This is a genomic window from Thalassovita aquimarina, from assembly GCF_018219815.1.
GTDB lineage: Bacteria > Pseudomonadota > Alphaproteobacteria > Rhodobacterales > Rhodobacteraceae > Thalassobius > Thalassobius aquimarinus.
Genome location: NZ_JADMKU010000005.1, coordinates 110325 through 164830, shown reverse-complemented (window position 1 = coordinate 164830; position 54506 = coordinate 110325). Strand labels below are relative to the sequence as shown.

The following is a 54506-nucleotide window of genomic DNA, read 5'->3' as shown; positions in this document are numbered from 1 at the left end:
TGTCGGCGATTTCGTCGTTGGGTTCGTACTGGGCGCGTTCCTGGACATAGACCATGTGTTTGAAATCGACCATTTCGATGCCGATTTCATCCTGGTGTTCGCGGAAAAGGTCCTGCGCGTCGTAGGGGCCGTAGAAATCTTCGCCGGCGCTGTTCTTGCCCGGGCCGGCATGGTCGCGGCCAACGATGAAATGGGTGCAGCCGTGGTTGGCGCGGATCAGCCCGTGCCAGACCGCTTCGCGCGGGCCGGCCATGCGCATGGCCAGGTTCAGAAGGCTCATCGCGGTGGTGGCGGCGGGGTATTTATCCAGCACCGCCTCGTAGCAGCGCACCCGGGTGAAGTGATCGACATCGCCCGGTTTCGTCATGCCGACGACCGGATGGATCAGCAGGTTGGCCTGTGCTTCGCGGGCGGCGCGGAAGGTCAGTTCCTGGTGTGCCCGGTGCAGCGGGTTGCGGGTCTGGAACGCGACGATCTTGCGCCAGCCCATTTTGCGGAAATAGGCGCGCAGTTCGTTCGGCGTGTCGCGGCGGGCCTTGAAATCGTAGTGGACCGGCTGCTGGATGCCGGTGACCGGACCGCCAAGGTAGATCTTGCCGGCGGAGTGGTGCAGGTAGTTGACGGCGGGATGCGCGATATCATCGGCGCCGAAGACCTTTTCGGCCTCGTGCGACTTGTTGGGTTCCCAGCGGTCGGTGACCGTCATGGTGGCGAGGATCACGCCTTCCTGGTCGCGCAGGGCGATGTCCTGGCCGATCTCGAGCTTCGCGGCGAAGTCTTCCGACACGTCCAGATTGATCGGCATCGGCCAGAGCGACCCGTCGGCAAGGCGCATGTTGTCAACGACGCCGTTGTAATCCTCTTCGCTCAGGAAACCCTTCAGCGGATTGAAGCCGCCGTTCATTAGCAGTTCCAGATCGCAGATCTGGCGCGGGGTCAGGTCCCAGCTGGTCAGGTCGGCGGCTTCGACCTTCAGTTTCTGGGCGCTGTCATAGGAAACGTAGAGCTCGGGAATAGGGGCGAGGTTGGGCAACATCGAATCAATGCCTTTTCACTATCTGCTCGTGCAGGGCGGTTACGGATTTCGCGGGCATCTAGTCGACGGAGCCTGTTAAATGCAAGAGAAAGCGCCGCGCAGCCCGGATATAAGAGTGATGTCGCTGCAACGCGGCGACAGGAAAAACGAGCTTCGGGCCATATCGGTGCGGATGGAACGTTGTTCGCCTGCGGGCGTGCGAACGAACCGCGACAAGACATGACATCGCCGGGGGCGGCGGGGGCCCGGCGATGGGGGCGGATCACACCACGTCGAGACGGATTTTCTGCGCCGCGATAAGGATGGCGTCCGCCCGGGACAGGGCGGACCTAGCGCCGTTGCAGGACCACCGGCAATCCGCCTTTCGGTTGCGGTATCGGGAGAGGTTTCCAAGCGACCGGCCCCGGTTTCGCCGGCAGCACCTTGTAGCGGCCCAGCAGCGCGCGCAGGAAGACCTTGACCTGCATGGTCGAGAAATGCAGCCCGATGCATTTATGCGCACCGCCGCCGAACGGCGCCCAGGCGAAACGATGCGACCGGTCCTCGGCCCGGTTGGGGGAAAACCGTTCGGGGTCGAAGGTTTCGGGATCGGTGTAATATTCGGGCGACATCATGATCGGCCCGACCAGCGCAGTGACCGAAGTGCCCGCCGGGATCTTCACCCCGTTCCATTCGAAATCGCGCATCGCCCGGCGCGGGATCAGCGGCACCGGTGGCATCATCCGCAGCGCTTCCTTGAACACCATGTCGGTCAGCGGCATCCGGTCCAGCATGTCCTGTTCGAACGGGCCGGGCCCCAGGTCGGCGATTTCCCGCGCCAACCGGTCCTGCCATTCGACATGTTCGCTCAGCGCCCAGACCATCGCGGTCAGGGCGCTGGCAGTGGTGTCATGCGCGGCCATCATCAGGAAGTTGAAGTGGTCGACGATTTCGCTGTCGGTCCAGCTTTTGCCGTCCTCGTCCGTGGCGCGGCACATCTGGGAAAAGAAATCCTGGCCATCGCCGTCGCGCCGTTCCTCGATCAACGCGGAAAACTGCTCGATCAGGTGGGCGCGCGCATCCAGCCCGCGGCGGTACTTCGTATAGGGCAGGGGTTTGCGCAGGAGCGCGACCGACGCGGCGATTTCGTCTATGAAGCCCCGGTTCAGCGCATCGGTGGCGGGCGCGTCCACCGGTAGGCCCATGAACACGTTCGCCCCCATCCGAAGGGTCAGGTTCTTGATCGCGGGATAGAATTCGAATTGCTGCCCGACCGGCCATTGCGCCACCATGTCGTCCAGCGCCGGGGCCATCATCGCCAGGTAGCTGTCCATCGCGGATTTGCGGAATGCGGCCTGCATGATGCGGCGATGGGCGCGGTGGTCGTCGAAATCCCGCAACATCAGCCCGCGCGGGAAAAGTTCGGTCAGCACGGTCCAGCCGTGTTCGCTTGAAAACAGGTGATCGGGGTCCATCAGGATGTATTCGACCCCGTCGGCGCTGGCCAGCGACACGCGCCATTCGTTCAGGAACTTGATCCTGTAGACCTTCCCCAACGCGGCGGAGGAACGGCGGTAAAGCGCATTCGGGTCCTTCAGGACTTCGAGCGTGTTGCCGAAGATGGGAAGCTGGGGGGCTGCCGGAATATGGGCCAGCGCGGCTGCGGAAGGTGGCTGCATGGCGAAAATCCTTTTCGCCATGCTAACACGATTCTGGTCTGGTCGCTAAAAATGGCGGCCGGTCATTCCTGTTCGGCCAGCCAGCGTTCGGCATCCAGCGCGGCCATGCAGCCCATGCCGGCGCTGGTGACGGCCTGACGGTACTTGTGGTCGGTCAGGTCGCCAGCGGCGAAGATGCCGGGGATCGAGGTTTCGGTGCTGCCCGGGTTGACCTTCACATAGCCGCCATTGTGCAGTTCCAGCACGTCCTTGACCAGTTCGTTCGCGGGGGCGTGGCCGATGGCGACGAAGACGCCCTTGCAGGGGATCTCGGTGATCTCGCCGGTCTTGACGTTCTTGGCGCGCACGGCGGTGACGCCCTTGGGATTATCCTCGCCGACCACTTCTTCCAGCGTGTGGAACCACAGCGGTTCGATCTTTTCGTTCTTCATCAGCCGGTCGACCAGAATCTTTTCGGCGCGCAGTTCGTCGCGGCGGTGGATCAGCGTGACCTTGGAGGCGAAATTGGTCAGGAACAGCGCTTCTTCGACGGCGGTGTTGCCGCCGCCGATCACCACGATTTCCTGGCCGCGATAGAAGAACCCGTCACAGGTCGCGCAGGCCGACACGCCGAAACCCTTGTAGGCCTCTTCGCTGTCCAGCCCCAGCCACTTGGCGCGCGCCCCGGTGGCAAGGATCACCGCGTCGGCGGTGTAGATGGTGCCGCTGTCGCCCTTGGCGGTGAACGGACGCTTGGAGGTGTCCAGTTCGGTGATGATGTCGCCGACGATGTCACAGCCCATGGCCGCGGCGTGTTCCTGCATCTTGACCATCAGGTCGGGGCCCTGAACTTCGGTGAAGCCGGGATAGTTTTCGACTTCGGTCGTGGTGGTCAGCTGTCCACCCGGTTCGATCCCCTGCACCAGGATGGGTGACAGCATCGCGCGCGCGGCATACACCCCCGCAGTATAGCCGGCGGGACCGGACCCGATAATCAGAACCTTGGTGTGACGTGTATCGGCCATGTCGGGACCCTTTTTCGAAATTCCAGAAGCTTCAACGCATATAGACCCCGCCGGGCGTTGGGAAAAGGCCTAGATGGCGAAAACGGAAAATGCGTAAAATCTTGAAGATTCGGCAATGATATTGCGCATACACGAAATAAAGTTGCGCGCGGAACGGAGCAGGTATATGACTTCGCTCAAAGGAGAATTCGGATGCCTACGACGCGGCTTGACCCCATTGACCGGAAAATTCTGGCTGAACTTCAGGCCGATGGCCGAATGACGAATGTCGAACTGGCGAAGCGGGTGGGGATTTCCGCGCCGCCCTGCCTGCGCCGGGTGCGGACGCTTGAAGAAGCCGGCTATATCAAGGGGTACCACGCCGAGGTCGACGCCCGCGAACTGGGTTTCGAGGTTCAGGTCTATGCCATGGTCGGGCTGCAGAGCCAGGCCGAGTCCGACCTCAGCGCGTTCGAGGAGCTGTGCCGCGGCTGGCCGCTGGTCCGCGAATGCAACATGCTCAACGGCGAGGTCGATTTCATCCTGAAATGCGTGGCCCCTGACCTGAGTACCTTCCAGAGCTTCCTGACCGGCGAATTGCTGACCGCGCCCAACGTGGCTTCGGTCAAGACCAGCCTTGTCATCCGCAGCGCCAAGGATGAACCCGGCGTGCCCTTCGATGTTTTGGAAGAGCGGCTGAACCGGTCGGCCTGACCGGTTCGCGCCACTGTCCGTCCCCTGATCGCGCGATCAGATCGCGACGTCTTCCAGCAGGTTCACCTGTCGCGACGCGTCCCGGTGCAGCGCGGGGCCGAATTCGTTCAGGGCCTCGACATGCGGGAACAGCGACAGGAACAGCTTCAGCATCTGTGGCCCCATCGTTTCGCCGAGGCCGAAGCGCGGATGATAGCTGGCGATCGGCAGGCCGTTGGCGCGGATCGTCGCCTGTTGCGGCAGGCATAGGTGGAACACCTGCACCGGCGAGGGCGGCGAGGTCTGGACCACGCTGTCGCCGTCGGCGAAATGTCGGATCGGAACGAAACCTTCGATATGCCCCCGGCGCGGCATCCGGGCGGCCGGACCCAGAACCAGGTCCGATCCCGGGCGGCCCAAGCCGAACGTGCCAGCCATGATCCGGGTCAGTTGCGCCTGTTCGGGCCGGTCGGTCGGGGTGTTTGGGATGATGTTCATCATGCCCCGCCACAGCATCGGAAGCGGGCCGTATTCCTTGGTCTCGATCCGCATGCCGGGAACAATATCCTCAATCGCGCAGGGGCCGTCGGCGGTCTGAATCAGGGTGCCGCGGGCGAAGGCGGAAAAGGCGGCTTCGAACGGGGCAGTGGCCGGGGCGATGGCCGAACGGGCCGCAACGGAACCGTCTTGATCCAGATACTGCACCTCGTAGCGCCGCATCAGTGCGGTCTTGACCGGGTCGGCAGAGATAACCGCCTGATCGCGGTCCTGGGAATACGGGGTCGAAGCCCGGTAACGGGACGGGGGCAAAATGCTGTTCACTCTCACGCACCTTCGCTGCGTCGCATCCGCGCCGGCCCCCACCGACGACGACAGAGGGACTGTTTCAGTTCCAACTGTTGATGTCGGGATAATGACCCCTGTTTCCGACGATTGTCAAAAAGGGGACGACATTGGATACTGCGGGTGCAGCAATCCCCCGGATGGCCGTTGCTTTGTTTCCCGGCGGTGAACGCGTTTGCCATAATTCGATTCGATCGCTGGGTTGAAACAGAAAGAACCGCCACGCGGGTGGCGGTTCCTTAACTGGCACTCACTTCGCTACTGGTTAAAAGGATACTCGGCGTGAGCGGGCCAAGGATAAGATGGTGTCAGGCACTGCGGCGCTGCGGTTCGGTTTTGGCGCCCTTCTTGCGCGCCCAGGGCAGTGCGGGCAGGTCGCTCTTGGATGTTGCGATGGCTGATTTCATCCAGCGTTTTTGTTTTTTCATTTTATCAATTCCTACTCGTTGCACCGGAAGCGTGTTGCTTGTTTCAAACATGATCTTTCATTGCGGCCATGATTGGGCAGAGGCGGCGGCAAATGCGGCAATTTGGTGAAATCCCGCCGTTTTGGCGTTATTGTTCACGAAAAATCTCAAGTCATTGAAAGTGCTTGTATAAAATAGTTTTTGGCCGTGCCTCTGATCCCAGAATGCGGCGTCGTCGGGCCCGGTTTCATCCGACCCGTGATTGCGGCGAAAACCAGTCGCGTTAAAGGAGAATGGAGGAAATCAGTCGTCCGTAATCCGCTTCGCCCTCATGGGTGGCGCGGCGGTAGGAAAAGAACCGGGCCGGGTCGGAATAGGTGCAATGGCGGATCCATTCGGCATCGCCGATTCCGGCCTGGCGCAGCCGATGCAGCCCGAAGGCGGGCAGGTCGAACAGGTAGCGGTCGCCGTTGCCATTGGCGAAGAAGCGGGAATTCGTCGGGTCTTCGACAAGGAAATCGTCCAGGAATTCTGGCCCGACCTCATAGGCGCGCTGGCTGATCGTCGGACCGATCGCGGCGACGGTGTCGGCACGGTTGGCACCCAACGCCTCCATCGCGTCGAGCGTCGCCTCAAGGATGCCATCAAGCGCGCCGCGCCAACCGGCATGGGCGGCTCCGATGACGCCGGCCTTGCGGTCGGCGAACAGCACCGGCTGGCAATCGGCGGTCAGCACCGACAGGGCAAGGCCTGGGGTGGCGGTGACGATGGCGTCTGCTTCGGGCCGGGTGGTCAACGGGCCGTCGACCTGCGCGACCTTGGCGGAATGGACCTGATGCACCGTGACCAGATGGGAAAGCGGAACTTCCATCGCCCGTGCCACCCGGGTGCGGTTGATTTCGACGATTTCGGACTGATCCGACGACCCCTGGCCGCAGTTCAGCCCGGCGAAAACGCCCGAGGACGCGCCGCCCCTGCGGGTGAAGAAACCATGCCTGGTCTGGGCCAGCAGGTCGGAGGTCAGAATTTCCAGGGTCATGTGTCAAATCCGGGCGGGGCTATCTGGGTTGTCGGGTAGAATCCAAGCACCTTGAAGAGCGTCCCCATTTCCTGCGGGTGCGTCAAGCGCCGATGTGCGGCGATCAGGTTTTCCAGCGCATCGCCCTGCAAGCGTGCCGCCAGGGCCTGCGCCCGCGCGGTGATGCCCAGCCGTTCCAGGAACACCCCCTGCGCGGTCAGTTTGGTATGGGCCGAAGGGGTGGCAATGGCCAGAGCTTCGAAATCCACATGGGCGGTCAGGTCGGACGCGCCCGGCGCGTCCAGCGGTCCCACTTTTTCATGCGCCTGCACCGCCTGCAGCGTGTCCCCCAGCGAGCGCCAGTCGCCGTAATCGAAGATCAGTGCCGCGCCGCCGTGGGATTCGATCCGGCGTCCGATTTCTGCTGCCAGCCCGGGCGCTGCCGGGCAGAGTTCCACCAGATCGCCGTCCTTGGTGTCTTCCAGCCGGTAGTGCAGCACCTCGACCGGCGCCACGCCGCCAAGCGCGAAACCCAGCTTTCCGTTCTCGGCCATCACCCGTCTTTCGCGCCAGCCCGCGCCGTCGCGGACGAATTGCCGGATCGGCAGCGCGTCGAAGAATTCGTTGGCGACGAAGAACAGCGGCAATTCGGGCAGGTCGGCAATGCTGTCGAGCCACGTGGCGTCGCGGCCGATGGTTTCGCGCTGCTTGTCGCGCAGCACCGGCGAGGCTTCGATCAGGTGCAGTTGCATCGCGTCGTGAAATCCCGGAACGGCGCGGGTCGCGCGTAGGATGTCGGCCATCAGCGTCCCACGGCCCGGTCCGGCCTCGGCCAGCACGAAAGGCGCCGGTTGGCCCTGATCGATCCAGGCCTGCGCCAGCGCCAGCCCGACTAGTTCGCCGAACATCTGGCTGATTTCCGGCGCCGTGGTGAAATCGCCCGCCGCGCCGAGCGGATCGCGCGTTGTGTAGTAACCAAGCGTCGGATGCAGCAGGCAATCGGCCATGTAATCGGCCACCGTCATCGGGCCGCTGGCTTCCATGCGCGCCAGAAGGTGATCGCGCATGCCGGTCATGCGGCGCGCCGTCTCGCATAGGCGACGATGACCAGCCCGAGGATCAGCATCGGCAGCGACAGCAATTGCCCCATCGTGACCCCTGCCGGCCCCAGTTGCAGCACGTACCCCATCGGGTTGTCGACGCTGATGAATTGATCGTCGGCCTGACGGAAGAATTCCACGATGAACCGGGCAAGTCCGTATCCCGCGATGAACAGGCCCATGATCTGGCCCGGCACTTTCAACCCGCCGCGGCGGAATGCCAGCCACAGCAGCAACGTGCCCAGCACTATCCCTTCCAGCGCCGCCTCGTAAAGCTGCGAGGGATGGCGGGCGCAGATGCCGACGACGCCGTCGCAAGTCTGCGCCGAGGCGCCGGGGAAGGCCACGCCCCAGGGCAGGTCGGTCGGGCGGCCCCACAGTTCGGCATTGATGAAATTGGCGATCCGGCCCAGCATCAGCCCGGCCGGCGCCGCCAGCGCGAGGCTGTCGCCCAGCGACAGGCGCGGCACCTTGTAGCGCGCGGCGAAGATCAGCGCCACGATGACCACGCCGAGGAAGCCGCCGTGGAAGGACATGCCGCCCTGCCAGACCATCAGGATTTCCTGCGGGTGGCGCAGGTAATAGACCGGTTTGTAGAACATCACGTAGCCCAGCCGCCCGCCGAGGATCACGCCCACGATGATCCAGCTGAGCAATTCCTCGATCTGTTCGGGCGTCATCGGCGATGTGTCGCCGGGCCAGAGCCGGGGGCGCTTCACCGCGGCCACGATCAGCCGCCAGCCGATCAGGATGCCGGCGATGTAGGCCAGCGCGTACCAGCGCAGCGCGAATTCCACGCCAAACAGCGTGATGGTGAAAATCTCGGGCGAGATGTCGGGGAAGGGGATCATGGCCTGCATGTGCGACTGTGTGCCTTTGCCTGAACCGGGAAGTCAACCTTGTGAACTTCTGCGATGCAGCCCATATAGGGGGCAAGTGTAACGGTGGAGAGCCACATGCAGACGCGCAACAAATTTTTTGACGATATGTCGCAGTTGATGACCAACGCGATGGGCGTGGCACAGGGCGCCAAGGATGAAGCGGAAAACGCCGCGAAAAGCCTTGTCGATCGCTGGCTGGCCGACCGCGATTTCGTCACCCGCGAAGAATTCGAGGCCGTCCGCGCGATGGCGCAGAAGGCGCGGGAAGAAAACGACGCGCTGAAGGCGCGAATCGAAGCGCTGGAAAAAGCTGCGGACTAAGGTCGCCGGGTCGGCGAACGGTCCGGCCGGACATATTGCCGGGGCCGTCTCTGATGACGGCCCCGGCGTGAGGCTCAGGCGCGTGACCGCGCATGCAACGGGATCGGCGGCCTTCGCCTACTTGGCTTGCACCGAGGCGAGATAGTCGATCAGCGCGAGTATTCGCGTGTGCACATACATTTCCGTGTCAGCGGGCGAAAAGTCGCCGTCGGGGTCGTTGGCGACCCGTTTCCTGTAGCGGTTGCCCCAAAGCGGCATGTCGCGGCCATGCACGTCGACCTGGGCGCTGCCGTCGATCACCGCGTAGACGCTGGCGAAAGGAAATACGCCGTCATTGTTTTGCTGCAGCATCGTCAGGTCCGGCGGAACGTTGCGCAGAAACGATGTAACCGGCCCATCGCCCTTGGCGTCCATGCCGTGACACTGGGCGCAGCTGTTCTGATATTCGAATTCCCCGAGCGACATGCCGGCGGCATTAGCGGAGCCGGCAATGCCCAGGCCAATCGAAAACAGGGCAACCCACCGTGTAAAACTTTTCGTCATATTTCCTCTCCCAATAAACGCGTGCGGTTCTCGGGCGGAGTAAATTTCTAACGGCCCTCCCGGCCCTTGGCACGCGCAAATTTCTTAACCCAGATGATTTTCCTTAACCTTGCGTCAGGTCAAAGAATCTCTGGGGAAAACCCGGTTGGCAGGATTCGCGGGTGACGCGAAAATCCTCATTTTTTCGGGATGCGGCTTTGCCTCAATATTCGGCGGATAGGTGTAATCCATCCACAACTTATTGCGGTTATCCCCAAAATTTAGCTTTACAGCCAATCTTTAGAGGCCCACCATATCTAGTAAGGACGGGGGACACGTCCCCGATCCTTAGAGCAGGCAACAAGCGCTTGGGGCGCTGCCACGCCCCGGAGTCGAGCAGAAAAGAGGTGGCGTCATGGCTTTGTCCGAGCAGTTCATGCAGGAAGATCTTCACCCCATCGACATCGTCGAATACATCGCCGTGCATCATCAGTGGGATTTTGACCGGATCGGCGATGACCAGATTTCCATGTCGGTCGATGGTCAGTGGCGCACCTATACATTGACGCTGGCCTGGTCGGCCTATGACGAAACGCTGCGGTTGATCTGTACCTTCGAAATGGAACCGCCCAAGGATCGTGTCCCGGCGGTTTACGAGACGTTGAACGCGATCAACGACCAATGCTGGGCCGGATCGTTCACCTTCTGGGCCGAACAGGACCTGATGGTTTATCGCTACGGTCTGGTGCTGGCGGGCGGGCAGGAAGCCTGCGCCGAACAGATCGACACCATGATCAACGCCGCGGTGCTGAGCGCCGAACGCTACTACCCGGCGATTCAGCTGGTCGTGTGGGGCAACCGCACCACCGACGACGCAATGCAGGTCGCCATTGCAGAGGCCTACGGCCGCGCGTAAACCTTCCCCCGAACCGGAAACAACGGGCAAGGGGTATGACATGAATATGGATCACGTCGCCGATGGCGGGCTGGTGCTGCTGGGCTGTGGCAAGATGGGGTCGGCGATGCTGGCCGGCTGGTTGAACCAGGGGTTGCCGACCGGGTCCGTCTGGGTCATCGATCCGAACCCGTCCGAGTGGCTTCGCTCCACCGGAGTAAATATCAACGCCGATCTGCCCGAAAACCCCGCCGTGGTGCTGGTCGCGGTGAAGCCGCAGATGATGGGCGATGCGTTGCCGGTGCTGGCGGCGATGGGCAATGGTGAAACGGTTTTCGTGTCGGTCGCCGCGGGCACCCCGATTGCGAAATTCGAAGAGGTGCTGGGGAATCGGACCCCGATCGTGCGGGCGATGCCCAACACCCCCGCCGCCGTCGGCCGCGGCATCACCGCGATCATCGGCAATGCGCATGTGTCGGGCGAGGCTCTCGACATGGCCGAAGGATTGCTGAGCGCGGTCGGCCAGGTGGTGCGGCTGGAGGGCGAAGACCAGATGGACGCGGTGACAGGTGTCTCCGGGTCCGGCCCGGCCTATGTGTTCCACCTGATCGAAACGCTTGCCGCTGCGGGTGAAGCGCAGGGCCTGTCGGCGGACCTGGCGATGCGGCTGGCCAAGGCGACGGTTGCCGGGGCCGGGGCGCTGGCGGAACAAGCCGAGGAAGACCCGGCGCAGCTGCGCGTCAACGTCACCAGCCCGAACGGCACCACCCAGGCGGCGCTGGAAGTGCTGATGGACGAGGAAACCGGTTTCCCGGTGCTGCTGCGGCGCGCCGTCAAGGCGGGGGCCGACCGGTCGAGGGAGCTCGCCAATGGCTGAGATCAGCTTCGACGACTTCATGAAGGTCGATATCCGGGTGGGCCGCGTGGTGCGGGCCGAACCCTATCCGGAAGCGCGTAGACCCGCGATCAAGATGTGGATCGATTTCGGGGATGAGATCGGCGAGAAAAAGACCTCGGCCCAGGTGACGGCGCATTACACGCCCGAAAGCCTGACCGGCAAGCATGTGATGGCGGTGGTCAATTTCCCGCCGCGCCAGATCGGCAAGTTCATGTCCGAGGTTCTGGTGCTGGGCCTGCCCGACACCAAGGGCGACATCGTTCTGCTGTCGCCCGATCAGGACGTTCCCTTGGGCGGGAGGATGCATTGAGGCGCAAGAATCCCAGGGTGCTGATTACCCGTCCGATGCCGGCGCAGGTGGTGGCGCGGGCCGAAGAGCTGTTCGATGTCGAGCATCGTGCCAGCAACACGCCGATGAGCGCGTCCGAAATGCGCTCGGCGCTGGCGCTCTACGATGGCATGATGCCGACGTTGGGGGATCGGTTTTCCGCCGAGATCTTCGCCGAGTTCGGCCGCCCGCGTTGCCGTATGCTGGCGAATTTCGGGGTCGGTGTCGACCATATCGACGTCGCGGCGGCGGCGGATCACGGGGTGACGGTGACGAATACCCCCGGCGCCGTGACCGATGCCACCGCCGATATCGCGATGACTCTGCTTTTGATGAGCGCGCGGCGCGCGGCCGAAGGTGAACGGTTGGTGCGATCGGGGCAGTGGCAGGGCTGGCATCCTACCCAGTTTCTGGGTCTGCATGTCAGCGGCAAGACCGTCGGCATCATCGGCATGGGCCGGATCGGCGAGGCCATCGCGCGGCGGTGCCATCACGGCTTCGGGATGGAGGTTCTTTACACCAACCGGTCGGAAAAGGCGGTGGATTTTCCTGCCCATCAGGTGAGCCTCGAGGAACTGGCGCGGCGTTCCGATTTCATCGTGATCGCTGTGCCCGGCGGGCCGGAAACGATGTATTTGATCGGGGCTGATTTTCTGGCCGCCATGCAGGAACACGCGCATCTGATCAACATCGCCCGCGGCAACGTGGTGGATGAAACCGCGTTGACCGAGGCGCTGCGGGAGGGCCGGATCGGTGGTGCCGGGCTGGATGTCTACGAATTCGAACCCGAGGTGCCCGAGGCGCTGCGCGGGCTCTCCAACGTCACGCTGTTGCCGCATCTGGGCACCGCCGCGTTGGAAGTGCGCACAGGGATGGGGATGATGGCACTGGGCAATCTGCAGGCCTTCTTTGCCGGGGAAACGCCGCCGAACAGGGTTTGATTCCGGCACTTTCCCCTGCGGTAAGGGTTGACGCTGCAACCTGTCTGGGATGTTCTGGACACCTCGTTTTCTGGGGGGTCAGATGCATATTCCTGCGATCACCGGGACCGGGGTTTTTACCCCGCCGGAAATCATCACCAACGAAGAACTGGTCGAGGCGTTCAACGCCTATGTTGACCTTTACAACGCCGAAAACGCCGAGGCGATCGCGGCGGGCGAGGTCGCGGCGAAGGAGTATTCCTCGCCCGAGTTCATCTTCAAGGCCTCGGGCATCGAACAGCGCTACGTGCTGGAAAAGGAAGGCATCCTGGATCCGACCCGGATGTATCCCCGGTTCCGCCAGCGCAGCGACGACGAGCCCGGCATCATGACCGAAATCGCGGTGAAGGCCTGCAAGACCGCCCTGGAACAGGCGGGCCGCAGCGGTGAAGACATCGATTTGGTGATCTGCGCTGCGTCGAACATGGAACGGGCCTATCCGGCGGTGGCGATCGAGATACAGAAGGAACTGGGCGCAGGCGGCTTTGCCTTCGACATGAACGTCGCCTGTTCCTCGGCCACCTTCGGCATTCAGGCCGCCGCCGACATGATCCGCGTCGGATCGGTGCGCCGCGCCATAGTGGTCAATCCCGAGATCACCAGCGGTCACCTGGAATGGCGCGACCGCGATTGCCATTTCATCTTCGGCGACGTGGCCACGGCGACGGTTCTGGAACGCGCCGACGAGGCGAAGGGCGATCACTGGATCGTGCGTTCGACCCGTTGCGCGACGCAGTTTTCCAACAACATCCGCAACAACAACGGTTTCCTGCGCCGCAACCGTCCTGACGGGGTGAAGGACCGCCGCGACATGCAGTTCATGCAGAACGGCCGCAAGGTGTTCAAGGAAGTGGTGCCGATGGTGTCGGCCCATGTTCAGAACCACATGGCGGACGAGGGCGTGATGCCGGGCGATCTGCGCCGGATGTGGCTGCATCAGGCCAACAAGAGCATGAACGATTTCATCGGCCGCAAGGTGCTGGGGCGCGAACCGGAACCGGGCGAACAGCCCAATATCCTGCAGGATTACGCCAACACGTCCTCGGCCGGGTCGATCATCGCCTTCTCGAAGAATTCCGAGGACATGAGGCAGGGCGATATCGGTCTGATCTGTTCCTTCGGTGCCGGTTATTCGGTCGGGTCGGTGATCGTCGAACGCGCATAAGCTGCCGTCCGCTCATCAGGAAGTCATGCCCGGAACAAGGCCGAAGGCCGACGGGCCTTACTGGTGGCCCACCGCGTCGCGCCAATGGCGGCGGCACAGCGACACATAGGTTTCGTTGCCGCCGATCTGCACCTGCGCGCCTTCCTTCAGCGCGGTGCCGTCCGGCCCCATCCGCACCACCATCGTGGCCTTCTTGCCGCAATGGCAGATGGTGCGCACTTCGCGCATTTCATCGGCCAGCGCCAGCAGCGCGGCCGATCCGGGAAACAATTCGCCGCGGAAATCGACCCTGAGCCCGTAGCACATCACCGGCACGTTCAGGTCGTCCACCACCCGGGCCAGTTGCCAGACCTGATCCTTGTCCAGGAACTGCGATTCGTCGATGAAGATGCAGGCAATGGGGCCGTCCTGCAGCCGTTCGGCCACCCTGGCGTAAAGATCATCGCCGGCGTTGAAGGTATCGGCGTCGCAGTCGATACCGATACGCGATGCCACCTTGCCGCTTCCGGCGCGGTTGTCGAAACCGGCGGTCAGCACGTAGGTGTTCATGCCGCGTTCGCGGTAGTTGTAGGACGCCTGCAAAAGCACGGTCGATTTGCCGGCATTCATGGTCGAATAGTGAAAGTAGAGCTTAGCCATGGCCGCATCTATCGCCGCGCGCGCGCAGAAGGCAAGAGGCTGAAAACCATTCCCGGCGCTCGCGGGGAAGCGGTCGGCGATGACGCCCGTCTATCGGTTCGCAGCGGCGCGCGGCTATCAAAACGGCGAGATTATTGTTAAGTTATTCAAGGCGGCGCCCTTCCCGGATCGGAATCGGGAAGACCCCGAGGGCGTGCCGGTCGAAGCGGGATTGTGGTTGAAAACAGAAAGCGGGTCATTGGGACAGGGTTCGGATACGCCATCGAGACGGGAACTTCTGGGCGCGGAGCGTTTCACGCCGCCGCTGTTGCATGAATTCCTATGCGATGTCGAAGACACCCGCCATTCGGTCGAGGTCTGGGACCGGCTGGTTCAGCTTGGTCGCCAGCTGGACCTGCCCTTCATCGATTTCGTCACCGTCAGTTCGTCCTCGGAAGGACAGCAGCGGCTTTTCGTGCGCACTTCCTACGATGCCCGCTGGCTGAATCAGGAAAACGAAGACCCCGAGAACATGGAGTGGTCCTATTTTCGCAGCCACGCGTCGAAACATCTGACGCCGATCCTGATCGGATACGAATTCATCGACGACTACCTGCACCTGCCGCAACGCCGGGTCGAGGTGCTGCGCGAAGCGGCCCGCCGCGGCATGCGGTCGGGGTTTTCGGTGCCGTTGCGGGTGAATGCGCCGCCGCAATCGGGGATCATCAACTTTTCCGGCGATCATGCGCGGCGCGACATGCTGGCGATCGTCAGGGCGCATGGCTGGACGCTGAACGTGGCCGCGCTGATCGCGCATCAGCGCTATATGGCGCATTTCGTTTCGGAATATTTCGACCGCAACCAGATCAGCGACAAGCAGCGCGAATTGCTGGAACTGATCGGGCGCGGACTGCAGGACAAGCAGATCGCCGCAGATCTGGGCATTTCGGTGTCGGCCCTGCGCCAGCGCCTGCACAGCCTGATGGCCAAGACCGGCTGTGGCAACCGGGCTGAAATCGCCGCCCTCGCGATGAGCGCGGGCATGGTGCCGGAATTGCAGGGGATGCGCGAAGCGGCCGGCGATGACCAAATTGTGGTGCATATGGATGGCCTTGGCGTCAGTTATCTGACGGTGTCGCGACGGGCGGTGAAATCGACGGGAAGATCCAAGCAGAGTTGAACAAAATAGAGGGCTCCCGCTGTAGGAGCCCCCGAATTTTTGAAAAGACTTTCAGAATGTACCTATCAAATACACAGGCTGGTCAGGTTGCCGCGAGCGATCACGGTACGGACTTGGGGATGGTTCTTGTCCTAAACCGACCTACCTCTAAAGGATAGGATCGCGCAGGGGCTTCTGTCTTGGCAAAAGCGCGGAACTTGCGGCAGGAGACCCTGTCAAAATCTATAGGTTCTTAGCTGGCGCCTGTATTTTATTGCAGGCGCTCGCATGTCCCTTCCCGCGCGAAGCGGCATCGGCTACCCGAGGGATCGGGATTTTTCGAATCAAATTGTTGCGGCTTGTTGATCCGCCCGCCGGTTCGGCGGGCGGATCGGCAAGATCTCAGCCCTGCAGGCTCATCACCCCGAAATCACCCTCGGTGCGGGCCTTGATCGCCTGCGCTGCGGCCTGGGCGCCGGCGGCGGTGGTGAAATAGGGGATCTTGTCATAGAGCGCGACCGAGCGGATTTCGCGGCTGTCCGCCACCGCCTGGGCGCCTTCGGTGGTGTTCAGCACCAGCGAAATCTGCCCGTCCTTCAGCATGTCGACGATGTTCGGGCGGCCTTCGTACACCTTGTTCACGGTGTCGCAGGCGATGCCGTTTTCCGACAGCCAGGCGGCGGTGCCGCGGGTCGCGACGATGGTGAAGCCCTGATCGATCAGGGTTTGGGCGGCTTCGACCATCAGCGCGGTCTTGTCGTCATCCTTGATCGAGATGAAGACCTTGCCACCCGAGGGCAGGTCGGTGCCCGCGCCCAGCTGCGCCTTGAGGAAGGCCAGCGGGAAAGAGGTGTCCCAGCCCATCACTTCGCCGGTCGACCGCATTTCCGGCCCGAGAATGGTGTCGACGCCGGGGAAGCGGGCGAAGGGCAGCACCGCTTCCTTCACGCTGAACCAGGGCATGTTGGGATCGGCCAGCGTCAGCGGGTCGGCCATCGGCAGGGTGCCGGGCTTGGCATCCTTGGGATATTCGCCGCGGAACGGGAAGTTTTCCATCGGTTCGCCCGCCATCAGGCGCGCCGCGATCGACGCGATCGCGCTGTCGGTGGCCTTGGCGACGAAGGGCACGGTCCGCGAAGCGCGCGGGTTCACCTCGATCAGGTAGATCTCGCCGTCCTTGACCGCGAACTGCACGTTCATCAGCCCGACGACACCCAGAGACAGCGCCAGCGCTTCGGTCTGGCGCTTGATCTCGGTGATGATGTCCTGCGGCAGCGAATAGGGCGGCAGCGAACAGGCGCTGTCGCCCGAATGCACGCCCGCTTCCTCGATATGCTGCATGATGCCAGCCACATGCACGGTCTTGCCGTCGGACAGGGCATCGACGTCGCATTCGATTGCGCCGCTGAGGTAGCTGTCGAGCAGCACCGGGCTGTCGCCCGACACCACCACGGCCTCGTTGATGTAGCGCTCCAGTTGCGCCATGTCGCGGACGATTTCCATCGCCCGGCCGCCCAGCACGTATGACGGGCGGATCACCAGCGGGAAGCCGATATCCTCGGCGATCTTCAGCGCTTCGGCGTCCGACGACGCGATGCCGTTATGCGGCTGCTTCAGGTTCAGCTTGTTGACCAGCTGCTGGAACCGTTCGCGGTCCTCGGCCAGGTCGATCGCGTCGGGCGAGGTGCCGAGGATCGGGATACCTTCCTCATAGAGCGCATTGGCCAGTTTCAGCGGGGTCTGGCCGCCGAACTGCACGATGACGCCGTGCAGGGTGCCGTTTTGCAGTTCGACCCGCAGGATTTCCATCACGTGTTCGAACGTCAGCGGTTCGAAATACAGCCGGTCCGACGTGTCGTAGTCGGTCGACACGGTTTCGGGGTTGCAGTTGATCATGATGGTTTCATAGCCCGCGTCGGTCAGCGCGAAACAGGCGTGACAGCAGCAGTAATCGAACTCGATCCCCTGACCGATCCGGTTCGGGCCGCCGCCGAGGATCACCACTTTCTTGCGATCCGAGGGACGCGCTTCGCATTCCACTTCGCCCATCGCCGGGGTTTCATAGGTCGAATACATGTAGGGAGTCTGGGCCTCGAATTCGGCGGCGCAGGTGTCGATCCGCTTGAATACGGCGGTGACGCCGAGGTTCTGGCGGGCGCGGCGGATATTGGCTTCGGTCCGGCCGGTCAGATCGGCCAGGCGGGCGTCGGAGAATCCCAGCATCTTCAGCTTGCGCAGACCGTCCTCGGTGACCGGCAGGCCGTCCTTCTTGACCACTTCCTCGGCTTCGACGATTTCACGGATGCGGGCCAGGAACCACGGGTCGAACATGGTGACCGCATGGATTTCGTCATCGGTCAGCCCGTGGCGCATCGCCTGTGCGATGGTGCGCATCCGGTCCGGGGTCTGGCGACTGATCGCCTTGATCACCGCGGCCTTGTCGGGGGCGCCTTCGATTTCCACCTCGTCGAAACCGGTCAGACCCGATTCCATCGATGATAGCGCCTTTTGCAGCGATTCATGGATGGTACGACCGATCGCCATCGCCTCGCCCACCGATTTCATCGCGGTGGTCAGGTGGGGTTCGGAGCCGGGGAATTTTTCGAAGGCGAATTTCGGGATCTTGGTGACGACATAGTCGATGGTCGGCTCGAACGACGCCGGGGTCACCTTGGTGATGTCGTTATCCAGCTCGTCCAGCGTGTAGCCGATCGCCAGCTTCGCGGCGATCTTGGCGATCGGGAAACCGGTCGCCTTCGATGCCAGCGCCGAAGACCGCGACACCCGCGGGTTCATTTCGATCACCACCATGCGGCCGTCGGCCGGGTTGACCGCCCATTGCACGTTCGACCCACCGGTTTCGACGCCAATCTCGCGCAGCACGGCGATCGAGCCGTTGCGCATGATCTGGTATTCCTTGTCGGTCAGGGTCAGCGCCGGGGCGACGGTGATGGAATCACCGGTATGCACGCCCATCGGATCGACGTTTTCGATGGCGCATACGATGATGGCGTTGTCGGCCTTGTCGCGCACGACCTCCATCTCGTATTCCTTCCAGCCCAGCAGGCTTTCGTCGACAAGGATCTGGTTCACCGGCGACGCGTCCATGCCGGTGCGGCAATAATGGATGTAGTCTTCGCGGTTATAGGCCACGCCGCCGCCGGTGCCGCCGAGGGTGAAGGCGGGACGGATGATCGCCGGCAGGCCGATCTCTTCCAGTTCGTCCAGCGCCAGCTGCACGCCGGCTTCCAGATCGGCATCGCCGCTGGCTTTCTTCGGCGCGGTGATGATGGTGGCCTTGGGGTTTTCCAGCCCGATCCGGTCCATCGCTTCTCGGAACAGCTTGCGGTCCTCGGCCATTTCGATGGCGTCGCGGTTGGCGCCGATCAGTTCCACGCCGAACTTTTCCAGCACCCCCATGTCGGCCAGCGCCAGCGAGGTGTTCAGCCCGGTCTGCCCGCCCATGGTGGGCAGCAACGCGTCGGGGCGTTCCTTTTCGATGATCTTGGCGACCACCTCGGGCGTGATCGGCTCGATATAGGTCGCATCCGCGAGGCCGGGATCGGTCATGATCGTGGCAGGGTTCGAGTTGACCAGGATGACGCGGTAGCCTTCTTCGCGAAGGGCCTTGCAGGCCTGGGCGCCGGAATAGTCGAATTCGCAGGCCTGGCCGATGACGATGGGCCCGGCCCCGATGATCATGATCGAGGAGATATCGGTTCTTTTGGGCATGGCGGACCTCTTTTTTATTTTGCGGGCAGCAGCGGGCAGGGGCGTGACTCGCCCCGCGCAAATTGTTGCGGGTTATAGACAACGGCGGGCAAGGCGCAAGGGGCTTCAGCAAACATCTGCGTCCTGAGCCCAAGGAAGTCTGTCAAAAGCGGAAGAATCCCGTATCTACGGGGCAAGGAGAACCAATAATGAGTGCGAAGGCGCGGATGAAGGTCAGATTCGATCACGGCCCCGAAGGGCGCGCCGCATGGTTCGATACCCCCCGGGCGGTGATTGTCGCGCAGGAACCGCAGGAGGTGGAAGACGCGCTGGCGGCGCTGGACGCCGCGCGGCGAAGCGGGTTGTGGCTTGCGGGCTATGCCAGCTACGAACTGGGATATGCGCTGGAAGACCGGCTGAAGCCGCGTTTGCCATCCGGGCGTGGGGTGCCGTTGCTGGCCTTCGGTCTCTACGACGGGCCCGGGGAGGCCGGTCCGGTTGCCGCGGCGGGCGTGCTGGACAACCTGCGGCCACGCTGGGATGCGGCGCGCTATGGCGACAGGTTCCGGCTGCTGCATGATCTGATCGGCGCGGGGGACATCTATCAGGCTAACCTGTCCTTTCCGATCGATGCCGACGTCCACGGCGACGCCTTGGGCATTTACGGCGCACTGGCGGCGCGGCAGGCCGTGGGACATGGCGCGCTGGTGCTGCAGGACGGATACCCGGCGATCCTGTCGCGTTCGCCCGAACTGTTCTTCCGCACCGATGCCCAGGGCATGCTCGAAGCCCGGCCGATGAAGGGCACCCAGCCGCGCGGCGCGGATCCGGCCGAAGACGCCCGTTTGCGCGACTTCCTGGCGCGGGACGCGAAGAACCGGGCGGAAAACCTGATGATCGTGGACCTGCTGCGCAACGACATTTCCCGCATCGCTGCGCCGGGATCGGTGCAGGTGCCTGAACTGTTCCGGGTGGAAAGCTATGCGACCGTGCATCAGATGGTGTCCCGGGTGCAGGCAAAGCTGGCCGACGGTGTGCGGCTGAGCGACATATTCCGGGCGCTGTTTCCCTGTGGGTCGATCACCGGGGCGCCCAAGCTGCGGGCGATGGAGATTCTGCACGATCTCGAACCTTGGCCGCGCGACGCCTATTGCGGCAGCATCGGCTGGGCCGCGCCGGACGGGCGGTCGGAATTCAGCGTGGCCATCCGCACGGTGATGGTCGAGGGCGGCAAGGCGGTCCTGAATGTCGGCGGCGGCGTCGTCTGGGACAGCACCGTCGGATCGGAATACGAGGAAGCGCTATGGAAAGCCCGGTTCGCCGACCTTCCGGTGATGACTTGCGCCTGATCGAAACCTTCGGCTGGCAGCCCGGTCACGGCGCGCTGCGGTTGGATCGCCATCTAGAAAGGATGCGGCGCAGCGCCGCTGAGCTGGGTTTCGCCTTTGACCGGGACCGGGCGCTGGAAACGGTTGCGGGGCTGGAGGCGCCGGTGCCGCAACGCTGCCGGCTGACGCTGGGCCGGGATGGCGGGATGGAACTGACCTTGACGCCGCTGGGTGAAACGCCGGGGCAGTGGCGGGTAATGGTCGCGCAGACGCGTCTTGACCCGAACGATCCGTGGTTGCGCCACAAGACCACCAGGCGCGCCCTGTACGACCGGACCCGCGCGGCGTTGCCCGGCGGGATCGACGAAGCGCTGTTCGTCAATTCCCGCGGCGAACTGTGCGAGGGCACGATCAGCAACCTGTTCCTGACCCGGCAGGATGGTAGGGTTCTGACCCCGGCGCTGAGCTGCGGCGTGCTGCCCGGGGTGCTGCGGCAGGAGATGCTGGAGCGCGGCGCCGCGCATGAAGCGGTGCTGACGCTGGAGGATCTGCGATGTGCGCGGGCGCTGCATCTGGGCAACGCGCTGCGCGGGCTGATCGCGGCGCGGCTGGTCGACGGGTGAGGGATCGCCGGGCTGAAAACCGGCCTGCCTCGTTCCCTTGCCGTGGCCCGGTTTGCACGCCGCTTTGGTCTTTTTTCTCTGGAATGACGGGCTCGCCGCCGCAGTTTGGGCCTCTGCCTCTTGACATCCGGCCTTCACCCCGTTGTATCGGCGCGGATGAATTCCGTGCGCGTTGGCGCACCGACGATGCCTGATGAAAGGTCGAACCATGCACACTTTCCGCAGCCAAACCTGCGCCGAACTGAACAAGTCCCATGTGGGCGAAACCGTCCGCCTGTCGGGTTGGGTCCATCGGGTCCGCGACCATGGCGGCGTGTTGTTCATCGATTTGCGCGACCATTACGGCGTGACCCAGGTGCTGTGCGATCCCGACAGCCCGGTTTTCGCCGAGATGGAAAAGGTCCGCTCCGAATGGTGTATCCGCATCGACGGCACCGTGAAGGCGCGCGACGAAAGCCTGATCAATCCCAAGCTGCCCACCGGCGAGATCGAAGTCTATGTCCGCGACCTGGAAGTGCTGGGCGCGGCCGATGAATTGCCGCTGATGGTGTTCGGCGATCAGGAATACCCGGAAGAAACCCGGCTGAAGTACCGCTTCCTCGACCTGCGCCGCGAAGTGATGCAGGACAATATGAAGCTGCGCTCGGACGTGATCATGTCGATGCGCAAGCGGATGTGGGATCAGGGCTTCCGCGAATACCAGACCCCGATCATCACCGCGTCGAGCCCCGAGGGCGCGCGCGACTTCCTTGTGCCGTCGCGTCTGCACCCGGGCAAGTTCTATGCACTGCCGCAGGCGCCGCAGCAGTTCAAGCAGCTGATGATGGTCGCGGGCTTCGACAAGTATTTCCAGATCGCGCCGTGCTTCCGCGACGAAGACCCGCGCGCCGACCGCTCGCCCACCGATTTCTACCAGCTCGACATGGAAATGAGCTTCGTCACCCAGCAGGACGTGTTCGACACGATCCAGCCGGTGCTGCAGGGCGTGTTCGAGGAATTCGGCGGCGGCCGCAAGGTCGACCGCGAATGGCCGCAGATTCCCCACGCCGACGCCGCGCTGTGGTACGGCACCGACAAGCCCGACCTGCGCAACCCGATCAAGATGCAGGTCGTGTCGGACCATTTCCGCGACTCAGGCTTCGCGATCTTCGCCAAGCTGCTGGAGCAGGAAGGTACCGAGATTCGCGCCATCCCCGCGCCGACGGGGGGCAGCCGCAAGTTCTGTGACCGGATGAACAAGTTCGCCCAGCAGGAAGGTCTGCCGGGCATGGGCTACATCTTCTGGCGCGATCAGGGAGAGGGCATGGAAGCCGCAGGGCCGCTGGCCAAGAACATCGGCCCGGAACGGACCGAGGCGATCCGCCAGCAACTGGGCCTTGGTGTTGGCGACGCGGCCTTCTTCCTCGGCGGCAAGCCGAAGGCGTTCGAAGCCGTCGCGGGCCGCGCCCGCAACGTGATCGGCGAAGAACTGGGCCTGATCGACAAGGACCGTTTCGCATTCGCATGGATCGTCGATTTCCCGATCTTCCAGCTGGACGAAGAAAACGGCGGCCTGGACTTCGACCACAACCCGTTCTCGATGCCGCAGGGCGGTCTCGACGCGCTGCTGGGCGATCCGCTGCACGTGAAGGGCTACCAGTACGACCTGGCCTGTAACGGCTACGAACTGGTGTCTGGCGCGATCCGGAACCACAAGCCGGAAATCATGTTCAAGGCGTTCGAACTGGCCGGTTACGGCAAGGACGAGGTGATGAAGCGCTTCGGCGGCATGGTCAACGCGTTCCAATACGGCGCCCCGCCGCACGGTGGCTGCGCCGCCGGCGTCGACCGCATCGTGATGCTGCTGGCGGACGAGGCGAACATCCGCGAAGTTGTGATGTTCCCGATGAACCAGCGCGCCGAGGACCTGATGATGAACGCCCCCAGCGATCCGACCTCGGACCAGCTGATGGAACTGGGCCTGCGGGTCATCCCGCAGGAATGATCCGACCCACATCGAATGAGAAAGCCGGCGGCGATTGTCCGCCGGCTTTTTTGTTGGAAACGGCTGGCCGCAGTCTTCACCGGGGCAGCATCCGTCGCTTTCAAAGCGTTTTCGCCGTACCGAGCGAAGAGTCGCTGGGCGTCCATTCGATAAAAACGAATAAGATGAAATGCCCCATCGATTGCACTATCTTCAGCGCATGCAACAGGCGGAGGCTACCCGGTGACGTTCGATCCCATTCTGGCGGAAAAACGCTTCGGCTACGGCCTGTCGCCCCGCGTCGCGCCGCCGGAAACCGTCGCCGATATGCTGCTGCGGCTGCGCGGGCCCGACACGATTGCCGCGCGCTTCCCGGTCGAGCCGTTTTCGGTCTTCCGCGCCCGCATGCTGGAAGGCGCCAGGTTGCGCAAGGAGCTCAAGAAGCTGCGCGGCACCGAAGCGGGCGAGGCGGTGAGGAAGGACTACCAGCTGCTTAAGAAGGCCGCGCGCGAGGAACATCGCCGCTGGCTGGCCCTGTCGCTGATCCGGCGGGCCTGGACCGGGGACGGGTTCCGCGAAAGGCTCGCCGCCTTCTGGGCCGATCACTTCACCGCACAGGGCAAGGCGGGGCTGCTGAAGCGCGCCACATCGCCCTATATCGAAGACGCGATCCGGCCGCACCTGTCGGGGCGGTTTGCCGATCTTCTCTACGCGGTGACGACAAGCCCGCTGATGCTGCATTACCTGGATCAGGGAAATTCAATGGGACCGGACAGCCCCAAGGCGCAAAGAGTCGGTGCCAGGGCGGGGCTGAACGAAAACCTCGCGCGGGAATTGCTGGAACTGCATACGCTGGGCGTTGGCGGTCCCTATACGCAGACAGATGTCAGGCAGTTGGCCGAACTGCTGACCGGGCTGGCCTACAACGCAAAACAGGGGATGAAATTCCGCAAGGAGTTCGCCGAACCCGGGGCCGAAACCGTGCTGGGCAAAAGCTATGGCGGCGGCAAACCCGGACTGCACGACATTCGCGCCGTCTTGGAGGATCTGGCGGCACATCCGGCCACAGCCGCGCATATCGCGCGCAAACTGGCGGTGCATTTCGTGTCCGACACGCCCGATCCCGATTTGGTACGGACCTTGAGCGAACGCTACCGCGACACCGGCGGCGACCTGGCGCAGGTCTATGAGGCTCTGCTGACCCATCCGGCGGCGTGGCGGCCGGAGCTGACCAACATCAAGCTGCCCGACGAATTCATCGCCTCGGCTATGCGCGCCCTGGCGATTGATCCGCAGGTGTTCACCGGAATCGCGGACGGGCGCAAACATGAAAAGCTGGTGGCGCGGCTGTTCCTGCGGCCGCTCAGGCTGATGGGGCAACCGTGGCAGATGCCGCTGGGCCCGGACGGATGGGCCGAAGAGGACACGACCTGGTTGACGCCGCAGGGATTGACCGCGCGGATCGACTGGGCCTTGTCGGCGCCCGCGAAGATGCGCAAACCGCTGCCCGACCCTCGGACCTTCGTCACCGAGGCACTGGGCCGCGACGCGCCCGAGGCGGTGCGTTTCGCGGCCAAGGCGGCCGAAAACAGGCGCGAGGGGATCGCCCTGATCCTCACCTCCCCCGCCTTTCAACGTAAATGAGGCCCGACCGATGAGCGACACAATGTTTACCCGCCGCGGTTTCCTGACCCGTTCCGCCATCCTGGGCTGTTCGGCGGCGGCCAGCCCTCTGCTGACCCCGGTCAGCCTGGCTTCGGCGCCGTGGGACAATCGGCTGGTGGTGATCATCCTGCGCGGCGCGATGGATGGGCTCGACGTGGTGCAGCCTTATGGCGACCCGGGTCTCGCAGGATTGCGGCGCACCCTGGCGCTGCGGCCGGACGCGGGGGCGCTGGATCTGGACGGGTACTTCGCACTGCACCCGGCGCTGGCGCCGCTGTACCCGCTGTGGCAGGCGAACGATCTGGGCTTTGTCCACGCGGTTTCCACCCCGTATCGCGACAAGCGCAGCCATTTCGACGGTCAGGACCTGCTGGAGGCGGGCACTGTCACACTTGGCCCCGCGTCGGGGCGCGATGGCTGGCTGAACCGGTTGCTGCAGACGCAGCCCGGAATGTCGGCCGAAACCGCCTATGCGATCGGGCATGACAACATGCTTCTGCTGTCGGGCGACGTCCCGGTGGCGAACTGGTCGCCCGACGTGGCCCTGAAGCTCAGCCCGCAGGGCGCGCGGCTCGCCGAGCTGGTAATGCATGACGACCCGCTGTTCCGTGATGCCTTTGCAGAGGCGCAGATGCTGTCGGGATCGATGCAGGCGATGGCGGCAGAGGAGATGGCGGCAACGGGCGACATGCAGGGCATGGCCGGAATGTCGGCCCCGGCGCAGGGGCAGGCGAAGGGCAAGCCGAAGGGGATCAAACTGATCGCCGAGTTCACCGCCAAGCGGCTGCGGGCCGATACGCGCATCGCCTCTTTTTCGATTGGCGGCTGGGATACCCATAATGGCCAGGAACGGACCTTGCCGCGAGCCTTGGATCAACTGGCGCAGGCGATCCTAACCCTGAAGGCGGAACTGGGCCCGCATTGGAAGAAGACCGCGGTTCTGGCGATGACCGAATTCGGCCGCACGGTGAGGGAAAACGGGACCAAGGGCACAGATCACGGTACCGGCGGCGCGATGCTGCTGGCCGGCGGCGCGGTGCGTGGCGGCCGTGTTTACGGACAGTGGCCGGGCCTGGCCGAGGCCGATCTTTATCAGCGCCGCGACCTGATGCCGACCGGCGACGTGCGAGCCTATGCCGGCTGGGCGATGCGCGGGCTGTTTGGGTTGGACCGGGCGGTGGTCGAACAGGCGGTGTTCCCGGGGCTCGACATGGGGAGCGATCCGAAGCTGCTGCGATAGTGGAATGATCTCTTTTCTTTCGCTTCGGTCTCGCGCTAGCGTCGCCCCGGCTGGAAAGAGGAACACGACATGACCGAACAGCGCAAACTGGGCGAAGCGGTCCCGGATTGGAAACCCTGCCCGGCGCCGTTGGGTACGGTGCTTGAAGGACGCTATGCGCGGCTGGAACCTCTGTCGGCGGAGCGGCACGCGGCACTGTTGTTCCGCGCCTTCGAAGACCATGACGCGGTGTGGGATTACATGGGCTACGGCCCGTTCCATTCGGCGGCGGCCTATCACCGCTGGGTGCGGGAGATGGAGGCGGGCGACGATCCGCTGTTCTATGCGATCCAGGATGTCGAGGCGGCCGCGTTCGGCGGCGTCGCCAGCTTCCTGCGGATCACCCCGGCGATGGGGGTGATCGAACTGGGCCATATCAACCTGTCGCCGTCGCTGCAGAAAACCCGCGCCGCCACTGAAGCGTTTTTCTTGATGATGCAATGGGCGTTCGACAACGGCTATCGCCGGTTCGAATGGAAATGCGACGCCCGCAACATGGGATCGCGCCGCGCGGCGCAGCGGCTGGGATTGAGCTTCGAGGGCGTGTTCCGCCAGCACATGATCGTCAAGGGCCGCAACCGCGACACCGCGTGGTTCTCTGCAACCGACAAGGATTGGCCGGCTTTGGCCGAAGCGTTCCGGGTCTGGCTGTCGCCGGGCAATTTCGACGCCGATGGGCGGCAGGTCGAAAGCCTGAGCGACCTGACCGCGCTGGTCCGGGTCGCGTCAGACCCGGGGCTCTGACCCAGTCGTGCCGTTCAGTCGGTCCTGCACCAGCCCGGCGATCTGCGCCAGCTGGGCGCGGCAGGCCCGGCGTTGCATCCGGGCGATGGTCAACGCCTCGCCCGCCAATTGCAGCGCGTGATCGCCGGCGCTGCGGGCGACGCCGGTGAGGAACTGGGCGAGGTAGTCCAGCCCCTTGCCCTCGGGGGCGTTCCGCAGCAGGTCGGCGACACGGATCAGGTCTTCGCGATAGCTCAGCATGTCGGGCCGGATCACGTCGTCATTGACGATGCGCGGGACCATCGGGCGGCTGGGTTCAGGCAGGTGCGACAGGATCAGTTCCTGGAAATTCGCCAGGCTGGTCACCGGCTTGGGCAGGAACCCGTCGGCCCCGGCCTTGATCGCCGTTCCGTCCGCCGTGTCGTCGCCGCTGGTGCCGAGGATGATGCCAATGCGGGGACTGGCCCGGTGCAGCCGGGCGATCAGCTGCGTTCCGTCACCATCTGGCAGGCCCAGATCGACGATGATCACCGAGGGGCGGTAGAGATCCAGATGCCGCCCCGCCGCCGCCAGGCCGTCAGCCGTTCGAATCCGCGCACCGCTGCGCTGCGCCATCAGCCGCAACGCGTCGCGGGCGTAGCGGCTGTCCTCGACCGCCAGAAGCGTCAACCCCAGAAGAGGCCGGACAGGATTGGGAAAGCTGGCCGATTGGAAAAGATCGCGGTCGTCCATTCTGCAGTCCTCCGTGCGGAAAGGCGGATCAGAATGACGCTGCGTCGGCTAAGGCTGCGTTAACGGGCGGGTCCCTCTGCGGCCGCCTGACGCTTGCGTCGTGGCGCGGCAGCCCGCATAAGGGCTGCAAGCATTGACCGAGAGGAGACCCCGAAATGATTGGCCGCCTGAACCATGTCGCCATCGCCGTTCCGGACCTGGAAGCGGCGTCGGAGCAATACCGCAACGCCTTGGGCGCCAAGGTCGGGGAACCGCAGGACGAACCCGATCACGGCGTCACCGTGGTGTTCATCGAATTGCCCAACACCAAGATCGAACTGCTTTACCCGCTGGGCGACGACAGCCCGATCAACGGGTTCCTGGAAAAGAATCCGGCGGGGGGCATTCACCACGTCTGCTATGAAGTCGACGACATCATCGCGGCCCGCGATCACCTGAAGGAAACCGGCGCCCGCGTTCTGGGCAACGGCGAACCCAAGATCGGCGCCCACGGCAAGCCGGTGTTGTTCCTGCATCCGAAGGATTTCAACGGCTGCCTCGTCGAGTTGGAGCAGGTCTGATGGGGCCCACCTCCGCTATCGTCCTGTTCGCGGTGATCTGGTTCATGACCTTTTTCATCGTGCTGCCGCTGCGCCTGAAAACCCAGGGCGACGTCGGCGACATCGTTCCGGGCACCCATGCGGGAGCCCCCTATGAACATAACCTGAAGAAAAAGGCGATCATCACGACGATCATCGCCATCATCCTGTGGTGCGTCATCGCCGGAATCATCCTGAGCGGGATCATCACCCTGCGCGATATCGACTGGTTCCACCGGATGTCGACGCCCGAGCTGTGAGCTTGTGATAGATATGGGTGAAGGTCGCCGCGCCCAGGATCGGGATCAGCAGGTTCAGCAGCGGCACCGATAGCGGCACCGCCATCAGGGTGCCGGCGGTCCAGATGGTCAGCCGGTGCCGCTTGCGCAGCGCCTTCGCCTCGATCCGGCCGACCCGGCGGATCGCGGCGAGGGTGAAATATTCCATCCCCAGAAGATACCCGTTCAGACCCCAAAAGATGAACAGCGCCCCGACAGGCAGGATCGCGTAGAGAACCAGCGCCAGGATGTTGGCTGCGATGATGATGCCGAGGAAGTTCACGGTATCCTTGACCGCTTCGAAGAAACCGACATTGTGCGCGGCGGGCAGCTGCGGGTAATGCCGGTCCTCGACCGCCTGCGCCACCTCGTCGAGGAACATCGAGGTGATGGCCGACGCCACCGGCACCATCAGGAACACCGACAGCCCGATCATCACGAAAAAGCTCGACCAGCTGAGCAGGTCGTCGAGCCAGGTCACTTCGCCGATCAGCGGGATCACGGCCTGGTCCCCGACGGTGGCCTGCAGGAGCCACAGCAAACCGGCGAAAACCGCGACCAGCAGCGCGAATGTCAGCACGATCCCCAACATCAGAACCCGGCGGAAGCGGCGATCGCCGATCTGTCCGAGGGCCGAGAAGAAGGACGAAAAGATTATTCCGATAGCCATTGGGTGATCTTCTCCAGGTCCGGGCGCGGGCGTTCGGGCGGCGTGGCGGTTTCGGTGCCGATATGGATGAAGCCGGCGATGCGTTCGTTATCGGCCAGATTCAATGCTTGCGTCATGAAGCTGCGGTCGTGGCTGGGCCAGCCAGACAGCCAGTTCGCGCCCCAGCCCGAGGCCAACGCGGCGTTCAGCATCGCCAGGCAGGCGGCACCGGCGGAATAGCTCAGCTCCAGCGCTGGCACTTTGTCATTGGGCTTGATGATCTCGATGACGGCGACAGCAAGGTTGCCGGTGGCGAACTGGTTCACCCCCTTGGCGACCCGGTCCTCTTCCAGGCCGAGCGCTTCACCCCGCGCCTGCGCGATGCCGGCGAGCCGGGTCAGCGCGGGTTTTTCCAGCACTATGAAACGCCAGGGTTCCAGCTTGCCATGATCGGGGGTGCGCGCGGCGGCGGTCAGGATCGGCATCAGCTCGTCCCGCGTCGGCACCGGGCCGGTCAGCGTCTTGGCCGGGCGCGACCGGCGGCTGAGAAGGAAATCGAGGGCGGCTTGGTTCTTTTCAGGCATGGATTTCGTTCCTGTTGCGGTCGTGCCTTATGTCGGCGCTGCGCCGCGACAGGTCAAGCCATCAGTCGGACTATTCGGGCGTCGCGCCCCGCTGCGCCCATGCGATGGCGTCATCGAGCCTGTCATCGCCCCAGAATATTTCCCGCCCGACAGCGAAGCTCGGCGCGCCGAAAATGCCGAGCGTTTGCGCCTCCTCGGTTGCCTTGGCAAGTGCGCCGACGATGCGGTCGGATTTCGCCTCCCGCAGGACGCGGTCCGGGTCTTGCCCGATTTCCTTCAGGCTGTCTGATAGGTTGGGATCTTCGCCGGCGGGTTGGCCGGCCTCGAACCAGCGTCGGTAGGTGGCGCGGGTATAGTCTTCGACCCATCCTTCTTCGGCCCCGACAATCGCGACCTGGTTGGCCAGAACAAGTTCGGCCAAGGGGTAGGGGGCGGGGACTTTCGGCGCCAGCCCGTAGGTTTTGGCGCGGCGTTCGATGTCGCGCCACATATAGGCGGCTTTCACCGGCTTGTCCCGGAACGGGACGTTGTTCTGTTCGATCATGATGTGGCGCACGTCGAACGGCCGCCAGCGGAAGGTCGTGCCGGTTGCCAGCGCGACTTCCGGCAGGCGCATGACGGTGAGATAGCTGTACGTGCTTCCGATTGAATACCAGAAATCGATTTCGGCCATTTCAACACCCTCGCTTCAAATCGCGTAAATCCGTGCCGGGCGGCGCTTGCGCGCGCGCCCTTGAAAAGCATAGCACGGATCGCCTGAGGCGTCCTGCGGTGGACCGTTCCCTAGCCCAGCAGGGTGTCGGCCATTTCGCCGATCAAGCCACTGATGAAGGCATCGAACCGGGCATTCGGCTGCCGGATCCTGACGGTTTCGGCCATCGGGTCCTCGGCGCGGATGGCGCTGCCGGACAGTTCCTCCAGCGTGGCGTGGCCGCAGAACGGGACATAGACTTGGGAATAACCGCCCTCGTGCACCATCACCAGCTTGCCATCGCACAGCTCGTCGGCTGCCTGTTTTACCTGCCGGGTCATTTCGCGATAGGTTTCGGGGGTGCACATCATCCGTGCCAGTTCGTCATAGATGCTGGCGTCGAAGCCGCAGGCGATGATGATCACGTCGGGTTTGAACCGGGCAAGCGCGGGCAGCACGATCCGCTCCATCGTTTCAAGATACCCGACATGCCCGACACCCGGCGGCAGCGGGATGTTCATGTTGAACCCTTCGCCCTTGCCGGTCCCGGTCTGTTCGATCTCGCCGGTGTCGAGCGGGTAGTTGTGTTCCTGGTGAATGGAAATCGTCAGTACGTCGTCACGGTCGAGGAACACCGCCTCGGTGCCGTTGCCGTGATGCACGTCCCAGTCCACCACCGCGAAACGCTGCGCCAGACCGGCGGCCTTGGCGGCCTCGATCGCGATGCCGATATTGTTGAGCAGACAGAATCCGTTCGGCCAGTCCGGCAGGCAGTGATGCCCGGGCGGGCGCGACAGCGCATAGGCGTTGTCCAGATCGCCCCGCAGCACGTCGAACAGCGCCGCCTTGGCCAGCCCCGCAGACAGCGCCGCGATTTCGAAGCCGCCTTGCAGGAACGGGGTGCGCAGGCCCAGTTCGCCGCCGTCCTGATCGGACACGTCCTTGAACTTGCGCAGGAACTCTTCCGGGTGGACGCGGGCCAGGTCTTCCCAGCTGGCGGCGGGGGCGTGGCGCATCTCCAATTCGTCCGTCAGGCCGGTCACGTCCATCAGGTTCTTCAGCCGCCGCTTGGTTTCGGGATTCTCGGCCAGCCCGCCGGCGGCCAGCGGCTGCACATGCCCGCCCAGCGGAAAGGTCACCGCGTAATCGCCGCCAGCATGCCAGAAACATCGTTCATCCCAGAAAAATCCCGTGCGCATTCATCGCCTCCCTTGGTGTTCGTTGCGGCCACTATCCGGGGCGCAATCGGGGATGTCCATGCCGTTGAAACCCGGTATGCTGCGCCGCGGATCTGAAGGGAAAGACGGCATGGCAAAGGACGATCTCAGCCATCTGGCGGTGGAGGGACGCGAAATCGCGGTGCGGGTGACGCCGAAGGCGTCGCGCAACAAGATCACCGTCGAAGAGGATCAGCTGCGGGTCTATGTCACCACCGTGCCCGAGGACGGCAAGGCCAACGCGGCGGTTCAGAAGCTGCTGGCCAAGGCGATGGGGATCGCCAAGTCGCGGCTGGTGCTGGTGCGTGGGCAGACCGCGCGCGACAAGGTGTTCCGGGTCGACTAATCCGGCTGCTCCACCGGGCGCAGCTTGTACACCCCTTCCGGCAGGTCGAGCGCCGCCGCCAGTTCCTGCAACTGCGACAGCGAAAAGGTGATTTTCTGCACCTTGTCCAGCCGTGCATCGTATTGTTCGAGCGTCACGCAGTCTTCGAATGCGTTGATGGTGACGTCTTCCTGCAAAGGCGCTTCGCCCTCATCGATCAGGGTGACGACAGTGGCGTCGAAATCGTGTTCGATTGTAAACATGTCTCGAGGATACGCGATCGTCCCCACGAGGCAAGCGCGATCTGATCCGGCTGGGCTGGCTATCGCTTCGCGACGTGCTAGAAAGGTCGGGCAGAAAAAAGGAAATTCGATGCGCTTGTTCCTGATCCTTGCCGTCGCCTTTGGGCTTTCTGGGTGCATGGAGGTCCCTGCGGGGGCGGAAAAACCCGCGCCGGGCGAACCGGCGCAGGAAAAGGCGCCGGTGAAGCCGACGCGACAGGCGGCGCTGATGTTCGTGTCGGTGGCCAAGGCGATCGAACCCGTGGCCGAAGCGCAATGCCGCGAACTGTCGCCGAAGACCAATTGCGATTTCAAGATCGTCATTGATGACAAGGATGGCGGCGAAGCCAACGCCCACCAGTTCCTGACCCGCAGCGGTCGCCCGATCCTGTTGTTCAATTACGCGCTGATCAACGACGCGCGCAACGCCGACGAACTGGCCTTTGTCATGGGACACGAAGCGGCGCATCACATTGCCGGGCATCTGGCGATGCAGGAAATCAACGCGCGCCAGGGCGCCGAGGTGCTGGCGCAGATGGCGTCGGTCAACGGCGCCAACAGCCGGGAAATCCGCGACGCACGCAAGCTCGGCGCGGCCCTGGGCGCGCTGCGCTATTCGAAAGATTTCGAACTCGAGGCGGATGAGCTTGGTACGGTGATTTCGCTGCGGGCGGGATTTAACCCGGTGATCGGGGCGCGGTTCTTCGGTCGCATCGCTGATCCGGGCGACAAGATGCTGGGCACACACCCGCCGAATTCCCAGCGGATCGCCCTTGTACGGCGCACGGTCCGTCAATATCGGCAGGTTCCCGGTGAGTAACGGGCGCCTCGACATGATCCAGCTTGAAAACGTCGTCAGCGACCGTGGGTCGCGTTATGCCGTGTCGGGAGGGCCGGTCAGCGGCCCCGACGATATCGCGGCATTCCTGAAAATGCTCAAGCGGCAGAAGAAATACGCCAAGGCCACCCATAACAGCTGGGCGGTGCTGCAATCGGATGGCACGCAACGCAAGAATGATGACGGCGAAAGCGGCGCCGGCAACGTGATCCTGCGGATGCTGGAACGTGAAAACGTCACCGATCAGATCGTCGTGGTGACCCGCTGGTATGGCGGCAAGCATCTTGGCGGCGACCGGTTCCGCCATGTGCAAACCTGTGTGAAAGCCTATTTCGACGCCTTGTAACGCTGCCACCTGCCGGTGCGATTGCGTGTTTTGATCCTTATCAAGGACGGCCAACGGCCGTCCGGTTTATTTTTTAATTGGGCTAGGGAGGATCGAAACGATGAAACGGCTCGGCGACCGGAAACGTCATTATTGGCTGGCCCAACGCATGGCACAGACCACAGGAACCGATCTGACCGGTGCCTATGACGCGGGTGACCTGAGCCAGCAGCAATGGGCGGAGATTGTCGAGGCCTGCCGCGGCTGTGATTGGACAGAAAGCTGCGAGCGCTGGTTGGCAAGGCACGAAACCGCCAAGGAGGCCCCGGCCGGATGTACCAACTGCGGTGCGTACATGGAAATCAGGCAAGCCGTGTCGGAAGGAGGCTAGTATGGGTATCGTTACGCCGCTGGGCGATCCTGTTTTGCATTTTTGGCTGACGCGCTCGGTCGCGCGCAGCATCGGGTTGAGCCTGACCGAGGCGATGAGCGAAGGAAAGCTGACCCCGCAGGGATATTCCGAAATGGTCACGCGCTGCCGGCAATGCCCGCTGGTGTCGCAGTGCCAGCAATGGCTGGCGACGCAGGGCGGCGGCTGCGATCAGGTCCCCGCGACCTGTGTCAACGCGCAAACCCTGAATGCATTGAAACATTGACAGACTGGAGAGAACTCATGGGATTCATCAACCGACTTAGCGTTCATACGCCGATCATGGCGCGGATGGGAAAGGTTCTGGGGGTCGATTTCGCCCGGGCGATGGAACGTGATCCGAGCGCGGTTCACAAATATCGCGAAGCCGCCATGCGCTGCGCCCAGTGCAATCGCGAAGGCGATTGCCAGCCGTGGATGGACGCGCACGGGCAGGCCAGTGAGGCGCCGGATTATTGCCGCAACAAGGCGCTGCTGGAAGAACTGTCCGGGGCCTGAGGCCCGATCTGCCGGTCGGGCGTTTGCATGGCCATCCTGCGCCGCTTTGCAAAGGCAAGGCGGCGAGGGGCCGGGGATTAGCCCTGCTCTGATGCGCCACGTGTACGGTGCCTGGATCGATGCGGGCGGGACCGGCGTTCGGTTCCGTCGCGGCTTTTACGGAACTTCAGCAGGCCCTTTTGCGGCCCGGTCTTGATCCGCATCACAACTGTCGTCATGATCGCGGGATGCTGTATTTTTTCAAACGCTTGCGGCTCAGGATCATTTGGAGTTGGGCCGGGTGCCGGGACACCTGGCGCAGTGAATATTCGTTCCGGAGCTGGGTCTGGGCAAACGTGGTGTCGGCTGCCCTGGCCTTCATCCTGCCGCTGACCGGGGCCGAGCGCGCGCTGATCCTGGCGCTCGGGATTCTGGTGATGGTGGCGGAGCTGTTCAACACTGCGATCGAGACCGTGGTGGACGACATTTCCAAGGAGGAACGCGATCTGGCCCGGCGCGCCAAGGATGCCGGATCGGCGGGCGTGGCGGTGGCGGCGATTGCCGCCGGGGTGGCCTGGCTGGCGGTGCTGATTTGGTGAGGCGCTGAGCGGGTCGGGAACGGCTCTGAAAATCTGCGCAATGCAATGAATATCAGAACGAAGGGCAGACCGCGCCCATGAGGGCGGGCGGGCGCTTTAATCTTGGTGTCCGGTTCGCGTCACGGAGTTTTGGGGCGCAGTAGCCGATTAACCGGTCAACCGGCCCCACAAATCGTATTCCCCGGCCTCGTCCACCTCGACGGTCACGATATCGCCGACCGACAGATTCTCGAATCCCTCGTCGATGAACAGGTTGCCGTCGATTTCCGGTGCATCGGCCTTGGTGCGGCAGGTGGCGCCGTCCTCGTCGATCTCGTCGACAATCACGTCCATCACCTGGCCCACCTTGGCCGCCAGCTTGGTCTCGGAAATCTCCTGCGCCTTGGCCATGAAGCGTTCCCAGCGGTCCTGCTTGACCTCGTCGGGCACGTGATCCGGCAGGGCATTCGACCGTGCGCCTTCGACGTTTTCGTATTGGAAGCAGCCGACGCGATCGAGCTGCGCCTCGTCCATCCAGTCCAACAGGGTCTGGAATTCCTCTTCCGTCTCGCCCGGATAACCGACGATGAAGGTGGACCGCAGGGTGATGTCGGGGCAGATCGACCGCCATTCGGCGATACGGTCCAGCGTGCGTTCCGCCGCCGCCGGGCGGGCCATCCGTTTCAGGGTCTTCGGATCGGCATGCTGGAACGGAATGTCGAGATAGGGCAGAACCAGCCCTTCGGCCATCAGCGGAATCAATTCGCGCACGAACGGGTAAGGGTAGACGTAATGCAGCCGCACCCAGGCGCCCAAGCTGCCCAAGTCGCGGGCCAGATCGGTGATATGCGACCGGTGCCCGCGTTCCGAACCGTGCTGCCGGTCCAGCCCGTAGGCGGAAGTGTCCTGCGAAATCACCAGAAGTTCCTTGACGCCGCTTTCCACCAGCTTTTCCGCCTCGCGCACCACCGCGAAGGCCGGGCGGCTGGCCAGCTTGCCGCGCATGTCGGGGATGATGCAGAATTTGCACTTGTGATTGCAGCCCTCGGAAATTTTCAGATAGCTGTAGTGGCGCGGGGTCAGTTTGACGCCGCTGGCAGGCATCAGGTCGACGAACGGATCTGGATCGGGCGGCACCGTGCCATGCACGGCGTCGAGCACCTGTTCGTACTGATGCGGGCCGGTCACGGCCAGAACCTTGGGATGCACGCCGGTGATATATTCCGGTTCCGCGCCCAGGCAGCCGGTGACGATCACCTTGCCGTTTTCATTCAGCGCCTCGCCGATCGCTTCCAAGCTTTCGGCCTTGGCGCTGTCCAGGAACCCGCAGGTGTTCACGATCACCGCGTCGGCGCCGGAATAATCGGGGCTGATCCCGTACCCTTCGGCGCGCAGCCTTGTCAGGATGCGTTCGCTGTCGACCAATGCCTTGGGACAGCCCAATGACACCATGCCGATGGTCGGCTGGCCTTGGCGGGGCGTGTCGCTGATGCGGGCGCGCGGAGCGAGGTCGGGGCGGAGATCGGGCGGATTGCTGGTCATGACGCGCATATAGGGGGTCGATGGAGCCCATGCAAAGGGATTTGCGGCAGCAGGTGTTTGCCGCGTTGCCGCATTGCCGTTGTTGTGGGCTGCGCTCTGATCTAACCTGACCCCAAAAGTAAATTCGCAAGGGGGCTGCGATGCGTTGGGTTTTCCGTTTGATCGGTTTCGTTTTTGTCCTGGTCGGCGTGGCGCTGATCGGGGTGATTTTCCTGCCCGGCGACCGGATCGCGCAGGTGGCGGCGGATCAGATCCGCGCCCAGACCGGGCGCGAGGTGGTGCTGAAGGGCGACAGCAAGGCCAGCTTCTACCCGGTGCTGGGGATTTCCACTGGGGCGCTTGAGATCGCCAACGCGCCGTGGTCCGGCAGTGGCCCGTTGATCAAGGCCGACAGCCTGAAGGTGGGCGTTGATCCGATGGCGCTGATCGGCGGCGAGGTGAAGATCGTCGGGCTGGAAGCGGTCAACCCGGAAATCCTGCTGGAAAAGGCCGCCAACGGGCGGGTGAACTGGCAACTGGGGGTCGAGGGCGTGGCGCCTTCGGGGCAGCCGTCGGGCCGCAGCAACGCCTTGGCGCTGTCGCTCGACCGGGCGCTGATTTCAGGCGGCGTGCTGCGCTATGTCGATCACGGAACGGGGCAGGAAACCCGCGTCGACGATATCGCGCTCGACCTGCGCTGGCCGCAATATCGCGGCGCGGCAAGCCTCAAGGCCTCGTCCCGGCCCGAAGGGGCCGGGGCGCTGACGCTGACCGGTGATATCGCCGACCTGGCCGCGCTGATCGAGGGCGACGTGACCGGGATCGCGGTCAAGGCAAGCGCCGATGGCGGCACGGTCAGTTTCGACGGTCGTGCCGGTCTGCCGATGCAGGCGCAGGGCCTGGTGGTGGCGGACCTGCCCGATACCGGCGCTTTCCTGGCGTCGCTCGGCTTCGGTAGGGTGTCGCTGCCGCAGGGGCTGGGCCGGCGGTCGAAGGTTTCGGGCGACCTGACCCTGACCACCGCGCAACGGCTGAGCCTGCGCGACCTGAGCGTGATGCTCGACCAGAACGGTTTCGCCGGCGAGGTGGACGTCGATCTGGCCGCCGCGGTGCCGGATGTGACGGCGAAATTGTCGGCGGGAGTGCTCGACCTGTCCGGTCTCGGCGGACCGGGCGGTTCGGACAGCGCGTCGGGCTGGTCGAAAGCGCCGATCGATGCCAGCGCCCTTGGCCTGTTCAACGCAAAGGTAACGCTTGGGCTGCAGGGATTGCGGGTGGCCGGTCTGAGTTTCGGCAATGCGGGGCTGGGCATCACCGTGGACCGGTCGCGGGCGGTGGTGACGCTGAACCGGATGGCCGGTTATTCGGGATCCTTCGCGGGGCAGGTGGTGGCCAATAACCGCAACGGGTTGAGCGTCGGCGGCAACGTCAAGGTCAGTGGCGTCGAGATGCAACAGCTTCTGGGCGATCTGGCCGGGATTACCCGCTTTACCGGCCTGTCCGATGCCTCTGTCGACTATCTCGGCGCGGGCAACTCGGTGCATGCGCTCATGAATTCGCTGTCCGGAAAGGGCGGCGTCACGATGGGGCGCGGCACCATCAAGGGGATCGACCTGGACAGCCTGATGCGCAAGGGGCTGGCCACCGGCGGCACCACGGTGTTCGATAGCCTGTCGGCCAGCTTCACCATGGAGAAGGGCGATCTTTACAACAAGGACCTGCTGCTGCAACTGCCGGTGATTTCCGCCACCGGCGAAGGCCGCGTGGGATTGGGCGCGCGCGACATCGATTACCTGTTCACCCCCAAGGCCGCCAGCGCGACGAGCGAAGGCGGCGTGGTCATCCCGGTGCGGATCAGGGGCCCGTGGTCGTCACCGAAAATCTGGCCCGATCTGGAAAAGGCGATCGACCTGAACTTGCAGGACGAAAAGAAAGCCTTGAAGGAAAAGGCAGAAACCAAGGTCAAGGATAAGCTGCAGAAAGAGCTCGGCGTCGAGGTGGAAGAGGGGCAAAGCCTCGAGGACGCGCTAAAGAAGAAGATCGAGGACGAGGCGGTGAAGGGGATTTTCGACCTGCTGAAGCAGTGATTAGCCGCGCAGGCCGGTTTCGCGCAGCATCCCGCGCCGCTTGGCTTCGTAGTAATAGCCGCGGGCATACCACATCACCGCCTTGTCCTGGCTGCCGTCGGACACCATCCAGGCGCCGCGCAGGTACTTGACCGCGTATTTCAGGTTGGTTTCGGCATCCAGCAGGTCGCGGGGCTTACCGCGAAACCCCATGCCGCGCGCCGTTTGCGGCAGAATCTGCATCAAGCCGTAATACGGTCCGTTGCGGGCCTCGGGCCGGTACATGCTTTCGCGCTGGACCACCCGGTGCACGAGGCTGCGCGGCACCTCGTAATGATCGGCGTATTTGTTGATCAGGCGGCGCAGTTGCGGCGTTTCATTCGGGTAAAGACCCGGTTCGGTATTCCGCGTCGAGCGGGTTTCGCGTCGGTGCCCGCCACAGGCGGCAAGCGCTGTGGCGGAGAGAAGGCACAAGGCGCTGCGGCGCGAAAACGACATCATGGTGGGCCTCCTGCGGTCAGGCCCGAAGCTTACAATCGGTCGGGCGGGCAGGACAGGGGCGCGTGTTGGACAAGGCGGCTTCCCGCCGGTGCCTGCTGGTCGAACGCATGGGCCCCAGCCCGAATAGCGGCGCTTGCGCCGCCGGGCAGCGCCCGACCGCCCCTTCGGACGGGCGCTTTCTCACCGATTGGGCCAGGCATGAACGTTGGAAGTGTCGGATGGATAAAGTGGCAACCACAGGCGAAGGTGCGCCCATCCGCGGTCGGGCGCTGCCCTCTGTTGGACTTTAGATACCAACCGACGGCCAGGTCCGGCCCGGCTTCGCGCTTTGTTCCTCAGACCCCGAGGCACCAGCGCATGACGGCCTTTTGCGCGTGCAGCCGGTTTTCGGCCTCGTCGAAGATCACCGAATGCGGCCCGTCCATCACCGCGCTGGTCGCTTCGTCGTCGCGATGCGCGGGCAGGCAGTGCATGAACAGCGCATCGGGCTTGGCGTGGCTCATCAGTTCTTCGTTGACCTGATAGGGCCGCAGCTGGTTGTGCCGCCGTTCGCGGGCCGATTGCGGATCGTGCATCGACACCCAGGTATCGGTGACGACCAGATCGGCGCCATCCACCGCGGCGACCGGATCGCGCACGATTTCCACCTTCGATCCCTTGGCGCGGGCTTCCTCGACGAACACCATTTCGGGATCCAGCGGCGGCGGACCCGAGAAGGTCAGGTCGAAGCCGAACTGCCCGGCAGCATGGGCGAAGCTGGCGAAGACGTTGTTGCCGTCGCCGCACCAGACCACCTTCTTGCCCTTGATCGAGCCGCGATGTTCCTCGAAGGTCTGGATGTCGGCCATGATCTGGCACGGATGGGTGCGGTTGGTCAGCCCGTTGATGACCGGAACGGAGGCGTATTCGGCCATTTCCAGCAGGGTCTGTTCCTCGAAGGTGCGGATCATGATCAGGTCGACATAGCGCGATAGCACACGGGCGGTGTCGGCGATGGTTTCGCCGTGCCCCAGCTGCATGTCGGCGCCCGACAGCACCATGGTTTGGCCGCCCATCTGGCGCACGCCCACGTCGAAGCTGACCCGGGTCCGGGTCGAGGGCTTTTCGAAGATCAGGGCGACCATGTGCCCGGCGAGCGGCTGATCGTCGTCGGGCGCGCCTTTCGGGCGGCCATTGCGGGCCGCCTTCATTGACTTGGCGCTGTCGATCATCGACCGCAGGTCATCGGGGCTGGTGGTGTTGATATCGAGAAAATGGGTCATCGCTTTGTCTTTCGTCGGAGCGGGGAGGTGGGCGCTGCCCCCGTCGCCTTGCAGGCGACTCCCCCGGGATATTTTTAAAAAGAAGAAGATCAGGTCAGGCTCTGCGCCGCCTTGTCGAGCCGCGCGAGCGCTTCGTCGATTTCCTCTTCGCTGAGATTGAGCGGTGGCAGCAGGCGGATCACGTTGTCGGCGGCCGGAACGGTGATCACCAGGTTGTCGTAACCGGCATTGACCACGTCCATGTTGGTCACCTTGCATTTCAGCCCCAGCATCAGGCCGGATCCGCGCACGCAGTCGAAGACATCCGGGTGCGCGGCGACCAGGCCTTCGAGTTTTTGCCGCATGAGGCCGGCGCGGGCGCGCACGCCGTCGAGGAAATCGGCATCGGCGACGATATCCATCACCGCGGCCCCCACCGCGCAGGCCAGCGGGTTGCCGCCATAGGTCGACCCGTGGGTGCCCGCTGTCATGCCGCTGGCGGCGTCTTCGGTGGCCAGCACCGCGCCCAGCGGGAAGCCGCCGCCGATGCCCTTGGCCACCATCATGATGTCGGGCGAGATGCCTGCCCACTCATGGGCGAAGAGCTTGCCGGTCCGGCCCATGCCGCACTGCACCTCGTCAAGGATCAGGAGGATGCCGTTGGCGTCGCACAGCGCGCGCAGCGCCTTCAGGTTGGCGTCGGGCAGCGGCCTGATGCCGCCTTCGCCCTGTACCGGTTCGATCAGGATCGCGCCGACGGTATCGGTGATCGCGGCCTCGAGCGCGTCCTTGTCGTCCCAGGGCAGGTGGATGAAGCCGGGCAGCATCGGGCCGAAGCCCTTGGTCATCTTTTCCGACCCCGCTGCGGCGATCCCGGCGGAGGAGCGGCCGTGGAAAGAGCCCTCGAAGGTGATGATGTCGGTCTTGTCCGGCAGGCCTTTGTCATACCAGTACTTGCGCGCCATCTTGACCGCCAGTTCGCAGCTTTCGGTGCCGGAATTGGTGAAGAAGACGGTGTCGGCGAAGGTGTTTTCCACCAGCTTGTCGGCCAGCGCCTGCTGCTGCGGGATGTTGTAGAGGTTCGACACGTGCCACAGCTTGCCCGCCTGTTCGTTCAGCGCCTGCACCAGCGCCGGGTGGGCGTGGCCGAGCGCATTCACCGCGATCCCGGCGCCGAGGTCCAGGAAGCGTCGGCCGTCCGCCTCGATCAGCCAGGAGCCTTCGCCCTTCACGAAGGAAAGCGGCGCGCGGGTATAGGTCGGCAGGACAGACGGGATCATGGTATTATCCTTGTTCCATAAGAGGCCCCGAGGTTGCATCACGGGGACCGGGTGTCAACAATTTTGGGGTGGTTTGCCGCGATTGCGGTGGTTCAAAAGCGTGCGGGACGTCAGGCGCGGCTGCGTCGGCGTCGGGTCTCGGCGATATGGGCACGTTTGAACATGGCGCTGGCAATAGCCGGTTCCGCCCCGCTGCGAAAGGGAAAATGCGCGGTGCCGTCGGGATTGTGCTCTCTGCGCCACGCAGGGAGCGGCCGCCGGGGGTCAGTTCTTCAGCCGGTAGCCGGTGCGGAACATGTTCCAGGCGAACGCGCTGACCGCAAGCGTGGTGGCGCCGGCGATGCCGAGCGCCAGCCAGGGATTGCTGTCGGACACGCCGAGCACGCCAAAGCGCACCCCGTCGATCAGGTAGAAGATCGGGTTGAAATGGGTCAGTTCGCGGATCACCGGCGGCAGGGCGCTGACCGAATAGAAGGTGCCCGACAGGAAGGCCAAGGGCGTGACGATGAAATTGGTGATCGCCGCCATCTGGTCGAACTTGTTGGCGTAGATGCCCGCGGCCATGCCGATCGCCCCCATCAGCGCCGATCCCAGCACCACGAAGGCCAGCGCCCAGAGCGGATGCTGCGGCACGATGCCGAGGAACACGATCAGCCCGAGGCTGATCGCCAGCGCCACCGCCACGCCGCGCGCCACCCCGCCGGCAAGATAGCCGAGAACCAGTTCCAGCGGCGACAAGGGCGGCATCAGCGTATCGACGATATTGCCCTGCACCTTGGAAATCACGATCGACGACGACGTGTTGGCAAAGGCGTTCTGGATCACCGTCATCATCAGGATGCCGGGCGCGATGAAGGTGGTGAAGGCAACCCCCATCACCTCGCCGCGTGTCTTGCCGATGGCGATGGAAAAGATCATCAGGAATAGCGCTGCCGTCATCAGCGGCGCCAGCAGGGTCTGGGTCCAGACCGCGAGAAAGCGTTGCACTTCGCGCCCGGAAAGCGTGTACAGCCCCAGCCAATTGACGTGTCCAAAACGCCGTGTGCCCATTTCCATGCCCGAATTCTCCCTGGCGGTGCCGTGTCAGATCTGATTCGATGCCTTGTAACTCAGGCATTGATGATTAGAATAGGGGCTGATCTCGAATTTTGAGGGCGGCCCGCGTTTGGGGGGCCGCTTTTTAGCTAAGGAAACCGGCATGTCCTGGACCGACGAACGCGTCGAACTGTTGAAAAAAATGTGGGGCGAAGGGCAATCGGCCAGCCAGATCGCCAAGGAATTGGGCGGGGTGACCCGCAACGCGGTGATCGGCAAGGTGCATCGGCTTGGCCTGTCGAACCGTTCCACCGGCGGCGGCGCGTCGTCGGAAACGGCGAAAACCGAAGCCAAGGCGAAGCCGGCCGCGGCCAAGCCCAAGGCGGAAGCCAAGCCCAAGGCGAAACCGGCCGCCGAACCCGCAGCGGCCCCGGCCGCCGCGGCGCGCCCGGCCGTCATGCCGGCGCGCAAAGCGATCATTCCCGCCGGTCAGCCGCTGCCGCCGCAGCCCTCGGCCAATGAAATCAGCCCCGAAGCCCTGGCCAAGGTGAGCGAGGTCGAGAAGAAGGCGAAGAAGCTGAGCCTGCTGGAACTGACCGAGCGGACCTGCAAATGGCCGGTGGGCGATCCCGCGACCGAGGATTTCTGGTTCTGCGGTCTGCCGGTGCAGGCGGGCAAGCCCTATTGCGAAGCCCATGTCGGCGTGGCTTTCCAGCCGATGTCGTCGCGCCGCGACCGTCGCCGCTGAACGATCTTCGCACCGGAAAACGAAAACCCCGCAGTTTCCTGCGGGGTTTTTTCTTTGTTGTGTTCGACGAATCGTCGCAGGCGGGTCAGCCGGTGAAGGACTTCATCAGGAAATAGATCAGGCCCGACATCACAGCGGCGGCGGGTACGGTGATGACCCAGGCCGCGACGATGGTCATGAAATGCGACCGGCGCACCAGTTTGCGGCGGCGGCGTTCCTCGGGGGCCAGCACCTTGCCGGTCGGCTTCTTCGCGTTGTTCGCGCGATACCGCCGTTCGGTGTGCCATTCGCGGAAGAACCCGACGCCGAACACGCCGCCGACGGCGATATGGGTGGAACTGACCGGCAGGCCCAGCCAGCTGGCCACGATTACGGTGATCGCGGCGGCCAGCGACACGCAATAGGCGCGCATCGGGTTCAGCTTGGTGATCTGGCTGCCCACCATGCGGATCAGTTTCGGCCCGAACAGGAACAGGCCGAAGGAAATCCCGAAGGCGCCGATGATCATCACCCAGCTGGGGATGGCGACCTTCGACGCGATATCGCCGACGCTCGTGACATGCACGATCGCCGCCAGCGGACCGACCGCGTTGGCGACGTCATTGGCGCCGTGGGCAAAGGACAGCAGCGCCGCCGACAGCACCAGCGGCAGACCGAACAGCACCTTCAGCGACTTGTTGCGGTTTTCCAGCCCTTCCGATTGCTTGCGGATCAGCGGGATCGAAACCAGATAAAGGACCACGCCGACCGCGACGCCGATGCCGACCGCGGTCAGCAGATCAATCTTGATGATGTGCTTCAGCCCCTTCAGTGCCAGGTAGGTGGCAAAGGCCGCGGCCATGATGCCGATCAGCACCGGGACCCAGCGGCGGGCCGAGGCGATCTTGTCCTCGGTATAGATGATGCGGGCCTTGATGAAGGCCAGGAACAGCGCCGCGATCACGCCGCCCAGCACCGGCGAAATGACCCAGCTGGCCGCGATCTTGCCCATCGTCAGCCAGTTGACCGAACTCAGCCCCGCCGCCGCGATGCCGGCCCCCATGACACCGCCCACCACCGAATGGGTGGTCGAAACCGGTGCGCCGACCCAGGTTGCCAGGTTGACCCAAAGCGCCGAGGAAATCAGCGCCGCCATCATCGCCAGCACGAAAACGCTTGCTTCGGCCATGCCCGAGGGGTCGATGATGCCCTTGGCGATGGTAGACACGACGTCGCCGCCCGCCAGCAGCGCCCCGGCGCTTTCGCACAGCGCCGCGATGAAGATCGCGCCGCCCATGGTCAGCGCATTTGCGCCGACCGCCGGGCCCATGTTGTTGGCGACATCGTTGGCCCCGATATTCAGCGCCATGTAGGCGCCGAAGATCGCTGCGGCGACGACGGTCAGGGTGCCCCCGCCCGCGCCGAAGAACAGTGCCGCAATCAGCCCCGCCAGAACGATGAAAACCAGCGCGATCCCCGGCGCAACCAGCGGGCGCGACACGTATTGCGCCGCGTATTCGAACTGTGAAATCCGCCCAAGATCCTTGTCGAGCGTTTTCCATACCTTGCCAGCGTTCGGGTCAGCCATGATGTCCTCCAGCACTCTCTAAGAGGCGCCCTAGTCTCAGGCCGGACTCAAATCAAGGAAATTGTCACGGAATCGTCGCAGAACCGTTACAAAGACAGCAACAGGTCCCGGAGCTCGTCTTCGCGGACAAGCTTGGCCGCCGTCGCGGGGGAAACCCAGCGGCGTTCGCGTTGATGGGCCTCGGGGTAGCCGTTTTTCAGCCTGTTCACCTTGAGCAGGTACACCTGCACGCAGACCGGCGTCGTGCTGCCGTCATCGTTTTTCTTCACGTATCGGAAGCTGCCGATCGGGTCCTTGGATATCTTGCCCGAAAGCACGCCGGCTTCTTCCCAGGCTTCCTGCTGGGCGGCCTGGGGGGCGGACTTGTCTTTCATCGGCCAGCCCTTGGGGATGATCCAGCGCCCGGTCCCGCGCGAGGTGATCAGCAGGACCTCTTTCGCCTTACCCTTGCCGCGCACGCAAAGCGCCGCCACCTGTTCCGCAAGCGGGCGGTCGGAGGAGGTTGCGGCTTTGACAGGCCGCGCATTTTCAAAGCGGTTGGTCATCGGAAAAGACTGCTCAATACGATTATGGAGGCGCGCGACCCCGGTTTTAAAGGCAGTTTATAACCGTTTTGCAACGCGAGTGCAAAGCGCGGGCTTCGCGCTGCTGCTACCGCCGCGGTTTCGCGCGCAGGGTCGGATCGGCCTGGGTCGGGTCCTCGGGCCAGGGATGTTTCGGATAGCGCCCGCGCATGTCCTTGCGCACATCGGCATAGGACGTGGCCCAGAAGCCCGGAATGTCCATGGTGGTCTGTACCGGCCTGCCGGCGGGCGACAGCAGGGTCACGCGCAGCGGCGTGCGGCCCACCATCGGGTGGCTGGTCTGGCCGAACATTTCCTGCAGGCGCAGGCTGATTTCCGGGGTCTCTCCGGAATAGTCGATCGGGATCTGCCGCCCCAGCGGCGTGGTGAAATGCGCCGGGGCCGCCCGGTCCAGCGCCTGCATCTGGTTCCAGTCCAGCATCGCGCGCAGTGCCGGCAGGATGTCGAACTTCTTCCAGCCCTCGGCGGTTTTTACCCCGGAAAGGTGCGGCAGAAGCCAGTCTTCAAGGCTGTCCATCAAGGCGGCATCGGACATGTCGGGCAGGCCGTTCTGGTCGTCGCATACCAGCATGACACGGGCGATGAAGCGCTTGGCGGCGTTCGACGGCACCAACCCCAGATCGCGCACCCCGTCCAGCATCGCCCGCGCGATGGCCTCAGGGGGCGCGTCCTTCCAGATCCGGTCGTCCAGCACCACCGCGCCGAATCGTTCCTGCCGCCGGGCGACCACCCGACGATCGCGTTTCGACCATTCGCAAAGGTCGGTCCAGCCGATCTGATCGGCGAACAGCCCGCGCAGTTCACCTTCGCTGATCTGGATGGCTTGCCTGATCCTTGCCTCGCGCGGGTTGCCGTCAAGGTCAGTCGCCACGATCAGTCGGGTCGCGGCCAATGGGTCGTGATCCTCCATGACGGCGCCCTTGCCGCCCGACAGCACATAGCGCGCCGCGTCGCCCTTGCGGCGCAACCCGACCCGGTCGGGATAGGCCAGCGCCGCCATTTCGGCGTCGTTCAATCCCTCCTTGAGGGCGGGCTTGGCCTGTTTCGCCAGTCGCTTCGCTTCTGTCTTGATCCGCTCGACGGCGCCGCGATTGGCGGGGAAGGGATGGCGGTCGTTGTAGCCGCGCAGGTCGCGTAGCGCCGCCAGCCGCAGCGACAGGTCCACCGGGGCGGAACGCGCCAGCGGATCGCGGTCGGCCAGCAGCGCCGCCATCATTGCCGCGTCAGGCCCTGCGATCGCCAGCATATGCGCCAGACGCGGATGCAGCGGCAGCGCCGCCAGCGCGCGACCATGTCCGGTGATCCGGTTCTGCGCGTCGAGCGCCCCCAGCATCCGCAAGAGCGCCTGCGCCTCGGCATAGGCGCCGGGATTGGGTTGGGTCAGCAGCGCCAGATCGCCGGGCTGCGCCCCCCAAAGCGCCAGTTCCAGCGCGAGCCCGGCCAGGTCGGCGGTTTCGATTTCCGCCGGCGGGAAGGGCTGCAATCCGCCTTCTTCGCCCTTGGTCCAGAGCCGGTAACAGCGTCCTTCTGCCACCCGCCCGGCGCGCCCCGTGCGCTGCGTCGCCTCGGCCTTGGTGACCTTTTCGGTGACCAGCCGCGACATGCCCGACCCGGGATCGAAGCGGGCGCGGCGGGCGCGTCCGGCATCGACCACCACGCGCACGTCCTGAATGGTCAGCGAGGTTTCGGCGATCGTTGTGGCCAGCACGATCTTGCGGCCGGATTTCGCCGGTTCGATGGCGGCACGCTGCTTGGAAAACTCCATCGCGCCGAACAGCGGGTGCAGCGTGCAATCGGGCGGCAGCCGGTCTTTCAGCAATGCCTCGGTGCGGCGAATCTCGCCTTCGCCGGGCAGGAAGACCAGAACCCCGCCCTGCGTTTCCGAAACCGCCTGTTCCACGAGGCTGGCAAGAGGCTGTTCCAGCCTCGTTTTCGGGGGCAGCGGACGGTCGAGCCAGGTGATGTCGACGGGATAGGCGCGGCCTTGGCTGGTGATCACCGGCACGTTGCCCATCAAGGCGGCCACCGGTTCGGCGTCGAGCGTCGCCGACATCGCCAGCAGGATCAGATCGTCGCGCAGCGCCTCGGCGATCTCGAGGCAGAGCGCGAGGCCGAGATCGGCATTCAGGGACCGTTCGTGGAATTCGTCGAAGATCACCGCGTCGATGCCGGACAGCTCCGGGTCGGACTGGATCATCCGGGTCAGGATACCTTCGGTGACGACCTCGATCCTTGTGGATTTCGACACTTTCGCCTCGCCCCGCACGCGGTAGCCGACGGTCTGCCCCGCCGCTTCGCCCAGCGTCTGCGCCATCCGTTCGGCGGCGGCGCGCGCGGCCAGACGGCGCGGTTCCAGCATCAGGATTCTGCCCTTTGTCAGGCCGGCCTCGAGCATCGCCAAGGGGACGACCGTGGTTTTGCCGGCGCCGGGCGGGGCTTGCAATACGGCGCGGGACCGGTCGCGCAGGGCTGTCAGAAGGTCGGGCAGGGCGGAATGGATCGGCAGGGTCGTCATGTCCTGCTTATCGGGGATGAACGGGACGGGGTAAAGCATCGACGTCCGGTCCCATGTCCCGGTGTGCCCGTGCCCCGGTTCGTGGTCCGGTCCATGTCTGCCTGCATCATCGAAGCGCTTTTTCAGGCTCCGTCTGGACAGGCGGGGCTGTGCAGGGCAGAAAGCCACCGGACAAACGGGATGACGCAATGGATATCGAAAAGCTCAGCGACAAGATCGTGGCCGGTGATCGCCGTGCATTGGCCCGCGCCATCACCCTGGTGGAAAGCAGCCGCGCCGATCACCGTGCCGAGGCCGCCGAACTGATCGAAGTGCTGAGCCGGAAAACCGATGCGCAGGCAATCCGAATCGGGCTGTCGGGCACGCCCGGCGTGGGCAAATCCACCTTCATCGAAAGCTTCGGCAAGATGCTGACGGGCAAGGGGCTGCGGGTGGCGGTTCTGGCGGTCGATCCCAGTTCGGCCCGTTCCGGCGGGTCGATCCTCGGCGACAAGACGCGGATGGAGCTGCTGAGCCGCGATCCCAACGCTTTCATCCGGCCTTCGCCCAGCGGGTCGCATCTGGGCGGCGTGGCGCGGCGCACCCGCGAAGCGGTCAGCTTGTGCGAAGCGGCAGGCTTCGACGTGATCCTGGTCGAAACCGTTGGCGTCGGGCAATCCGAAACCATGGTGGCGGAAATGTCGGACCTGTTCGTGCTGTTGCTTGCACCGGCGGGGGGCGACGAATTGCAGGGCGTCAAGCGCGGCATCATGGAAATCGCCGACATCATCCTAGTCAACAAGGCCGACGGCGATCTGAAGCCCACCGCGATCCGCACCTGCGCCGATTACGCAGGCGCGCTGCGGTTGCTGCGCAAGCGGGCCTATGACCCCGAAGACTTCCCCAAGGCGATGACCGTGTCGGCGCTGCAGCGGGACGGGCTGGAAAAGGCCTGGGGCGAAATGACCGCGCTGACCGAATGGCGGCGCGAGAACGGGCATTTCGACACCCGCCGCGCGGCACAGGCGCAGTTCTGGTTCGAGGAAGAGGTCAAGCAGGCGCTGTTGGCGCAGTTGCAGACGGGCATCGCGCGTGATGCGTTGGTGCGGATCGGCGCGGATGTGGCCGAGGGCCGGGCGACCCCGACACGGGCGGCGGACCGGTTGTTGCGGGAAATCGGAGCCTTGCCGCGGTGAGCCCGGGACGGCGGATTGAATCGGGGATGGGCCTTGACGTGCCTGCCGATTCCGCCTAATGACCCCGAACGGAATTCTGGACGCCGCCATTCGTGGCGTCCGTTTATGTTGTAGGGGTCAGAAACGCCCCGCTGATGAGACGAGGATAGACCCATGTCGCGTGTCTGCGAACTGACCGGTAAAGGCCCGATGTCTGGCAACAATGTCAGCCACGCCAAAAACAGAACCAAGCGTCGCTTCCTGCCCAACCTGAACGACGTCACCCTGCAGTCGGAAACCCTGGGCCGCGGCTTCAAGCTGCGGATCTCGGCCGCCGCTCTGCGTTCGGTGGACCACCGTGGCGGGCTGGACGCGTTCCTGGCCAAGGCCAAGGACGTCGAACTGTCGGCCAACGCGCTGAAGATCAAGAAAGACATCGCCAAGGCGCAAGCGTCGGCCTGATCCTTTCTCGATTTCTGGAATTTGTGCAGCCCTGCCGGTATCCGGCGGGGCTGTTTCCTTTTGTCGCTTTTCCTTTATAGGCGGCGGACTTATATACGGTTTCGCATGAAATCCGTGTTGCGCCCATATGTTGCCCTTTTGCTGGCATTGATGCTGACCCTGACCGGTCAGTCGATGGCGGTCGCGCGCGGTATGCCCAATGCCGCCGGCGAAATCGTTCTGTGTGCCGGCAGCGGCCCGATATCGGTGCTGGTGGACGAAGACGGCCAACCGGTCGGGCGCCCGCATATCTGCCCGGATTGCGCGCTGTCGATCTTCGCGTTCCATGATCAACCGCCTGTCCATTTCACGCGTCCCTTGGGGCAGGCGATCACGTTGCGAATCGACACCGGCCGTTCCATGCCCGTCGGCGGCGCCGTTCCGGCCATCGCGCGCGGGCCGCCCGTTCTTTTCTGACCTCATCCAACCTTTAGAAATCCAAATCGTCAGAAAAGAGGACCGACTCATGTCGTTCAAAAATGCACTCTTCGCCGCCGTTGCGGCCACCGCTTTCGCCCTGCCCGCTTTCGCCGAAGGCATCATGGTCGAAGACCCCTATGCCCGCGCATCCTCGATGATGTCGAACTCGGGCGCCGCGTTCATGATGATCCACAACCACACCGGCCAGGACGATCACCTGGTTTCAGTCAGCTCGGACGTGGCCGAGCGTGTCGAACTGCACACCCACCTGGAAGACGCCAACGGCGTGATGAAGATGGTGCATGTGGAAGAGGGCTTCGATCTGCCCAAGGATGGCATGATCGCCATGCAGCGCGGCGGCAAGCACGTGATGTTCCTTGGCCTGAACGATGCCCTGGAACAGGGTGATATCGTCAACCTGACCCTGAAATTCGAAAAGGCGGGCGACGTTACCGTCGAGGTGCCGGTCGACCTGAACCGTAAGCCGATGCACGGTATGATGAAAATGGGCCAGCCGTCGAACTGATCTGGCGGCCGGTCCACCGGCCGTTCTTGTCATCGCGAACAGCCGGGCTTCTGCCCGGCTGTTTTCGTTTCAGCCCCGCAGCAGGTTATCGACCCATTGCGGCACGATTTCCGTCGCCTTTCCGAAACGGGTTTCCGAAAAAACCGACACCACCGAGGAGGGGGCGAGGTTGAGTTCAACCGTATGCGCCCCGTGGCGGTCGGCGTCCTGCACGAAGGCGGCGGCCGCGGATAGACTTCGCCCGAGGTGCCGATAGCGGCGAACAGGTCGGCCTCGCGCAGGTGGTCCCAGATTGCGCTCATGTGGTAGGGCATTTCGCCGAACCAGACGATATCGGGCCGGCTGTCCGCCGCGCCGCAGGCGGGACAGGAATCGTCGGGCCGCATCGCTTCGGGCGCGTCCCAACGGTGTTCGCAGGCCGCGCATAGCGCGGCGGACAGCCGCCCGTGCATGTGGATCACCGCTTTGGACCCTGCCGCTTCGTGCAGCCCGTCGACATTCTGGGTGACGATCACCACCTCGGCCGGGTGTTCGGATTCCAGTCGCACCAGCGCCGCGTGGGCGGCGTTGGGCCGGGCGCTGCCCGCCTGCCCGCGGCGCGCGTTGTAAAAATCATGCACCAGCTGCGGATCGCGCGCGAAGCCTTCGGGGGTCGCCACGTCCTCGATCCGGTGCTGCGCCCAGAGCCCGCCTTCGTCGCGGAAGGTTCCCAGCCCGCTTTCGGCGGAAATGCCCGCCCCGGTTAGAATAACGATCTTTTTCATTTCGCCTCCTTGCCGTAGACAGTGTGCCGTGAAGGAGCCTGTCATGACCAGCCGTATCTTGTTTGTCTGCCTTGGTAATATCTGTCGTTCGCCTGCCGCTGAGGGGGTGATGCGGGCATTGGCGCCTGATCTGGCGCTGGACAGCGCCGGTACCGCCGACTGGCACCGGGGAAAACCGCCCTACGGTCCGATGCAGGAGGCCGCCAGCGCGCGGCAGGTGGACCTGTCGGACCTGAGGGCGCGGCAGTTCAGCCCTGCCGATTTCGGCCGGTTCGACCTGATCCTGGCGATGGACCGGGACAACCTGTCCGATATCGAGCGGCTGCGCCCGGCAGGAAGTGACACGCCGGTGCGGTTGTTCGCGGAATATGCCGATTGGGGCGTATCCGAGGTGCCCGATCCCTATTACACCCGCGATTTCGACGGAGCGCTGGACCTGATCGAGGCGGCGGCGCGGGGGCTGCTGGACGAACTCTAGCCAACTGCCTGCTTCAGCCGGGCCAAGGCCCGGCTGTCGCGTTTCCCGAAGATCTCAGGCGGCGGAATGCGCCCAGTCCCAGTAGAGTTCACGCGCGCGCTTGGCCACCGGGCCAAGCTCATAGCGGGTGTCGTCGAAGGCCGAAACCGGGGTGACCTTGGACATGTTGCCCGACAGGAACACTTCGTCCGCTTGTTCGAAATCTTCGAAGGTCAGCACGGTTTCATGCACGGTGTAGCCGTCTTCGCGCAGGTTCTTGATGTGCCGCGCGCGGGTGATCCCGGCCAGGAAGGTGCCGTTGGCGATCGGCGTGAACACTTCGCCGTCGCGGACCATGAAGACGTTGGCGGTGGCGCTTTCGGCGACATTGCCCATCGCATCGGCAACCAGGGCATTGCCGAAGCCCTTCGATTTCGCCTCGGCGATCATGCGGGCGTTGTTGGGGTACAGGCAGCCTGCCTTGGCATTGCAGACGGCGTTTTCCAGCACCGGGCGGCGGAACCGGGTGCGGGTCAGCGTGGTGGAGGCATCTGAGGGGGCCATCGGCACTGCTTCGAGAGAGATCGCGAAGCCGGTTTCGCCGCCCTCGGGCATGATGCCGGTGCTGTCGCCGTTGATCGCCCAGTACATCGGACGGATATAGACGGCGGTGTCCTTGTCGAAACCGCGCAGGCCTTCCTGTACCAGCTCGACCATGTCCGCGTCCGCGACGGTGGGTTCGATCATCAGCGCCTTTGCCGACCGGTTCACCCGCGCGCAATGGGCGTCGAGATCCGGCGTCAGCCCGTCGAAGAACCGCGCCCCGTCGAACACGGTGCTGCCGAGCCAGGCACCATGATCCGCGGCGTTGATCACCGGGTAATCGCCTTGATGCCAAGTGCCTTTGAAATACGTGCGGATAGTGTTGCTAAGTGCCATTGTCATCTCCTTCGTGGCGCACCCTAGGGTGGCGTGCGGGGAAGGTCCATACCGTAGAATGACGAGGCACAGGCCCCTGGACATGGCGGCGCGGATTCGCTGGCGCCACACCTCATTGTGATTTGCGAACGCGATGATTCTGTCCAAATTGGGCCCGGAAAAGGACTACAGGGGATAGCGATGACTTCGACGATCACACGCCGGTCTATTCTTGCCGCGGGCCTGGCCGGACTGGCCAGCCCGGCTTTGGCGGTCCAGACGACCCGGCACAATGTTTCCAGCTTCAAGCGCGTGGACTGGCGCGATCATTTCGACGATCTGGGCAGGGGATTGATCGTCGCTGACACGGCATCGCGGGCGCTGCATTTCTGGAACTCGGATGAATCGGTGTACCGGATCTACCCGACATCGGTTCCCATGAGCGAGGAGCTGACCAAGCTGGGCTATACCGAGGTCGTGGGCAAGAAGGAGGGGCCGACATGGACCCCGACGCCGTCGATGCGCGAACGCGACCCGAGCCTGCCGCGGGTGATCCCGGCCGGGCCGACGAACCCGCTGGGCACCCATGCGCTTTATCTCAGCTGGCAATATTACCGGATCCATGGCACGCATGACACGCGCAAGATCGGACGGCGGTCTTCGGACGGCTGTATCGGGCTTTATAACGAGATGATCGCGGACCTGTACGCATTGGTGAAGATCGGCACCCGGGTGCGGTTGATCTGAACCGGGGTCCCGGCCGCGCGATCGGACATGGGGGGCAGCGCCTTGGGCCGCTTGAGGATGTTTGAAATGAAGAACGTGATTGCGGCGGTCATGCTGGGGACGATCCTGTCGGGTCCGGTCCTGGCCGGGCCGGTCGGTGAATTCAAAACGACCTATCGCGAAACCTACGCGCGCTACCGCGCGGCGCTGTTCCAGACCAATACCGGGCAGGCGGAGGCCTTGGCCAAAGCGATGACGGCCTTCGCCGGAGCGTGGGACGCATTCGCCGGGCGCTACGGCGAAACGCCGCCGCCGACGTTTTCCGAGGATCCCGCATGGTCGGACACGATGTCGGCCGTGTCGGCGGCGATCCGGCGGGCCGGCGAACAGGTCGCGGCGGGGGAACTGCCCGCGGCGCACGAGACGCTGGAACGGGTGCGTGACCTGCTGGGCGAGATGCATGCGCGCAACGGGATCGAAACCTTTTCGGACCGGATGAACGCCTATCACGCGGCGATGGAACAAGTGCTGGTAATGGACCTGTCGGTGCTGGATGCGGACACGCTCGGCCTGCTGCGCGAACGGGCGGCCGTCTTGTCCTTTCTGGCCGGGGACCTTCTGGCGCGACCGCCGAAGGACGCGGCGGGGAATGCGGATTATGCGAAACTGTCCAAGGCCTTCGAGGCGTCCGTCGCAGCGGTTCTGGACGCCGCCCGCGCCGGCGACCGGGAGGCGGTCCGCGCCGCCGTGGCGGGGCTGAAGAAACCCTATGCCAGGTTGTTTGTGAAATTCGGATGAGGCGGAGGGGGCGGTCTGCCCACTCTTGGCCTGCGGCCAATTCACCCCCGAGGATATTTTTCGAAAAGAAGAAGGCCCCGGGGGGAAGGGATCACGACCGGATCATGCCGACGATGTCGTAGGTCTTCTGCAGGATCGGCGTGGCGATTTCGCGCGCCCGTTCGGCGCCACGACCGAGGATGCGGTCGATTTCGCCCTGATCCTGCATCAACCGAGACATCTCGGTCGAGATCGGTGACAGCTTGGCCACGGCGAGATCGGCAAGCGACGGCTTGAACGTGCCGAATTGCTGACCGGCATGTTCGGCGATCACTTGTTCGGGTGTCAGATCGGCAAGCGCCGCGTAGATGTTAACGAGGTTCATGGCCTCGGGGCGGTCCTGTAGCCCTTCGAGGCTGTCGGGA

General features: G+C 64.0%; 59 protein-coding genes and 1 pseudogene (2 of these 60 cut by a window edge). 32 read left to right on the top strand and 28 right to left on the bottom strand.

The genetic code is table 11. The features are described from left to right. The 3 genes from IT775_RS07875 to trxB form a co-directional block, all read right to left on the bottom strand. Positions 1-1036, bottom strand: the 5' portion of a protein-coding gene (locus tag IT775_RS07875; RefSeq protein WP_212700538.1) for a bifunctional sulfate adenylyltransferase/adenylylsulfate kinase. The gene continues 683 nt to the left of window position 1, outside the view; only the first 1036 of its 1719 coding nucleotides appear in the window; it begins with the start codon at positions 1034-1036; its stop codon lies off the left edge, out of view. A 329-nt stretch (positions 1037-1365) separates the two neighbouring features. Further along, positions 1366-2694, bottom strand: a complete 1329-nt coding sequence (locus IT775_RS07870; protein ID WP_212700537.1) for a cytochrome P450 — start codon at positions 2692-2694, stop codon at positions 1366-1368. Between the two features lie 62 nt (positions 2695-2756). Continuing rightward, the gene (gene trxB, locus IT775_RS07865) at positions 2757-3698 is read right to left on the bottom strand and encodes a thioredoxin-disulfide reductase (RefSeq protein ID WP_212700536.1); all 942 of its coding nucleotides are present in this window, start codon (positions 3696-3698) and stop codon (positions 2757-2759) included. Between the two features lie 192 nt (positions 3699-3890). Here trxB and IT775_RS07860 point away from each other — a divergent pair, with 192 nt between their 5' ends. Continuing rightward, a complete protein-coding gene (locus IT775_RS07860) occupies positions 3891-4391 on the top strand; it encodes an Lrp/AsnC family transcriptional regulator (RefSeq protein WP_212700535.1) in 501 nt (166 codons plus the stop codon). A 36-nt stretch (positions 4392-4427) separates the two neighbouring features. On the opposite strand, the gene IT775_RS07855 is transcribed toward IT775_RS07860, so the two are convergent. The 5 genes from IT775_RS07855 to lgt form a co-directional block, all read right to left on the bottom strand. Then, complete coding sequence (locus IT775_RS07855) at positions 4428-5192, bottom strand: Hint domain-containing protein (protein WP_212700534.1); 765 nt, start codon at positions 5190-5192, stop codon at positions 4428-4430. Positions 5193-5521: 329 nt separating this feature from the next. After that, positions 5522-5692 carry a hypothetical protein gene (locus IT775_RS07850; protein WP_212700533.1) on the bottom strand — a complete coding sequence of 57 codons (171 nt, stop codon included), beginning with the start codon at positions 5690-5692 and terminating at the stop codon, positions 5522-5524. A gap of 211 nt (positions 5693-5903) precedes the next feature. Then, positions 5904-6659, bottom strand: a complete 756-nt coding sequence (gene pgeF / locus IT775_RS07845; RefSeq protein ID WP_212700532.1) for a peptidoglycan editing factor PgeF — start codon at positions 6657-6659, stop codon at positions 5904-5906. Beyond that, entirely contained in the window at positions 6656-7714 is a 1059-nt protein-coding gene (locus IT775_RS07840) for a class I SAM-dependent methyltransferase (RefSeq protein ID WP_212700531.1), read from the bottom strand. The genes pgeF and IT775_RS07840 overlap by 4 nt, the downstream gene beginning before the upstream one ends. Next, positions 7711-8598 carry a prolipoprotein diacylglyceryl transferase gene (gene lgt, locus IT775_RS07835; RefSeq protein WP_212700530.1) on the bottom strand — a complete coding sequence of 296 codons (888 nt, stop codon included), beginning with the start codon at positions 8596-8598 and terminating at the stop codon, positions 7711-7713. The genes IT775_RS07840 and lgt overlap by 4 nt, the downstream gene beginning before the upstream one ends. A gap of 96 nt (positions 8599-8694) precedes the next feature. Here lgt and IT775_RS07830 point away from each other — a divergent pair, with 96 nt between their 5' ends. Beyond that, positions 8695-8940: an accessory factor UbiK family protein gene (locus tag IT775_RS07830; protein WP_212700529.1), complete on the top strand. Its 246-nt coding sequence runs from the start codon at positions 8695-8697 to the stop codon at positions 8938-8940. 117 nt (positions 8941-9057) lie between these two features. Here the strand turns inward: IT775_RS07830 and IT775_RS07825 are convergent, their stop codons facing one another. After that, on the bottom strand, positions 9058-9483 hold the full coding sequence (locus tag IT775_RS07825) for a c-type cytochrome (protein WP_212700528.1): 426 nt from the start codon (positions 9481-9483) through the stop codon (positions 9058-9060). A 394-nt stretch (positions 9484-9877) separates the two neighbouring features. Between IT775_RS07825 and IT775_RS07820 the strand changes: the two genes are divergently transcribed. From IT775_RS07820 to IT775_RS07800, 5 genes are all read left to right on the top strand, one after another. Then, the gene (locus IT775_RS07820) at positions 9878-10378 is read left to right on the top strand and encodes a type III secretion system chaperone family protein (RefSeq protein WP_212700527.1); all 501 of its coding nucleotides are present in this window, start codon (positions 9878-9880) and stop codon (positions 10376-10378) included. 40 nt (positions 10379-10418) lie between these two features. Then, positions 10419-11234, top strand: a complete 816-nt coding sequence (proC, locus tag IT775_RS07815; protein WP_212700526.1) for a pyrroline-5-carboxylate reductase — start codon at positions 10419-10421, stop codon at positions 11232-11234. Further along, on the top strand, positions 11227-11565 hold the full coding sequence (locus IT775_RS07810) for a tRNA-binding protein (RefSeq protein ID WP_212700525.1): 339 nt from the start codon (positions 11227-11229) through the stop codon (positions 11563-11565). The genes proC and IT775_RS07810 overlap by 8 nt, the downstream gene beginning before the upstream one ends. 23 nt (positions 11566-11588) lie before the next feature. Next, positions 11589-12524, top strand: coding sequence for a 2-hydroxyacid dehydrogenase (locus IT775_RS07805; protein ID WP_212700673.1), 936 nt, complete (start codon positions 11589-11591; stop codon positions 12522-12524). An 82-nt stretch (positions 12525-12606) separates the two neighbouring features. Further along, positions 12607-13728 carry a beta-ketoacyl-ACP synthase III gene (locus tag IT775_RS07800; protein ID WP_212700524.1) on the top strand — a complete coding sequence of 374 codons (1122 nt, stop codon included), beginning with the start codon at positions 12607-12609 and terminating at the stop codon, positions 13726-13728. Between the two features lie 57 nt (positions 13729-13785). Here IT775_RS07800 and IT775_RS07795 read toward each other — a convergent pair whose 3' ends face one another. Next, positions 13786-14367: a thymidine kinase gene (locus IT775_RS07795; RefSeq protein ID WP_212700523.1), complete on the bottom strand. Its 582-nt coding sequence runs from the start codon at positions 14365-14367 to the stop codon at positions 13786-13788. Positions 14368-14446: 79 nt separating this feature from the next. Between IT775_RS07795 and IT775_RS07790 the strand changes: the two genes are divergently transcribed. Then, positions 14447-15526: a helix-turn-helix transcriptional regulator gene (locus IT775_RS07790; protein WP_212700522.1), complete on the top strand. Its 1080-nt coding sequence runs from the start codon at positions 14447-14449 to the stop codon at positions 15524-15526. Positions 15527-15907: 381 nt separating this feature from the next. Here the strand turns inward: IT775_RS07790 and carB are convergent, their stop codons facing one another. Beyond that, positions 15908-19237, bottom strand: coding sequence for a carbamoyl-phosphate synthase large subunit (gene carB, locus IT775_RS07785; RefSeq protein ID WP_212700521.1), 3330 nt, complete (start codon positions 19235-19237; stop codon positions 15908-15910). A gap of 206 nt (positions 19238-19443) precedes the next feature. On the opposite strand from carB, the gene IT775_RS07780 reads away from it, so the two are divergent. From IT775_RS07780 to IT775_RS07755, 6 genes are all read left to right on the top strand, one after another. Next, positions 19444-20565, top strand: a complete 1122-nt coding sequence (locus tag IT775_RS07780) for an aminodeoxychorismate synthase component I (RefSeq protein ID WP_212700672.1) — start codon at positions 19444-19446, stop codon at positions 20563-20565. Next, complete coding sequence (locus IT775_RS07775) at positions 20556-21167, top strand: aminotransferase class IV family protein (RefSeq protein ID WP_373051211.1); 612 nt, start codon at positions 20556-20558, stop codon at positions 21165-21167. The genes IT775_RS07780 and IT775_RS07775 overlap by 10 nt, the downstream gene beginning before the upstream one ends. A gap of 208 nt (positions 21168-21375) precedes the next feature. Continuing rightward, the gene (aspS, locus tag IT775_RS07770; protein WP_212700519.1) at positions 21376-23151 is read left to right on the top strand and encodes an aspartate--tRNA ligase; all 1776 of its coding nucleotides are present in this window, start codon (positions 21376-21378) and stop codon (positions 23149-23151) included. 222 nt (positions 23152-23373) lie between these two features. Further along, the gene (locus tag IT775_RS07765) at positions 23374-24774 is read left to right on the top strand and encodes a DUF1800 domain-containing protein (RefSeq protein WP_212700518.1); all 1401 of its coding nucleotides are present in this window, start codon (positions 23374-23376) and stop codon (positions 24772-24774) included. A gap of 10 nt (positions 24775-24784) precedes the next feature. Then, positions 24785-26035 carry a DUF1501 domain-containing protein gene (locus tag IT775_RS07760; protein WP_212700517.1) on the top strand — a complete coding sequence of 417 codons (1251 nt, stop codon included), beginning with the start codon at positions 24785-24787 and terminating at the stop codon, positions 26033-26035. A 69-nt stretch (positions 26036-26104) separates the two neighbouring features. Continuing rightward, entirely contained in the window at positions 26105-26818 is a 714-nt protein-coding gene (locus IT775_RS07755) for a GNAT family N-acetyltransferase (protein WP_212700516.1), read from the top strand. Here IT775_RS07755 and IT775_RS07750 read toward each other — a convergent pair. Continuing rightward, the gene (locus tag IT775_RS07750; protein WP_212700515.1) at positions 26801-27529 is read right to left on the bottom strand and encodes a response regulator transcription factor; all 729 of its coding nucleotides are present in this window, start codon (positions 27527-27529) and stop codon (positions 26801-26803) included. The genes IT775_RS07755 and IT775_RS07750 overlap by 18 nt on opposite strands. A 155-nt stretch (positions 27530-27684) precedes the next feature. Between IT775_RS07750 and mce the strand changes: the two genes are divergently transcribed. Together mce and IT775_RS07740 are read left to right on the top strand one after the other, a co-directional pair. Next, positions 27685-28089 carry a methylmalonyl-CoA epimerase gene (mce, locus tag IT775_RS07745; protein WP_212700514.1) on the top strand — a complete coding sequence of 135 codons (405 nt, stop codon included), beginning with the start codon at positions 27685-27687 and terminating at the stop codon, positions 28087-28089. Next, entirely contained in the window at positions 28089-28367 is a 279-nt protein-coding gene (locus IT775_RS07740) for a DUF1467 family protein (RefSeq protein ID WP_212700513.1), read from the top strand. Before mce ends, IT775_RS07740 begins: the two co-directional genes overlap by 1 nt. Here IT775_RS07740 and IT775_RS07735 read toward each other — a convergent pair. The 4 genes from IT775_RS07735 to IT775_RS07720 form a co-directional block, all read right to left on the bottom strand. Next, positions 28315-29055, bottom strand: a complete 741-nt coding sequence (locus IT775_RS07735) for an EI24 domain-containing protein (RefSeq protein WP_218958563.1) — start codon at positions 29053-29055, stop codon at positions 28315-28317. The genes IT775_RS07740 and IT775_RS07735 overlap by 53 nt on opposite strands. Then, positions 29040-29618 carry a nitroreductase family protein gene (locus tag IT775_RS07730; RefSeq protein WP_212700512.1) on the bottom strand — a complete coding sequence of 193 codons (579 nt, stop codon included), beginning with the start codon at positions 29616-29618 and terminating at the stop codon, positions 29040-29042. Before IT775_RS07730 ends, IT775_RS07735 begins: the two co-directional genes overlap by 16 nt. Positions 29619-29688: 70 nt before the next feature. After that, on the bottom strand, positions 29689-30291 hold the full coding sequence (locus IT775_RS07725) for a 2-hydroxychromene-2-carboxylate isomerase (RefSeq protein WP_212700511.1): 603 nt from the start codon (positions 30289-30291) through the stop codon (positions 29689-29691). Between the two features lie 110 nt (positions 30292-30401). Further along, the gene (locus IT775_RS07720) at positions 30402-31508 is read right to left on the bottom strand and encodes a class II histone deacetylase (protein WP_212700510.1); all 1107 of its coding nucleotides are present in this window, start codon (positions 31506-31508) and stop codon (positions 30402-30404) included. A gap of 109 nt (positions 31509-31617) precedes the next feature. On the opposite strand from IT775_RS07720, the gene IT775_RS07715 reads away from it, so the two are divergent. Next, complete coding sequence (locus IT775_RS07715) at positions 31618-31872, top strand: DUF167 domain-containing protein (protein ID WP_212700509.1); 255 nt, start codon at positions 31618-31620, stop codon at positions 31870-31872. Here IT775_RS07715 and IT775_RS07710 read toward each other — a convergent pair. Then, on the bottom strand, positions 31869-32114 hold the full coding sequence (locus IT775_RS07710) for a hypothetical protein (RefSeq protein ID WP_212700508.1): 246 nt from the start codon (positions 32112-32114) through the stop codon (positions 31869-31871). The genes IT775_RS07715 and IT775_RS07710 overlap by 4 nt on opposite strands. A 109-nt stretch (positions 32115-32223) precedes the next feature. Between IT775_RS07710 and IT775_RS07705 the strand changes: the two genes are divergently transcribed. From IT775_RS07705 to IT775_RS07680, 6 genes are all read left to right on the top strand, one after another. Further along, on the top strand, positions 32224-32952 hold the full coding sequence (locus tag IT775_RS07705) for a M48 family metallopeptidase (RefSeq protein WP_212700507.1): 729 nt from the start codon (positions 32224-32226) through the stop codon (positions 32950-32952). A 13-nt stretch (positions 32953-32965) separates the two neighbouring features. Continuing rightward, entirely contained in the window at positions 32966-33316 is a 351-nt protein-coding gene (locus IT775_RS07700) for a YigZ family protein (protein WP_212700506.1), read from the top strand. Positions 33317-33416: 100 nt separating this feature from the next. Next, entirely contained in the window at positions 33417-33686 is a 270-nt protein-coding gene (locus tag IT775_RS07695; RefSeq protein ID WP_212700505.1) for a DUF6455 family protein, read from the top strand. A 1-nt stretch (position 33687) separates the two neighbouring features. Next, positions 33688-33951 (top strand): DUF6455 family protein, encoded by a 264-nt coding sequence (locus tag IT775_RS07690; RefSeq protein WP_212700504.1) that lies wholly within the window; start codon positions 33688-33690, stop codon positions 33949-33951. 17 nt (positions 33952-33968) lie between these two features. Then, positions 33969-34223, top strand: a complete 255-nt coding sequence (locus IT775_RS07685; protein WP_212700503.1) for a DUF6455 family protein — start codon at positions 33969-33971, stop codon at positions 34221-34223. A 119-nt stretch (positions 34224-34342) separates the two neighbouring features. Beyond that, the gene (locus tag IT775_RS07680) at positions 34343-34801 is read left to right on the top strand and encodes a diacylglycerol kinase (RefSeq protein ID WP_343231117.1); all 459 of its coding nucleotides are present in this window, start codon (positions 34343-34345) and stop codon (positions 34799-34801) included. Positions 34802-34948: 147 nt separating this feature from the next. Here the strand turns inward: IT775_RS07680 and rimO are convergent, their stop codons facing one another. Further along, positions 34949-36322: a 30S ribosomal protein S12 methylthiotransferase RimO gene (gene rimO / locus IT775_RS07675; RefSeq protein WP_212700501.1), complete on the bottom strand. Its 1374-nt coding sequence runs from the start codon at positions 36320-36322 to the stop codon at positions 34949-34951. A gap of 140 nt (positions 36323-36462) precedes the next feature. On the opposite strand from rimO, the gene IT775_RS07670 reads away from it, so the two are divergent. Then, positions 36463-38388 (top strand): AsmA family protein, encoded by a 1926-nt coding sequence (locus IT775_RS07670; RefSeq protein WP_212700500.1) that lies wholly within the window; start codon positions 36463-36465, stop codon positions 38386-38388. On the opposite strand, the gene IT775_RS07665 is transcribed toward IT775_RS07670, so the two are convergent. The 4 genes from IT775_RS07665 to IT775_RS07650 form a co-directional block, all read right to left on the bottom strand. Continuing rightward, the gene (locus IT775_RS07665; RefSeq protein ID WP_212700499.1) at positions 38389-38868 is read right to left on the bottom strand and encodes a lytic transglycosylase domain-containing protein; all 480 of its coding nucleotides are present in this window, start codon (positions 38866-38868) and stop codon (positions 38389-38391) included. It abuts the gene before it with no gap. 335 nt (positions 38869-39203) lie between these two features. After that, entirely contained in the window at positions 39204-40130 is a 927-nt protein-coding gene (argF, locus tag IT775_RS07660) for an ornithine carbamoyltransferase (protein ID WP_212700498.1), read from the bottom strand. 89 nt (positions 40131-40219) lie between these two features. Further along, complete coding sequence (locus tag IT775_RS07655; RefSeq protein WP_212700497.1) at positions 40220-41389, bottom strand: aspartate aminotransferase family protein; 1170 nt, start codon at positions 41387-41389, stop codon at positions 40220-40222. Positions 41390-41653: 264 nt separating this feature from the next. Further along, positions 41654-42439, bottom strand: coding sequence for an ABC transporter permease (locus IT775_RS07650; RefSeq protein ID WP_212700670.1), 786 nt, complete (start codon positions 42437-42439; stop codon positions 41654-41656). A gap of 148 nt (positions 42440-42587) precedes the next feature. Between IT775_RS07650 and IT775_RS07645 the strand changes: the two genes are divergently transcribed. Beyond that, positions 42588-43172, top strand: a complete 585-nt coding sequence (locus tag IT775_RS07645) for a GcrA family cell cycle regulator (protein ID WP_212700496.1) — start codon at positions 42588-42590, stop codon at positions 43170-43172. 85 nt (positions 43173-43257) lie between these two features. Here IT775_RS07645 and IT775_RS07640 read toward each other — a convergent pair whose 3' ends face one another. The 3 genes from IT775_RS07640 to hrpB all read right to left on the bottom strand — a co-directional run bounded on the left by IT775_RS07640 (position 43258) and on the right by hrpB (position 47838). Continuing rightward, positions 43258-44739 carry an inorganic phosphate transporter gene (locus IT775_RS07640; protein ID WP_212700495.1) on the bottom strand — a complete coding sequence of 494 codons (1482 nt, stop codon included), beginning with the start codon at positions 44737-44739 and terminating at the stop codon, positions 43258-43260. A gap of 86 nt (positions 44740-44825) precedes the next feature. Further along, positions 44826-45284 carry an NUDIX hydrolase gene (locus IT775_RS07635; protein WP_212700494.1) on the bottom strand — a complete coding sequence of 153 codons (459 nt, stop codon included), beginning with the start codon at positions 45282-45284 and terminating at the stop codon, positions 44826-44828. Positions 45285-45390: 106 nt separating this feature from the next. Then, positions 45391-47838 carry an ATP-dependent helicase HrpB gene (gene hrpB, locus IT775_RS07630; protein WP_212700669.1) on the bottom strand — a complete coding sequence of 816 codons (2448 nt, stop codon included), beginning with the start codon at positions 47836-47838 and terminating at the stop codon, positions 45391-45393. A 188-nt stretch (positions 47839-48026) separates the two neighbouring features. On the opposite strand from hrpB, the gene meaB reads away from it, so the two are divergent. The 4 genes from meaB (at position 48027) to IT775_RS07610 (ending at position 50439) form a co-directional block, all read left to right on the top strand. Further along, positions 48027-49013 (top strand): methylmalonyl Co-A mutase-associated GTPase MeaB, encoded by a 987-nt coding sequence (gene meaB / locus IT775_RS07625; RefSeq protein ID WP_212700493.1) that lies wholly within the window; start codon positions 48027-48029, stop codon positions 49011-49013. Between the two features lie 153 nt (positions 49014-49166). Then, positions 49167-49454 carry a 50S ribosomal protein L28 gene (gene rpmB, locus IT775_RS07620; RefSeq protein ID WP_160974560.1) on the top strand — a complete coding sequence of 96 codons (288 nt, stop codon included), beginning with the start codon at positions 49167-49169 and terminating at the stop codon, positions 49452-49454. A 105-nt stretch (positions 49455-49559) separates the two neighbouring features. Then, positions 49560-49910, top strand: coding sequence for a hypothetical protein (locus IT775_RS07615; RefSeq protein ID WP_212700492.1), 351 nt, complete (start codon positions 49560-49562; stop codon positions 49908-49910). Between the two features lie 49 nt (positions 49911-49959). Beyond that, positions 49960-50439 carry a copper chaperone PCu(A)C gene (locus IT775_RS07610; protein WP_212700491.1) on the top strand — a complete coding sequence of 160 codons (480 nt, stop codon included), beginning with the start codon at positions 49960-49962 and terminating at the stop codon, positions 50437-50439. 69 nt (positions 50440-50508) lie between these two features. Here the strand turns inward: IT775_RS07610 and IT775_RS07605 are convergent. Continuing rightward, positions 50509-51203, bottom strand: a pseudogene (locus IT775_RS07605) (NAD-dependent deacylase). A 43-nt stretch (positions 51204-51246) separates the two neighbouring features. Here IT775_RS07605 and IT775_RS07600 point away from each other — a divergent pair. After that, positions 51247-51681, top strand: coding sequence for a low molecular weight protein-tyrosine-phosphatase (locus IT775_RS07600; protein ID WP_212700490.1), 435 nt, complete (start codon positions 51247-51249; stop codon positions 51679-51681). 54 nt (positions 51682-51735) lie between these two features. Here the strand turns inward: IT775_RS07600 and IT775_RS07595 are convergent, their stop codons facing one another. After that, positions 51736-52599, bottom strand: a complete 864-nt coding sequence (locus tag IT775_RS07595; RefSeq protein WP_212700489.1) for a branched-chain amino acid aminotransferase — start codon at positions 52597-52599, stop codon at positions 51736-51738. Positions 52600-52779: 180 nt separating this feature from the next. Here IT775_RS07595 and IT775_RS07590 point away from each other — a divergent pair, with 180 nt between their 5' ends. After that, positions 52780-53325, top strand: coding sequence for a L,D-transpeptidase (locus IT775_RS07590; RefSeq protein ID WP_212700488.1), 546 nt, complete (start codon positions 52780-52782; stop codon positions 53323-53325). A 66-nt stretch (positions 53326-53391) separates the two neighbouring features. Further along, complete coding sequence (locus IT775_RS07585) at positions 53392-54102, top strand: hypothetical protein (protein WP_212700487.1); 711 nt, start codon at positions 53392-53394, stop codon at positions 54100-54102. Between the two features lie 91 nt (positions 54103-54193). Here IT775_RS07585 and trpS read toward each other — a convergent pair whose 3' ends face one another. Next, a protein-coding gene (gene trpS / locus IT775_RS07580; protein WP_212700486.1) for a tryptophan--tRNA ligase crosses the window boundary here: on the bottom strand, positions 54194-54506 show its 3' portion. Its footprint extends 734 nt past the window's final position; 313 of the gene's 1047 nt are visible here — the last part of the coding sequence; its start codon lies beyond the right edge, outside the window; it ends in the stop codon at positions 54194-54196.

Bases quoted from the DNA above. Each gene is read 5' to 3' on its own strand.
- IT775_RS07870 (WP_212700537.1), bottom strand. From the start codon at position 2,694: ATGCAGCCACCTTCCGCAGCCGCGCTGGCCCATATTCCGGCAGCCCCC.
- trxB (WP_212700536.1), bottom strand. From the start codon at position 3,698: ATGGCCGATACACGTCACACCAAGGTTCTGATTATCGGGTCCGGTCCC.
- IT775_RS07860 (WP_212700535.1), top strand. From the start codon at position 3,891: ATGCCTACGACGCGGCTTGACCCCATTGACCGGAAAATTCTGGCTGAA.
- IT775_RS07850 (WP_212700533.1), bottom strand. From the start codon at position 5,692: ATGTTTGAAACAAGCAACACGCTTCCGGTGCAACGAGTAGGAATTGAT.
- pgeF (WP_212700532.1), bottom strand. From the start codon at position 6,659: ATGACCCTGGAAATTCTGACCTCCGACCTGCTGGCCCAGACCAGGCAT.
- IT775_RS07840 (WP_212700531.1), bottom strand. From the start codon at position 7,714: ATGACCGGCATGCGCGATCACCTTCTGGCGCGCATGGAAGCCAGCGGC.
- lgt (WP_212700530.1), bottom strand. From the start codon at position 8,598: ATGCAGGCCATGATCCCCTTCCCCGACATCTCGCCCGAGATTTTCACC.
- IT775_RS07830 (WP_212700529.1), top strand. From the start codon at position 8,695: ATGCAGACGCGCAACAAATTTTTTGACGATATGTCGCAGTTGATGACC.
- IT775_RS07825 (WP_212700528.1), bottom strand. From the start codon at position 9,483: ATGACGAAAAGTTTTACACGGTGGGTTGCCCTGTTTTCGATTGGCCTG.
- IT775_RS07820 (WP_212700527.1), top strand. From the start codon at position 9,878: ATGGCTTTGTCCGAGCAGTTCATGCAGGAAGATCTTCACCCCATCGAC.
- proC (WP_212700526.1), top strand. From the start codon at position 10,419: ATGAATATGGATCACGTCGCCGATGGCGGGCTGGTGCTGCTGGGCTGT.
- IT775_RS07810 (WP_212700525.1), top strand. From the start codon at position 11,227: ATGGCTGAGATCAGCTTCGACGACTTCATGAAGGTCGATATCCGGGTG.
- IT775_RS07800 (WP_212700524.1), top strand. From the start codon at position 12,607: ATGCATATTCCTGCGATCACCGGGACCGGGGTTTTTACCCCGCCGGAA.
- IT775_RS07795 (WP_212700523.1), bottom strand. From the start codon at position 14,367: ATGGCTAAGCTCTACTTTCACTATTCGACCATGAATGCCGGCAAATCG.
- IT775_RS07790 (WP_212700522.1), top strand. From the start codon at position 14,447: ATGACGCCCGTCTATCGGTTCGCAGCGGCGCGCGGCTATCAAAACGGC.
- carB (WP_212700521.1), bottom strand. From the start codon at position 19,237: ATGCCCAAAAGAACCGATATCTCCTCGATCATGATCATCGGGGCCGGG.
- IT775_RS07780 (WP_212700672.1), top strand. From the start codon at position 19,444: ATGAAGGTCAGATTCGATCACGGCCCCGAAGGGCGCGCCGCATGGTTC.
- aspS (WP_212700519.1), top strand. From the start codon at position 21,376: ATGCACACTTTCCGCAGCCAAACCTGCGCCGAACTGAACAAGTCCCAT.
- IT775_RS07760 (WP_212700517.1), top strand. From the start codon at position 24,785: ATGAGCGACACAATGTTTACCCGCCGCGGTTTCCTGACCCGTTCCGCC.
- IT775_RS07755 (WP_212700516.1), top strand. From the start codon at position 26,105: ATGACCGAACAGCGCAAACTGGGCGAAGCGGTCCCGGATTGGAAACCC.
- IT775_RS07750 (WP_212700515.1), bottom strand. From the start codon at position 27,529: ATGGACGACCGCGATCTTTTCCAATCGGCCAGCTTTCCCAATCCTGTC.
- mce (WP_212700514.1), top strand. From the start codon at position 27,685: ATGATTGGCCGCCTGAACCATGTCGCCATCGCCGTTCCGGACCTGGAA.
- IT775_RS07740 (WP_212700513.1), top strand. From the start codon at position 28,089: ATGGGGCCCACCTCCGCTATCGTCCTGTTCGCGGTGATCTGGTTCATG.
- IT775_RS07735 (WP_218958563.1), bottom strand. From the start codon at position 29,055: ATGGCTATCGGAATAATCTTTTCGTCCTTCTTCTCGGCCCTCGGACAG.
- IT775_RS07730 (WP_212700512.1), bottom strand. From the start codon at position 29,618: ATGCCTGAAAAGAACCAAGCCGCCCTCGATTTCCTTCTCAGCCGCCGG.
- IT775_RS07725 (WP_212700511.1), bottom strand. From the start codon at position 30,291: ATGGCCGAAATCGATTTCTGGTATTCAATCGGAAGCACGTACAGCTAT.
- IT775_RS07720 (WP_212700510.1), bottom strand. From the start codon at position 31,508: ATGCGCACGGGATTTTTCTGGGATGAACGATGTTTCTGGCATGCTGGC.
- IT775_RS07715 (WP_212700509.1), top strand. From the start codon at position 31,618: ATGGCAAAGGACGATCTCAGCCATCTGGCGGTGGAGGGACGCGAAATC.
- IT775_RS07710 (WP_212700508.1), bottom strand. From the start codon at position 32,114: ATGTTTACAATCGAACACGATTTCGACGCCACTGTCGTCACCCTGATC.
- IT775_RS07705 (WP_212700507.1), top strand. From the start codon at position 32,224: ATGCGCTTGTTCCTGATCCTTGCCGTCGCCTTTGGGCTTTCTGGGTGC.
- IT775_RS07700 (WP_212700506.1), top strand. From the start codon at position 32,966: ATGATCCAGCTTGAAAACGTCGTCAGCGACCGTGGGTCGCGTTATGCC.
- IT775_RS07695 (WP_212700505.1), top strand. From the start codon at position 33,417: ATGAAACGGCTCGGCGACCGGAAACGTCATTATTGGCTGGCCCAACGC.
- IT775_RS07690 (WP_212700504.1), top strand. From the start codon at position 33,688: ATGGGTATCGTTACGCCGCTGGGCGATCCTGTTTTGCATTTTTGGCTG.
- IT775_RS07685 (WP_212700503.1), top strand. From the start codon at position 33,969: ATGGGATTCATCAACCGACTTAGCGTTCATACGCCGATCATGGCGCGG.
- IT775_RS07680 (WP_343231117.1), top strand. From the start codon at position 34,343: ATGCGGGCGGGACCGGCGTTCGGTTCCGTCGCGGCTTTTACGGAACTT.
- rimO (WP_212700501.1), bottom strand. From the start codon at position 36,322: ATGACCAGCAATCCGCCCGATCTCCGCCCCGACCTCGCTCCGCGCGCC.
- IT775_RS07670 (WP_212700500.1), top strand. From the start codon at position 36,463: ATGCGTTGGGTTTTCCGTTTGATCGGTTTCGTTTTTGTCCTGGTCGGC.
- IT775_RS07665 (WP_212700499.1), bottom strand. From the start codon at position 38,868: ATGATGTCGTTTTCGCGCCGCAGCGCCTTGTGCCTTCTCTCCGCCACA.
- argF (WP_212700498.1), bottom strand. From the start codon at position 40,130: ATGACCCATTTTCTCGATATCAACACCACCAGCCCCGATGACCTGCGG.
- IT775_RS07655 (WP_212700497.1), bottom strand. From the start codon at position 41,389: ATGATCCCGTCTGTCCTGCCGACCTATACCCGCGCGCCGCTTTCCTTC.
- IT775_RS07650 (WP_212700670.1), bottom strand. From the start codon at position 42,439: ATGGGCACACGGCGTTTTGGACACGTCAATTGGCTGGGGCTGTACACG.
- IT775_RS07645 (WP_212700496.1), top strand. From the start codon at position 42,588: ATGTCCTGGACCGACGAACGCGTCGAACTGTTGAAAAAAATGTGGGGC.
- IT775_RS07640 (WP_212700495.1), bottom strand. From the start codon at position 44,739: ATGGCTGACCCGAACGCTGGCAAGGTATGGAAAACGCTCGACAAGGAT.
- IT775_RS07635 (WP_212700494.1), bottom strand. From the start codon at position 45,284: ATGACCAACCGCTTTGAAAATGCGCGGCCTGTCAAAGCCGCAACCTCC.
- hrpB (WP_212700669.1), bottom strand. From the start codon at position 47,838: ATGACGACCCTGCCGATCCATTCCGCCCTGCCCGACCTTCTGACAGCC.
- meaB (WP_212700493.1), top strand. From the start codon at position 48,027: ATGGATATCGAAAAGCTCAGCGACAAGATCGTGGCCGGTGATCGCCGT.
- rpmB (WP_160974560.1), top strand. From the start codon at position 49,167: ATGTCGCGTGTCTGCGAACTGACCGGTAAAGGCCCGATGTCTGGCAAC.
- IT775_RS07615 (WP_212700492.1), top strand. From the start codon at position 49,560: ATGAAATCCGTGTTGCGCCCATATGTTGCCCTTTTGCTGGCATTGATG.
- IT775_RS07610 (WP_212700491.1), top strand. From the start codon at position 49,960: ATGTCGTTCAAAAATGCACTCTTCGCCGCCGTTGCGGCCACCGCTTTC.
- IT775_RS07600 (WP_212700490.1), top strand. From the start codon at position 51,247: ATGACCAGCCGTATCTTGTTTGTCTGCCTTGGTAATATCTGTCGTTCG.
- IT775_RS07595 (WP_212700489.1), bottom strand. From the start codon at position 52,599: ATGGCACTTAGCAACACTATCCGCACGTATTTCAAAGGCACTTGGCAT.
- IT775_RS07590 (WP_212700488.1), top strand. From the start codon at position 52,780: ATGACTTCGACGATCACACGCCGGTCTATTCTTGCCGCGGGCCTGGCC.
- IT775_RS07585 (WP_212700487.1), top strand. From the start codon at position 53,392: ATGAAGAACGTGATTGCGGCGGTCATGCTGGGGACGATCCTGTCGGGT.